Source organism: Roseospira goensis (genome assembly GCF_014197795.1).
In the GTDB taxonomy this organism is placed as follows: domain Bacteria; phylum Pseudomonadota; class Alphaproteobacteria; order Rhodospirillales; family Rhodospirillaceae; genus Rhodospira; species Rhodospira goensis.
Genome location: NZ_JACIGI010000004.1, coordinates 115,344 through 172,145, shown reverse-complemented (window position 1 = coordinate 172,145; position 56,802 = coordinate 115,344). Strand labels below are relative to the sequence as shown.

Genomic DNA, 56,802 nt, shown 5'->3' with positions numbered 1-56,802 from the left:
GAGCCGGCGCGGCGAAGCCGATCATGGCCTTGATCCTGACGAGTCAGGATCAAGGCCGGCCAGGACGAGGACCGGATCGGGTGGGGCGCCTGTCCTTTGGGGAGCCGCCGCCCGGCCGTTCCCACCCGTGTATCCGACCAATGAAAACGGCGCGCCGGGGAGACCCGACGCGCCGCTTTCCTGTGGGCTATCCCTGTGGGGCCTCGTGCCCGGCCCTGTTGCCGCCCTTGTCGCCGCCCTTGTCGCCGCCGCTGTCGCCGCCCAGGTGAGGGCGGTGACGCCGCACGCCTTCGGGCTCCGATCCAGAGGCCGGGCACGGGCCGGGCGCGCGCCGGCGGCCCAGCCCTCGGCGCGCCCGAGCACATGGCCATGGAACGTGGCGGCCGGTCCGGCTGTTCTCCGGAGGAGACTGGGTCAAGGAGGGGTGCAGTGACGGCACGGATTCCGGCGTTGCCCGCGCTCGGCGCGCTGTTCGTTATCCTGTGGAGTTCGGGGTTCGTCGGGGCCAAGTATGGCCTGGACCACGCCGGAACCTTCACCATCCTGTTCTGGCGCTACGTGGTCGTGGTCGTCGTCCTGGCCGCCCTGGTCACGCTGGCGGGGCAGTGGCGGTGGTTCCGGCTCGCGAAGCGCGATCTGGCGCGTCACGCCGTCGTGGGCGCCCTGGCGCATGCCGGGTGGCTTGCGCCCGTCCTGGGCTCCATCGAATTGGGGCTGTCGGCCGGTCTGGCCGCCTTCATCACCGCGTTGCAGCCCCTGCTGACCGGGAGCCTGTCGGCCCGGATGACCGGGGAGCAGGTCAGTCGGCGCGAATGGGTGGGGCTTGTCCTCGGTTTGGTCGCGGTGGCGATCGTGATCGGAGACGGGATCAGCCTGGGCGGGTCGGTGGCCGCGCACCTGTTGCCGTTCCTGGCCGTGCTGGCCATCACGGTGGCCTCGCTGCTCGACCGCGGCGCGACCGTCGACGGGGAAGAAAGGCCGCCGATCCTGTTCGTGACGTTCCTGCACGGCCTGGCGTCTGTGGTCGTGCTCGGCCCGCTCGCGGTGGGGCTGGAGGGGCTGGCGGCGGACTGGAACGGCCAGTTCATCTTCGCCGTCGTCTGGCTCGCGCTGGTCGTGTCGCTGGCGGCCTATGCGGTCATGTTCATGCTGCTGCGGCGCATGCCCGCCTCGCGGGTCGCAAGCCTCACCTATCTGTCACCGCCCGTCACCATGGTCATGGCCTGGTTCGCGTTTGGCGAGACTCTGACGCCCGAGGGTCTGTTCGGGTTGGCCGTGGCGGCGCTGGCCGTGGGGCTGGCGCTGAGCGGACAAGCCCCGGAGCGGGCAGCGGACCCGGCGGAGACCGACGCGCCCGACACCGAGGGCAACCCCGCCGGCCGCTGTCCCGGGGCGGTGGACTCCTCGGAATAGACGCCGACCGGTCGACACGCAGGGGACTGGCACGGTCGGCGCGGTCCACTGGCGCCGGCCGTGCCAACCACTACGGTCTACATCGCCTTGGGTTCGAACACGCGTTCGCTGACGAACTTGCCGTCCTTGATCTCCCACAGCTCGAAGGTCCCGGCGACGTCGCCGTTCGAGTCGAAGTTCTGGGAGCCGGCCGCGCCCTCGTAGTCGATGTCCGTGCCGGCGTTCAGCAGCTCCAGCGCCTTGGCGTACTGGCCCGGGCCGACCTTCTCACCGGGCGGATTGGCGACGTCGCGCAGGGCGTCGCGCACGGCAACCGGATCGGTGGCGCCCGCCTTGACCGCCGCCAACGCCAGCAGGTGCACGGCGTCATAGGCGGTGTCGTGATAGGGCTTGTCGGACTCGGCGCCGTACTCGGCGACCCAGGCCTCGTGGAAGTGCTTGGTGCCCTCGGTCTCCAGCGCCTTGGCGGTCGTGCCGAAGGTGCCGTTCATGTACTCGGCGCCAAGGGCCGAGACCAGCTCGGGGGCCTTCAGGCCGTCGGTGAAGATGAACTTGTCGAACAGGCCACCCTCCAGGGACTGGCGCAGAATGGTCTGGCCGCTTTCCGGATAGGCGATCAGGACCAGGCGCTCGGCGTCCCCGTCGGCGGCGTTCTGCAACTCGCCGCGATAGGAGGCCTGGTTCTTCTCGAAGCCGACCGACTGGGTGACCGTGCCGCCCAGGGCCTCGAAGGCCGCCTGGAACGAATCGGCGAGCCCTTTGCCGTAGTCGTTGTTGACGTACATGATGGCCACGGACTCAATCCCGCGCTCCTGCGTCACCTGCGCCAGCGCGACACCCTGACCGGCGTCGGAGGGCACGGTGCGGAACAGGAAGTCGTTGTCCTCCAGGTTCGTGATGACGGGGGAGGTGGACGCGCCCGAGATCTGCGGCACGCCGACCACGGCCGAGACCGACTGCGCAATGGGGATGGTGACACCGGACGAGAGCGCGCCGACCAGACCGCTGACCTTCTCGACGGAGACCAGCTTCTGCGCGGCGTCGACGCCGGCCTGCGGTGCCGTCTGGGTGTCGCCGACGACCACGGAGATGTCGCCCCCGGCGGCGTTGATCTCCTTCTCCGCCAGGCGGATGCCGTTCAGCGTGGTCTCGCCGTACGCCTGGAGGTCGCCGGTCATCGGCACGATGGCGCCGATCTTGATCTCCTGGGCGTGCGCGGCCGCGCCCAGGGCGATGGCCGTTGCGGTGGCGAGGCCCGCGATCTTCAGGGGGCCCGCGATCTTCAGGGGGGATGTCAAGCTGCGCGTCGTCATGGTCGTGCTTCCCCGTGATGTGATGAGTCGTTCTTGGTCCTGCGGCGCGGCGTGACTGAAGAGACGCGCGCCTGGCCCGATATGGTGAGCCCCGGGAAGATAGGGAAGGCGCGCGCCCCGTGGCAATCCCGCAGCGATCTTTCGTGTGACGGCACGGGAGCGACATGTCGTAATGGAGGCGCCACCCGGCGATGCGGTCCCAGGCAGAGGGCTTTCCCCCAGGCGCGGCCGCGGATAGAGTGGGCGACAGACGGCGGCTCGCGCAGAAGTGATTATGAGACCGCCAGGACAGGCATTGGTACGGCTCCGGAGTTCCCCATGGCAGGCAGCGTCAACAAGGTCATCCTGATCGGCAACCTCGGCCGCGATCCCGAGTGCCGCACCTTCCAGAACGGCGGCAAGGTGGCCAACCTGCGCGTCGCCACCACCGATACCTGGAAGGATCGCCAGACCGGGGAGCGGCGCGAGCGCACGGAGTGGCACAGCGTCGCCATCTTCGGCCCGCTGGCCGACATCGCCGAGCGCTATCTCCGTAAGGGCTCGAAGGTCTATCTCTGCGGCGCGCTCCAGACCCGCAAATGGCAGGATCAGTCCGGCCAGGACCGCTACAGCACCGAGGTGGTGCTCCAGGGGCCGGGGGCCGAGATGACCATGCTGGATAGCCGCGCCGGTGGAGGTGGCGGCCAGGGTGGCGGCCCAGGCGGCGGCATGAGCAACGGCGGCCGCGATTACGACGCCGGGCCGCCGGATGCCGGCTACGGCGGGTCGGGTCGCGGCGGCGGTTGGGACTCGAGCCCGCCCGGGCCCGGTCCGGGCGACCCCGAGGACGACATCCCGTTCTGATCCGCCGCGCCGGGCGATGCGATGAAACCGGTCGCCAAGGGAACCGAACGCTGTTAAATTAATGACGTTCGGTTTTCTATGGTCCCGGAGGCACGCCCGTCCATGGCGCGACCGCGCAAGGATCAGGCGCGCGACATCCGCGCGCTGGCGATCTCGGAGACGATCCGCCTGCTGGAGGATCGCGACGCCCGCGATCTGACGCTGGCGCAGGTGGCCGCCGCGGTGGGGTGCCGCCCGCCGGCCCTCTACGGCCATTTCCGCGACAAGACCGCGCTGCTGCGGGCCGTGCACGACGCCGGCTTCGCGTGGCTCTACGCCGAGAAGATGGACGTTGGGGCGGGCACCCGCGGGGACGCCCTGGCGCGCCTGCGCGAGGGGGGGCGGGCCTATGCCCGGTTCGCGCTGAAGAACCCGGCCCTCTACCGCCTGATGTTCGATCCGCCCCGCGACAGCGGGCTCGCCGGTACCCTCTTCGAGAGCGACGTGGGCCTGAAGTCCCTCGACTTCCTGCGCGCCGGGGTGGTCGCGGTCCAGGCCGAGGGTTATCTGCCTGGCGCCGACCCCGACCGCATCGCCTTCACGCTGTGGTCCACGTTGCACGGGGCGCTGTCGCTGCTGCTGCAGGGGCGGGCGCCAACCGCCGACACCAGTCCCCTGGCCGCCGCCGACGCGACCGTGGACGCCATGATGGCGTTCATCGTCGCCACCCGAGCCGGCGGCCGCGCCGAGGAGAGCGCCCCGTGAGCCGCTTGGTCCGCCGCGCCGGTGTAGCGCTGGTCGCCGCCTTCGGACTGGCCGCAGGCATCGTCGCCTGGAACCACCAGCACATGGAGACGGCCATCGACACCTGGCGGGACCGGGTCGCCGAGGCGGGGGCCGCAACGCCATCACCCGTGCCCCAGGCGGCGGCGCTGGAGGCTCTGCCGGCGCCGGTGCGGCGCTACATCGCGTTCGCCTTCCCGGACGGACCGGTGCCGGCGGCCGCGACGGTCACGATGACGATGGCGGGGGACTTCCGCCGCCCCGGCGCCACGGCCTTCGAGCCCACCACGGCCCGCCAGATCGCCGCGGCCGGCGTGCCGGCCCTGGTGTTCGACGCGACCACACCGCTTCTCCCCGGCGTCTGGGCGCGTGTCTATGACGCCTATGTGGACGGTTCCATGGCGATGAACGCCCGGGTCCTGTCCACGGTCAGTGTCGTCGATCTCACCGGCTCGCCTGAGCTGGACCGCCTCTCGCTGCGGCGCTGGCTGATCGAGAGCCCGCTCTATCCCATGGCCCTGCTGCCCGGCGGACCGGTGCGATGGGAGCCCTTGGACGATCGCCACGCCCGCGCTGTGGCCACGTGGCGGGGCATGGAGACCGCTCTGGTCGCCAGCTTCCGGGAGGACGGCGCCCTTGTGGCGTTCCGCGCCGAGGCGGACGGCGACCTGACAACGCCGTACCATGGCTCCGGCGAAGTAGCGACGCGCGACGACTACCGGATTGTGGACGGCGTGCGGCTCCCCCACGCCTTCACCGTGGCCCGCGCGGCCGGGGGCGAGACCTATCCGTTCTGGCGCGGCCGCATCACGGCGATCCGGGTGACACGACCTTGAGGGGCGGCGGGTCACACCGGTGATTCCGTTTGCCCGGACCTCGGCGAGCGGGCGGATCCAGTGTGCGGCGGCCTTCCCATGGGTCCGGATGTGTCACGTCGGGAGCACAAGACTTGTGGTGAGGGGGCAACCGCAAGAGACCAAGCGGGATGACCGGAGAAAGACAGCCAAAGATCCGTCACGCGGCGCGCGCACAGGCGCGGTGGGGGCCAGGCAATCGTTCGGATCGGGCGATGCCCGGCCTGCGCCACGTTTTCGACACCAGCGTGCTGGTCGGGATGTTCCTCGGACCGGACAGTGTGAACGCCGTCGCTGTCCGCATGGGGGTCGAGACCGGCACGATGCTGGTTTCGAACATGCTGATGACAGAACTCCTGACCGTGCTGTGCTTCTCGAAACTGTCCAACAGGTACTCTTCCAGCGAAGTGTGGGAGTTCTTCGACGGCATTCGAAGGACATCCGAAAGGATCCGGGTTACCCACTCCGTGACGGCGTGCAGGGACCCTTCTGATGATTTCGTCCTGGCCCTGGCTTTGAGCGGACGCGCCGATCTGATCGTCACCAACGACAAGGCTCTTCTGGCGCTCGACCCCTTTCGGGGGATTCGGATCGTCTCCGCTCGCGCGTTCGTGGTGGCGGTCCAGCGTCGGGGGCTGACGGCCGGACAGGTGTGACCGGGCCGCGAGACGGAGGCCGCGACCCCCACGTTGCCGCGCGGGGCGCCATTTGCTAAGGTCCGGCTCCCTTTCTTCCCGCGTCCGGTCCGGTGGTTCCGTTCCGGCCAGCGGCGCCCGTCGGGTGTACGCTGGGCCGCAGGACCGGATTTTGGTCCGCCGGACCGTGACCCTTCAGGCGACACCCGACCGTGACAGCTCCCTCCGATACCCCTTCCGACAGCGACATCTCGCCGGTCACCATCGAGGACGAGATGCGGCGCAGCTACCTCGATTACGCCATGAGCGTGATCGTGAGCCGCGCGTTGCCCGACGTGCGCGACGGCCTGAAGCCCGTGCACCGTCGCATCCTCTATGCCATGAACGAGAACGGCTACACGTACAATCGGCCGTTCCGGAAGTCGGCGCGCATCGTCGGTGACGTGATGGGTCAGTACCACCCGCACGGCGACAGCGCGATCTACGACGCCATGGTGCGCATGGCGCAGGACTTCTCCATGCGCCTGAAGCTGGTCGACGGTCAGGGCAACTTCGGGTCCATGGACGGCGACAAGGCCGCGGCCATGCGCTACACCGAGGCCCGCCTGTCGAAGGCCGCGCATGCGCTTCTGGAAGACATCGACAAGGACACGGTCGACTTCCAGCCGAACTACGACGAGAACTCGGTCGAGCCGGTGGTGCTGCCGGCGCGCTTCCCCAACCTGCTGGTCAACGGCGCCGGCGGCATCGCGGTCGGCATGGCGACCAACCTGCCGCCCCACAATCTGGGCGAGGTGATCGACGCCTGCCTGGCGCTGATCGACACACCCGACCTGTCGGCCGAGGACCTGCTGGAGATCGTGCCGGGCCCCGATTTCCCGACCGGCGGCCTGGTCATGGGCAAGGCCGGCATCCGCGCGGCCTATCTGACCGGGCGGGGCAGCATCGTGATGCGCGCGCGATGCAGCATCGAGCCCTTGACCCGCGACCGCGAGGCGATCGTGGTCACGGAGATGCCGTACCAGGTGAACAAGGCGGCCATGATCGAAAAGATGGCCGAGATGGTGCGCGACAAGAAGCTGGAGGGCATCTCGGACATCCGCGACGAGTCCGACCGCTCCGGCGTGCGCGTGGTCATCGAGGTCAAGCGCGACGCGGTGGCCGACGTGGTGCTGAACCAGCTCTACCGCTACACCGCGTTGCAGACCACCTTCGGCGTCAACATGCTGGCGCTCAACCAGGGCCGGCCGGAGATGCTGACCCTGGCGCAGATCCTCCGTGCCTTCATCGCGTTCCGCGAGGAGGTGATTCGCCGCCGCACCATCTATGAACTGGGCAAGGCGCGCGACCGCGCCCATGTGCTGGCCGGCCTGGCGGTGGCCGTGGTCAACGTCGATCGCGTGGTGGCGATGATCCGCAACGCCCCGGATCCGCAGACGGCGCGCGAGCGCCTGATGGCCGAGCCCTGGCCGGTGGGCGAGGTGGCGCCCATGATCGCGCTGATCAACGAACCCGGTCGCGAGGTGGTGGACGGGCGCTATCACCTCTCCGAGGTCCAGGCGCGCGCCATCCTGGACCTGCGCCTGCATCGCCTGACCGGGCTGGAGCGGGAGAAGATCCACGAGGAACTGCGCGAGATCGGCGCCCGTATCGAAGAGTACCTGGCGATTCTGGGGTCGCGCGACAAGCTGTTCGCGGTCATGCGCGGCGAACTGGTCGAGGTGCGCGACGCCTTCGCCACGCCGCGCCGCACCGAGTTGCAGGACGTCGACTTCGAGGTCGATGACGAGAGCCTGATCGCCCGCGAAGACATGGTGGTGACGGTCACCAACACCGGCTACATCAAGCGGGTGCCGCTCTCGACCTATCGCGCCCAGCGCCGCGGCGGCAAGGGTCGCGCCGGCATGGCGATGCGCGACGAGGACTTTGTGACTTCGGTGTTCGTCGCCAGCACGCATGCGCCGCTCCTGTTCTTCTCGTCCGCCGGCATCGTCTACAAGCTGAAGGTCTACCGTCTGCCCCAGGGCACGCCCCAGGCCCGCGGCAAGGCGATGGTCAACCTGCTGCCGCTGGGCGAGGGCGAGACCATCTCGACCGTCATGGCGCTGCCCGAAGACGAGGCGGACTGGAGCGCGCTCGACGTCATGTTCGCCACCGCCTCCGGCCATGTGCGCCGCAACAAGCTGTCGGACTTCACGAACATCATGGCGAACGGCAAGATCGCCATGAAGCTGGAGCCCGGCGACTCGCTGATCGGCGTGAACACGTGTTCGGACGCGGACGACATCATGCTCGCCACCCACGGCGGCAAGTGCATCCGCTTCCCGGTGGGCGACGTGCGGGTGTTCGCCGGCCGAACATCGACGGGGGTGCGCGGCATCAAGCTGGCCCAGGGCGACCGCGTCATCTCCATGGGGGTCCTGCGGCACACGGACTACGATCCAGCGACCCGCGCGGCCTACCTGAAGCGGGCCAACCAGATGCGTCGCCGGCCCGAGGACGAGGAGAACGGGGAGGATCACGCCCCGGACGTGGAGGCCGAGGCGGTCGAGCCCGGCGCGCTGTCGGACGAAGACTTCGAGCGCATGGCCGAAATGGAGGCGTTCATCCTCACGGTCACCGAGAACGGCTTCGGCAAGCGCACCTCGTCCTACGAGTACCGCGTCACCGGGCGCGGCGGACAGGGCATCATCAACATCGACACGTCGCCCCGGAACGGTAACGTGGTGGCCTCGTTCCCGGTCGGGCCCGAGGACCAGATCATGCTCATCACCAATGCCGGCCAGCTCATCCGCATGCCGCTGGATGATGTGCGCATCGCCAGCCGCAAGACGCTGGGGGTGCGCCTGTTCCGCACCGCCGCCGACGAGGTCGTGGTGTCGGCGGCGCATCTCCCGGCCTCGCTTGCCGACGAGACCGGCGGCGATGGCGGGACCGGGGACGGCGACGCGGGCGACGGCGACGGCGACCACGACGTGGACGGCACGGGTTCGGCCGCGTCCTGAGGGGAGAACGCGACGCCATGGCGGTGCGCAGACACGTGGGGGTCTACCCCGGGACCTTCGACCCGGTGACCATCGGGCATCTGGACATCATCAGCCGGGCCACCCGGGTGGTCGATCATCTGATCGTCGCCGTGGCGGTCAATGCGGGCAAGGGGCCGATGTTCTCGCTGGAAGAGCGCGTCGCCATGGTCGAGGATTCGGTGCGTGAGAACGGTATCGGCGGTGCCACCCACATCGAGGTGCGCGCGTTCGAAAACTTGCTGATCAACTTCGCCGTCGAGATGGAGGCGTCGGTTATCATCCGCGGCCTGCGGGCGGTGTCCGATTTCGAGTATGAGTTCCAGATGGCCGGCATGAACGCACGCCTCAACAACACGGTCGAGACCGTGTTCCTGATGGCGTCAGAGCGTTCGCACTTCATTTCCTCGCGCTTCGTCAAGGAGATCGGCCGGTTGCAGGGCGACATTTCGGCCTTCGTGACGCCGACCGTTCACCGCCGCCTGTTGCAGCGCTTCGCCGAGCAGGGCTAAAGTGCCGGCCGCCGCCCCGGCGGACACCCCCCGACCGACAGACCGAGAGGCAGGACGCATGGCCCAAGCCCTGGACCCCGAGAACACCCTTCGGATGGAACTGAAGGATGGCGTGGTCACCATCGGGATGCGCCCGGATCTGGCGCCCAACCACGTTGAGCGCATCAAGACCCTGACGCGCCGAGGCTTTTACAACGGTGTGGTGTTCCACCGGGTCATCGATGGCTTCATGGCCCAGACCGGCGATCCGACCGGGACCGGCATGGGCGGATCCGACCTGCCCGACCTGAAGGCCGAGTTCTCGCCGCCTTCGGAGGCGCAGCATCTGCGCGGCACCTGCTCGATGGCGCGCACGCAGAACCCGAACTCGGCCAACAGCCAGTTCTTCATCTGTCTCGCCGATGTCCCCCACCTGGATGGCCAGTACACCATCTGGGGCGCCGTGGTGGACGGCATGGAGGCGGTCGATGGCATCAAGACCGGTCCCTCCGCCCGCAACGGCAAGGTCGAGGATCCGGATGCGATCATCCGCATGTGGGTGATGGCCGACGAGTGAGGTCGGCCGAACGCCGAGTCGCGGCGACTCCTCAGGCGACGGGCGGAACAGGCGCCTGGGCATGGCCTCGCACGATACCGGCTACAAGCTGCTGTTCTCCCACCCGGAGATGGTTCGGGACCTGATCACCGGTTTCGTCCCCGGTGATTGGGTGCGGGCGGCGGACTTCTCGACGCTGGCGGCGGAGAAGGCCAGTTTCGTCAGCGATGACGAGAAGGAACGGCATGACGACCTGATCTGGCGTGTCCGTATCGGAGATCGGTGGCTCTGGGTCTATCTGCTGCTGGAGTTCCAGAGTAGCCCCGATCCCTGGATGGCGATCCGGATCATGGTTTACATGGGGCTGCTGGCGCAGGATTTGGTTCGGCGACGCGCCCTTCACGATGGCCGCCTGCCGCCCATCCTGCCGATTGTGCTGTACAATGGCGGTCCATCCTGGACGGCCGCCGTCGACGTCAAGGACTGCTTCGTGGAGCCGCCGGCCGGCCTGCAGCCGGCGCGGCCGCGCCTGACGTATCATCTCGTGGACGAGGCCCGGCTGGCGCTGCATCCTGATGGTCCGGTCCGCAACCTGTCCGAGGCGCTGTTCCGGTTGGAGCATAGCCGGACACCGGGGGACGTCCGCCGTGTGCTGCAGGCGCTCGATGTGCTGCTGCGGGACCCGGATCGGCAGGCGTTGCGGCGCGCGTTCGGCCTGTGGGTCAAGCGGCTCTTGAGGCGCCGGGTTCCGGCGTCCCATGTCCGCGAGGTGGAGGCGATCACCGACATCATGGAGGCCGACAGCATGCTGGCGGAACGCATTGAGACCTGGTTCGAGGAGGCCGGGCGGAACGGCTTGGCGAAGGGCTTAGCGAAGGGCTTGGAACAGGGCTTGGAACAGGGCTTGCAGGAAGGCCGGGTGCAAGGCGCCGAAACGGCGAAGCGCCAGGTTGCCCGCAACCTCTTGGCCCTAGGTGTGCTCACGGAAGACCAGATCGCCGCCGCGGTCGACCTGTCGGTGGACGAGATCCGGGCGCTCCGGGACACGCTGGACCGCTGAGCGGGACGGCGGCCGGCGCGCCTGCGCCGTCCCGTCAGTCGGCGCGCCGTCGCGTGGGCTCCAGGATCACCCGTTCGACGACCACACCGGGCTGCTCCGGGACCAGCGTCAGGGTGCCCTGGTGCCGGCCGACGCGACGTTCGGCCGGGACGGCGGTCGCCAGTTCGACCGGTGACCCGTCATCGGGCAGGACCAGGCGCCCGACCGCCATGCCCTCCCACGACAGGGCCAGAGTCTGCTGGCCACTGGTCGATCGGGCGCGCACGCGCAGGTCTCCGTAGGGCACGCGCGGTTCGATGTCGAAGCGCAAGGTCGCCTGGTCCGCGGCAATGGCGCGCGAGCCCGGGCCGCCGCCGAAGGCCCCCCAGCCGTCACCGAAGTAGGTCTCCGCATCGGTGCCGTCGAAGTCGACCCAGTGCCGCACGGAGAAGCCGCGGCCGAGCCATGCCTGGACATCCGTGACGACGACGTCGCGGCCGCGCGTCAGCCGGAACGTGTCCAGGGGTTCCAGGCTCTCGAAGCTTTGGGCGAAACGGGTCTCCAGATCCCGCAACCGGTGGCCGGTGCCCATCACCAGCGCGTCCCAGCCTTCGGCGTCCCGCAGGTCGAGGGTGAACGCGAGGTTGCGCGGGTCGTCGGAGAGCACCACCACCGGCAACGCGCCGCCGACGGCGCTGTCCACCTTGCCACCTTCGACCCAGTGGGTGGCGGCCGCGAAGGTTCCGGGCCAGTCCAGCACGCCGAACGCGGTCAGGTCATCGCGGAGTAGGCGCCACTCCAGCGCCTCCAGCGTCGGGTCCTTCTCCAACGGGACGACGCGGGCGATCCAGTTGGTGGCGATATGGCTGGCCAGGACGGCGATCACCGCGGCGGTCACGGCCACCGAGCCGGTCAGCCACGTGCCCGTGATCCGGGGCCGGCGGTGCAGGCCGCGGTCGGCCAGGCGCCCCAGCAGCGGAAACAGCATGAGGTAGCCGGGGGCCTGCCAGTGGAAGTGAAAGCCCAGCGGCGCCCACAGGGCCACCAGGGTGAAGAACGCAATGGGACCGAGCGCCAGACAGGCCAGGAACCAGTCGGCCGGGGCGCGCGGGCCGCGCAGCAGGGCGGCGGCGAACACCCACACCAGGGGCAGCCACACCCAGGGCAGCAGCCAGGTCATCTGGCCGACCAGGCTGCGCAGCAGCCACTCGGGCCGGATGCCGGCGCTTTCCACCGAACGCCCGCCCTGGAAGGCGAACGAAACCCAATCGTTCTGCGCGTTCCAGACCAGCACCGGCGAGGCGACCACCAGCGCGATCAGCAGCGCGACATAGGGGCCGCCGTGACGGATCCAGTGCCGTTGGCCCGGCTGGGTGAGGGCGTACAGGCCGGCCCCGGCAACCAGAAACACCGCGTGATACTTCGACAGCAGGGTCAGGCCCAGCAACAGCCCGATCGCCAGCCACCAGGCCCAGGCCCGCGCGCGCTGGTCCGGATCCAGCATCACCCGCGCCAGCGCCCAGGCGGTCAGCAGCCAGAACAGCATCAGGGGGCCGTCGGGCTGGAACCAGCCGCCGACGCTGACCGTGAACACGGCGGAGATGTTCAGGAACAGGGCCGCGTAGAACCCGGCCCAGGCCGAGTACAGGCGCCGCGTCAGGGTGAACAGCATCCAGGTGGTGCCGGCGAACAGGGCGATGAACGGCAGCCGGATGATCGCCGGGTCGTCGCTGCCGGTCAGTTCCAGCATGGCCCAGCCCAGCCACAGGAACAGCGGCGGCTGGTCGAAATAGCTCAGGTGGGGGTCGCGGGTGCTGGCGAGGTAGTAGGACTCGCCGTTGCCGAAGTCCATCAGGATACCGAGCCCGATCCGGACCGCGGCGGTGATCAGGATCAGGGCCAGCGTGGCGCGGGCCGGATCGCGCAGACCGAGCCAAGCCCGGGGCGTGTCGGCGGTCGCGGTCGTGCTGGGGGTCGCGGCGGTGCTGGGCATGGGGTCCGTCTTGGGTTGCGGCGCGGGCGGGAGGTGCCGTGCTACTCCAGACCGGGCGCGCGGGCAATGCCGGCTTGACCCGTGAGGCTCGACCGGCCTACATGCGCCGGGCTTCCGCCCCGCCCGACCTGCCCAGTCCACGCGGCCGCGACCGGCCGCCCCCGCCGCGACGCGGTCCGAGAAGGCCCCCTGCCGTGCCCTACGATCTGGCGATCATCGTTCCGACCCTCAACGAGCGCGACAACATCGAGCCCCTGGTGGCCCTGCTGGACCGGACCCTGGCCGGCGAACGCTGGCAGGTGCTGTTCGTGGATGACGATTCCACCGACGGGACGCTGGACGTGCTGCGCCGGCTGGCGCGGGACCGCGCCAATGTCTCGGTCCTGCACCGGGTCGGTCGGCGTGGCCTGTCGTCGGCCTGCATCGAGGGCATGCTGGCCACCGCCGCGCCGTACCTGGCGGTGATGGACGCCGATCTGCAACACGACGAAACGCTGTTGCCGCGGATGCTGACGTTGCTCCGCGATGAGGATCGCGAGATCGTGGTCGCCAGCCGCTTCGCGGAGGGCGCCAGTGCCGCCGGGCTGGCCTCGGCGCGGCGCGAGATGGTCAGCCGGGTCGGTAACTTCCTGGCGAACCGCATCACTGGGGCGCCGCTCACCGATCCGCTCTCCGGATTCTTCATGCTGCGCCGGGAGCTGTTGGACACGGTGGTCCACGACCTGTCGGGCACCGGCTTCAAGATCCTGCTGGACATTTTCGCCTCCAGCCCGCGGGTGCCGCGCTACGCCGAACTGGGGTTCACGTTCCGGGAGCGCCAGGCCGGCGAAAGCAAGCTCGACAGTCAGGTGATCTGGGAGTTCGGGATGCTGCTCGCCGACAAGACGCTGGGGCGCTGGATTCCGGTGCGGTTCATCCTGTTCGCCCTGGTCGGCCTGCTGGGGGTCGGCGTGCACCTGCTGGTGCTGGGGGTGATGCTGCACCTGGCGGGGGTGGTCTTCCTGTGGTCCCAGGCCACGGCGACCGTGGTCGCCATGACCTCGAACTTCGCCCTCAACAACGCCTTCACCTACCGCGACCGACGGCTGCGGGGGTTGGGGTTCGTCTGGGGCCTGCTGTCGTTCTACCTGGTGTGCGCCATCGGGGCGGTCGTTAACGTCGAGGTCGCTGACCTGGTGTACCGGAACGGCGCGCATTGGGCGCTGGCCGGCTTCGTCGGGGCCGTGGTTGGCTCGGTGTGGAACTTCGGCGTGTCGGCGATCGTCACCTGGGGGCCGCTGCGGCCGCGGCGCAAGACGCCGCCGTCTTCGGATGCCGGGGCCACCTGATCCCCTCGTGGCCCGCCCAGGCGAAGGGGTGCGAGGGCTCGGCTCTCAGGCCGTTGCCGGGAGCCGGTACTCCGACAGACCCAGCGTCGCGAGGCCGCTCTTGGTTCCGAACAGGGCCTGGGCGACGCCGGTGATGAAGGCCCCCGCACCGATCTCCTGCACCTCGGGGGGAAGCCGGTCGGCGGTGTCCGGACCATACAGGCCGGAGGCGGTCATGCTCGACGTCCAGCCCGCGCTGCGTGCCGGACGCGTGGCGGATTCCGCCGTCACGTCTTGCGCGGCAGTCGCCGGGTCAGCCGGTCCACCAGTCCGTCGGGCAGGGTGCCGGCCAGCCAGGCGCCGAAGGCCATCGGCCACGGGAAGGCGATGCGGCCGTGATCGCGCGCCAGCCGCCGGCGGATCAGGCGGGCGGCGCGGTCGGCATCCATCAGGAACGGCATCGGGAACCGGTTCACCGCCGTCATGGGCGTGCGGACGTAGCCCGGGCAGATGACCGAGACCGCCACGCCGTCGGCGGCCAGCCAGCCACGCAGGGACTCGCCCCAGACCTTCACGGCGGCCTTGCTGGCGCAGTAGGCGGGGGCGCCCGGAAAGCCGCGGAACCCCGCCAGCGAGGCCATGATCGCGACCTGACCGCGGCCGCGGGCCCGCAGCGCCGGCACCAGCGGCTGCACGGTGTTCAGCACCCCGTCGAGGTTGACGGCGAAGATGTCGCGAGCCTGCGCCTCCGGCTCCGCGCCGCCGCCCGTGCCGCCGGAGCGGCCGGCGTTGGCGATCACCAGGTCGACGGGACGGGCGTCGTCGGCGGCTCGCACCCAAGCGGCGGTGGCGGCCGGGTCGCGGACGTCGACGACCGCGATGTTCACCCCGGCGCCACGCGCGCGGCAGCGATCGCCCACGGCTGCCAGGCGGGTCGCGTCGCGTCCCGACAGCGAAAGATGCACACCGGCTTCGGCGTATTGCGTCGCCAGCGCGGCGCCGAGGCCGCTGGAGGCGCCGGTGATGAGAACGTGACGGGGATCGGGACGGCGGGGCACGGGCAGAGGCTCCGGCTGTGAACGACCGGCGCGGAGCCTACCACGGACATGGACAGGGGAGAGAGGGCGGGGCGCACCGAGACTGTGTCGTTTCGGTGGCCCCCGACTGCCCCCCAGCCGGCTGCCCCTTCTTAAATACCTACAATTTGAGGGGACTCTGGGCAATCTGGTGGGACGACATACGACGTTCGGCCAGGGTCCCGACTGGGACGGCGCGATTGCGGGACGAATTTCGCGACGAGACGAGGGCGGTGTCACGGACCGAGCCTGCCCCCGCGGGCGGATCGGAGGCGGTGCGATCCGCCCTACCGCGAGGGCCGGCCGGTCTTGGTGCGTCCCTTGCCGCGAGTCTTCTTGCCCTTGGCGCTGCCGCCGCTTTTCTCCGCTTCGGCGCGGCGCACAGACGCCAACAGGGGATTGGGGGGCGGCCCGTCGTCGCCGGCGTCGGCCGGAACGCCCAACTCCATGGCCTCCAGACGCTTGATCTCGTCGCGCAGCCGGGCGGCCTCCTCGAACTCCAGGTCGGCGGCGGCGGCGCGCATGCGCTTGTCGAGGTCGGCGATGTGGCTGTGCAGGTTGTGGCCGATCTGGTGCTGCTCCTCGGCCAGGCCCGGGGCGACGGTCACATAGTCCTTCTCGTTGACGCTCTCCAGCACGTCGGAGATGCGGGCGCGCACGCTTTCGGGCGTGATGCCGTGGGCGGCGTTGTAGGCCTGCTGCTTCTCGCGCCGGCGGTTGGTCTCGTCGATGGCGTAGCGCAGGCTCTCCGTCAGGGTGTCGGCGTACAGCAGCACCCGGCCCTCGACGTTGCGGGCCGCCCGGCCGATGGTCTGGATCAGCGAGGTCTTGGAGCGCAGGAAGCCTTCCTTGTCGGCGTCCAGGATGGCGACCAGGGCACATTCCGGGATGTCCAGGCCCTCGCGCAGCAGGTTGATGCCGACCAGGACGTCGAAGGCGCCGATGCGCAGGTCGCGAATGATCTCGATGCGCTCCAGCGTGTCCACGTCGGAGTGCATGTAGCGCACGCGAATGCCCTGCTCGGCGAGGTACTCCGTCAGGTCCTCGGCCATGCGCTTGGTCAGGGTGGTGACCAGCACCCGCTGGCCCTTGGCGGCGCATTGGCGCACCTCGGCCAGCAGGTCGTCCACCTGGTGCTCGACCGGGCGGACGATGCAGACGGGGTCGATCAGGCCGGTGGGGCGGATGACCTGTTCCGTGAACACGCCGCCGGTGCGCTCCAGCTCCCACGGGCCGGGGGTGGCCGAGACGTAGACCGATGGCGGTCGCATGCCGTCCCACTCCTCGAACTTGAGCGGGCGGTTGTCGACGCAGGAGGGCAGACGGAAACCGTACTCCGCCAGCGTGCTCTTGCGCTGGAAGTCGCCCTTGAACATGCCGCCGATCTGCGGAACCGTGACGTGGCTCTCGTCCACGAACAGCAACGCGTCCTCGGGCAGGTATTCGAACAGGGTCGGCGGCGGGGCGCCCGGCGGCCGGCCGGTGAGGTGGCGCGAGTAGTTCTCGATGCTCTTGCAGTGCCCGGTGGTCTCGATCATCTCCAGGTCGAACAGGGTGCGCTGTTCCAGCCGCTGGGCCTCCAGCAGCTTACCGTCGGCCTGGAGCGCGGCCAGGCGGTCCTTCAGTTCCGCCTTGATGGACTTGACCGCCTGCGACAGCGCCGGGCGCGGTGTCACGTAGTGGCTGGCGGGGTAGACGGTCACCATGTCCAGGCCGGCCGTGCGCGCCCCGGTGAGCGGATCGAACTCGGCGATGTCCTCGATCTCGTCCCCGAACAGGGACAGGCGCCAGGCGCGGTCCTCGTAGTGCGCCGGAAAGATTTCGATCACGTCGCCGCGGGCGCGGAAGGCCCCGCGGGTGAACGCAATATCATTTCGCGTGTACTGAAGCTCGACCAGTCCCTTCAGCAGCGCGTCGCGGTCGATCTCCTGGCCCTTGCGCAGGGAAATCACCATGCGGGCATAGGATTCGACGGCGCCGATGCCGTAGATGCAGGAGACCGACGCGACGATGACCACGTCGCGCCGCTCCAGCAATGCACGAGTCGCGGCGTGGCGCATGCGGTCGATCTGCTCGTTGATGCTGGAGTCTTTTTCGATGTAGGTGTCGGTGCGCGGAACGTAGGCTTCCGGCTGGTAGTAGTCGTAGTAGGAGACGAAATACTCTACCGCATTCTCGGGAAAGAATTGTTTCATCTCGCCGTAGAGCTGCGCCGCCAGCGTCTTGTTCGGGGCCATGACCAGGGCCGGCCGGCCCGCGGCCTCGATCACCTTCGCCATGGTGAAGGTCTTGCCGGAGCCGGTGACACCCAGCAGCACCTGATCGCGTTCGCCCTCGCCCAGGCCGCGGCTCAGGTCGGCGATGGCGGTCGGCTGGTCGCCGGACGGGGTGTAGTCCGAGGCCAGCCGGAAGCTGGCGCGCGGGCCGGCGGGCTGGCGCTCGTACAGCGGCAGCAGGAGGGGGGCGGCGGTCGTCGTCATGCCGGACAAGATAGTCGCCCGCGCCGGGTGGGCCAAGGGTTGGGCCAAGCGTCAGGGCAAGCGTCAGGTCCTGGGCCGGCCAGGGATCCGGCCGGGGGCGGTCCCGCCTCAGGACGCCTGGTCGAGCCGCTCCACCGGGACGCCGGGCTCCAGCTTGCCGCTGCGAATCGCCAGCGCGGACTTGACGTGCGCCACGTTGGGCGCGGCGGTCAGGCGGGACGTCAGGAACTGCTGATAGTGGTCCCAGTCATGGGCCACGATCTTGAGCAGGAAATCGGTCTCCCCGGCCAGCATGTGGCATTCCCGCACCTCGGGCCACTCGTTGACCAGGGCCTCGAACGCCTTCAGGTCCGATTCGGCCTGGCTGTTCAGGCCCACATGGGCGAACACCGTCACGTGATAGCCCAGGGCGATAGGGTCGATCTCGGCGTGATAGCCCTTGATGAACCCGGACTCCTCCAGCGCCCGCACCCGGCGCAGGCACGGGGGCGCGGAAATGCCGGCGCGCTTGGCCAGCTCGACGTTGGTCATGCGACCGTCGGCCTGGAGATCGGCCAGAATGGACCGATCGACATGGTCCAGTTTCACGCGTTGCATGCGGCGGGTCGGGTCCTGATGTGGGAGGCGGGTCTGCGAAATGAAATTACAAGGGCTCCGGTGGCGGCGCAATGGAAAAACGGCGGCTCCGCCTCACCTCCCGCCGCCCCGCCAACATGGCTTACCGTGGTGCGGTTCGGGGTTGCGTTCGCAGATGCGATAAACAATATTCGAAGCGTTCTAAACAGGGCGGGGTCGATCTGAGGCCCGCCGCCCTTCTCACATATCACTGGGTCCGTTCCCGCACCCCTGGGATGCGACGTGTTCCGTGCGTCCCACATCCACCGTCATCCCGTTCGGGACAGAAGGAGTACCGCATGACTGATACCGTCGAGACCGTGGGCAACCTGATCGGCAAGCCGGCGCCGGACTTCACCGCGCCGACCGTGATGGGTGACAACACCATCGACGAGGCCTTCAACCTGAAGTCCTACCTGAGCGGCAGCTACGGCCTGGTGTTCTTCTACCCGCTGGACTTCACCTTCGTCTGCCCCTCCGAGATCCTGGCGCACGATCATCGCCTTGCCGAGTTCGAAAGCCGCGGGGTCAAGGTGGTCGGCGTGTCGGTGGACAGCCACTACACCCACCTGGCGTGGAAGAAGACGCCCACGGAACAGGGGGGGCTCGGCCAGGTCAAGTTCCCGCTGGTGGCCGACCTGACCAAGCAGATCGCCCGGGACTACGGCGTGCTGCTGCCGGACGGCGTGGCCCTGCGCGGTTCGTTCCTGATCGACAAGGCCGGGACCATCCGTCACTACGTCATCAACGACCTGCCGCTGGGCCGCAACGTGGACGAGTCCCTGCGCATGGTCGATGCCCTCCAGTTCCACGACCAGCACGGCGAGGTCTGTCCGGCCGGCTGGCAGAAGGGCGCCGCCGGCATGGAAGCGACCCCCGAGGGTGTGGCCAAGTTCCTGTCGGAGCACGCCGAGGCGCTGTAAGGCGACGGCATTCCCGTGCCCGTCGTGGGGCGAACACGACGGGAGTCGAACAGGCGGGGCGCTCCGGAGGGGGCGCCCCGTTTCCTTTGACCGCTTTCCGCCGCCTGATTAAGGTTTTTGCCCAGAAGGGTCCACCGACGTCATGCCGCCGCCGCCCCCCGCGGAGGCCGGCGCGGCGCAAGAGGATATCTGCAATGGCTGAATACCGAACCAAGGTCTTGGTGCTGGGCTCCGGGGCGGCCGGCTGCACCGCCGCCATCTACGCCGCGCGCGCCAGCCTCGAGCCCATCATGGTGGCGGGCCTGCAACCGGGCGGGCAGCTCACCATCACCACCGATGTCGAGAACTACCCGGGCTTCGCGGATCCGATCCAGGGGCCGTGGCTGATGGAGCAGATGCGCGCCCAGGCCGCCAACGTGGGGACGCGCGTCTTCGACGACGTGATCGTCGAGGCCGATCTGTCCAAGCGCCCGTTCGTGTGCAAGGGGGATTCCGGCGACCTGTACATCGGCGAGACGCTGGTGATCGCCACCGGCGCCAGCGCCAAGTGGCTGGGGCTGGAGAGCGAGAAGACCTACGCCGGGACCGGCGTGTCGGCCTGCGCCACCTGCGACGGCTTCTTCTACCGCGGCAAGGAGGTGGCGGTGATCGGCGGCGGCAACACCGCGGTCGAGGAGGCCATCTACATGACCAACCATGCCAGCAAGGTCACGCTGGTGCACCGCCGGGACAGCCTGCGCGCCGAACGCATCATGCAGGAGCGCCTGTTCGCCAATCCCAAGATCGAGGTGCGCTGGAACACGGTGGTGGACGAGATCCTGGGCGGGGGCATGCCGCCGGGGGTGACCGGGGTGCGGCTGCGCGACGTCTCGTCGGGCGAGGTGTCGGACCTTGCCGTGGACGGCGTGTTCATCGCCATCGGCCACAAGCCCAACACCGACCTCTTCGCCGGGCAGATCGACATGGACGATACCGGCTACATCCTCACCAAGCCCGACAGCACGGCCACCAGCGTGCCGGGGGTGTTTGCCGCCGGCGATGTCCAGGACCACGTGTTCCGCCAGGCGGTGACCGCGGCCGGGACCGGCTGCATGGCGGCCCTGGAGGCGGACCGCTTCCTGGTCGCGCACAGCGCCGCGCAGGAGGTGGCCGCCTGATCCGCGTCACGTCCGTGGGGCCGCCGGGGTCCGGTGACCTGGTGGCCGGGCAGGGGCCTGTGCGGAAAGCCTTGATCTCGACCCGTCGACCGGGGTCGAATGGAGGCGCCCGGGACGGATCACGGGGTCCGTCCCGGCCCTGATCTCTGCTGGGCCACCGGACACCGGTCCTGCCACACCGACTTCACCGCCGCGACACGGCGCCAACGCAAGAGCAACACCGCACGAGCACCTCGTCACAAGAGAAGAACGGGTCGGGGACACCGCGCCCGGCGAACAGGGTTCCGTCGAACAGGGAGGAGACGGCGATGCCAGCGCGTGGTGGCGCGATGGATTGGGATAAGCTGCGCGTTTTTCACGCGGTGGCCGATGCCGGCAGCTTCACGCATGCCGGCGAGGCCCTGAACCTGAGTCAGTCGGCGGTCAGCCGGCAGATCAGCGGCCTTGAGGAGAGCCTGGGCGTCACGCTGTTTCACCGCCATGCCCGCGGCCTCATCCCGACCGAATCCGGGGAGATGCTCTACCGCACGGTGCATGAGGTGTTCGCCAAGCTGGCCATGGTCGAGGCCAAGCTGGGCGAGACCCGGGAACGGCCCGAGGGACCGCTGACGATCACCACCACCGTTGCCTTCGGGTCGCTGTGGCTGACTCCCCGGGTCAAGAAGTTCCTCGAACGCTACCCGGACATCGAGCTGACCATCATCCTCAACGACGGCGAACTGGACCTGGCCATGCGCGAGGCCGACGTCGCCCTGCGCTTCATGCCGCCGCGCCAGCCGGACCTGGTGAAGCGTCAGCTCATCACCATGCACTACCATTGCTTTGCCGCGCCCGAGTACATCAAACAGCACGGCATCCCCCAGACGCCCGCGGATCTGGACAACCACAACATCATCATCTACGGCGAAAAGTTCAAGCCGCCGGTCGAGCGCATGAACTGGTTGATAGAAGCCGGGTGCGACCCCGCGCGCCCCCGCAAACCCATCCTGCGCGTGAACAACATCTACAGCATGTTCCGCGCGGTCCAGAGCGGGCTGGGCATCGCCGCCTTGCCGGACTACTTCAGCCTGGAGGCCGGCAATCTGGTGAAGGTCTTGCCGGATTTGCGTGGCCCCGAGGTGACGATCTACTTCGTCTACGCCGAGGAGATGCGTCACTCCAAGAAGGTGGAGGTATTCCGGGACTTCCTCATCCGGGAACTGGCCCAACGCCGCTTCTGAGCGTGCGATGCGGGAGAGGGGATGCGGGCGGCGGGCGCCGCTTGATCGGTCCCTCCGCACCCGATATCGTGCAGACTCGTTGCGAGCCCGGGCCGATCGCGTCGGCATGATCGAGACCGGCGCGGCCGGGGCGGAGCGGAGGGGTCAGAACCATGTCGATACCTCGGGCCTATGCGCGTGCCGTGACCCTGGTCGGGGTCTTCCTGCTGCTCCTGTTCCTGCTGCCGTTGACCGAGGCCTGGGCGCAGGCCCCCGATCCCGCCGGCCGGGTCGAGGCCGTGCAGGGGCGGGTCGCGCTGGTGCGGGCCGGCGGCCCGGTTTCGGCTACCGTCGGGGCGGGGATCTTTGCGGGCGACGAGGTCGTGACCGGCGAGGCCGCCAAGGTGCGGATCGCCCTGTCCGGTGGCGGCTCCCTGTCGGCCGGACCCGGCAGCCGCCTGTCGGTCGACGAATACCTGCCCGACGGCACGGGCCGCAGTGGCGTGTTCGGCCTGGTGATGGGCCTGATCCGCGCCAGCCTCAACGGCGGCGAGCGCTGGGACGGCTTCGACGTGCAGACCCGGACGGCCGTGGCGTCGGTCCGGGGCACCGACTTCACGGTCGAGGCGACGCCGCTCACCACGGCCGTGTTCGCGGTCGAGGGCGTGGTCGGCGTCACCGGCCTGGCGCCGGGGTCGGAGGGGCCGGTGGTGCTGCGGGCCGGGGACGGCACCGACGTGGCGCGCGGCGCGGCGCCGAGCCCACCCGTGCAGTGGGGTGCGGCACGGGTGCGCGAGACCCTGGCACGCGCCACCCTGGACTGAGCGGCGGAGCGCGGCGGCGGTGCGGCGCCTCCTGGCCGGCGGCCTGCTCGCGGTTGCGGCGCTCGCGGCGGTGCTGCTGTACCTCGCGGCGCGCGATACCCAGGTTGCCGCCGAGGTGGAGGCCGTCACCCTCGATGCGCGCTTTCGTCTGCGCGGCCCGATAAGCCCCGGCGGCGACGTCGTGCTGGCGCTGGTCGATGACCGGACGCTGGAGGCGCTGGGGACCGCATCGCTGCCCCGCGAGGAGCTGGGCGCGGCGTTGCACCGGTTGGACGCGGCCGGGGTGCGCGCCGTCGCCCTCAACCTGTTCCTGGGGGGGCAGGCCGCCGGGTCCGGTGGGTCCGGTGGGGCCGGTGGGGCGGCCGCCGACGCGGAGTCCCTGGCGCAGACCCTCGCGGCCCTGAGGGGACCGGTGGCGGTGCCGTTCGGGGTGCTGTTCGGGGCGCCCGGCGGGGCGCCGGCGCCATCGGCGGCGCCGGCCGGCCTGGAGGCGCATGCCTACCGGATCGTGCTGCGGCCGACCGGCGATGCGGGCGGACCGGGCGCGGTCGTCGAAGCGGTGCAGAGCCCCGAGGCCGCCATACTGGCGGCGGCTGACGCCGCCGGTCACAACATGCTGATCCTGGACGCGGACGGAACCCTCCGGCACCACGACCCGGTGGTGGTTCACGCGGACACGGCCTATCCCTCCCTGGCGATCCAGGCGACCCGGCTGGCGCTGGGGGTGGCGCCCGAGGCGCTGGCCGTGCGCTGGGGCGAGGCCGTGCGGCTGGGGCCGGTGACGGTCCCGGTGGACCGGCGCACCCGCATCGCCATCAACCACTACGGCCCGGGCGGGACGCTGCCCGCCGTCTCCCTGATCGACGTGATCGAGGGTCGGGTGCCGGCCGCGGCCCTGCGCGACCGGGTGGTGATGATCGGTGGCAGCGCGGCCGGGTTCGGGGCGCGCTTCCCGTCGCCCTACGCCGAGACCCTGACGGCCGCCGAGCATGTCGGCACCATGATCGACAATATCCTGTCCGACCGCGTGCTGCGCCGGGGGACGGCGGCGCTGACGCTCGACGCGGCGGCGGTCGGGACGGCGGTGGTGGTCGTCGGGGCGGCCGCCCTCAGCCTGCCCTACGGGGTCGCGGCGGCGCTGGCCGTGGCGCTGGTGGCGGCCTGGGGCGGGGTGGCGGTGTGGGCGCTGGTGGCGGCCCATTTGTGGCTCAACGTGGCCTTCCCGGCGGCCGCCGTGGCGGCGGTGTTCGTGCCCTGCGCTTTGCACCGGCGGGCGCGCGAGCAGCGCCGGCGATGGCTGATGGAACGGCAGCGGCGCAACCTGTCGCGCTACTTCTCGCCCTCCGTGGTCGACGCGCTCGCCAACCGGGATCGTCCGTTCGCCGGCGACCGCATGATCGACGCCGCGGTGCTGTTCGTGGATATGCGCGACAGCACCCGAATCTGCGACGGTCTGGATCCGACCCAGGCCATGGACCTGCTGCGCGGCTTCCATCGCGTCGTGGAGCGCCATGTCTTCGACAACAACGGGGTGCTCGACCGCTTCATGGGCGACGGCGCCATGGCCAGCTTCGGGCCGCCCGAGCCGACGCCGGCGTTCGCGCTGGATGCGGTGCGCGCGGCCCGCGGGCTGGCCGCGGCGGTGGCTGAGTGGAGCGCCGGGCGCGAGGCCGAGGGTGCGGTGCCGATCCGCATCGGCGTCGGGGTGCACTGCGGCCGCGTGCTCATGGGCGAACTGGGCGGCGACCGGCAGTTCGCCTTCACGCTGTCGGGCGAGACCGTGGCGATCGCCAGCCGCCTGGAAAGCCTGACCAAGGAGGTTGGCGCGGTGGTGGTCGTCTCGGACGACCTGCTGCGCGCCGCCCGCGCTGTTGCGGCGGACGCCGAGCCGGCCCTGGAGGGCTATCGGCCGCTCGGCGCCCGCACCATCCGGGGCCGGGCGGCGCCGCTCGACCTGTGGGCGTGGCCCGATGCGGGCGACCCGCACAAAAATCAATAATGTAGAGCCGATTCACGTTCGAAATCGGACCGCATCTGCGGTTCCGATTTCGAGCAATCGGCGCTAGGCGGCCCGGCGCGACAGCGCCAGCCAGATCCCGCCACCGATCAAAAAACTGCCGGAGATGCGCTCCAGCCACCGGACGTTGCGGCGCGACAGCAGGGCGCCGGTTTTGCCGGCGGCGACCGCGTAGGCCCCGTCGAGGACCAGCGCGACGACCATGAACGTCAACCCCAGGAGGACCACCTGGAGGGCCGGATCGCCCGCCGGGTCGACAAACTGCGGGATGAAGGCGCCGAAGAACAGCAGCGCCTTGGGATTCGACCAGATCACCAGGAACCCCTGCCAGGCATACCGGCCGTGGGAGCGAGCGGTCCCGGCGTCGGCCTGCCCGAGCTGCCCGTCCGAGCGCCACAGCTTGAGCCCCAGCCAGATCAGGTAAGCGGCCCCCAGAAGCCGCAGCACGTCGAACACGGCGCCGGCCTGGGTCACCACGGTCTCCAGCCCGAGGGCCAGCACGCCCACCATGATGAGCAGGCCGGCCTGGGTGCCGGCCACGTTCATCAAGCCGGCGGCCGGGCCGGCGCGCAGGCTGTTGGCGATGATGACCGTGACCGTGGGGCCGGGCACGACGACGATGAGGGCGCAGGCCGCGAGGTAGGCCAGCCAGGTGGTCAGATCGAACATGGGTGCAGGGTCTCCCAGGACGGGCCGGTGCCGGCGTACGCGGGGGGGGCTACATCAGGAATCGGGTGCGGATGGTGCCGGGCACCGCCTGGAGGGCGCGGCGGATGCCCATGCCGGCCTCGATCTCCTTGTTGACGTCGACCACGACGTAGCCGATGTCGCTATCCGTGCGCAGGTACTCGCCGGCAATGTTGATGTCGCGAGACGAAAAGATGTCGTTGATCGCACTGAGAACACCGGGCACGTTCTTGTGAATATGCAGGAAACGGCTCACCCCTTCCTGTTCCGGTAGAGAGACTTCCACGAAATTTACAGCGCCGGTTGTCGATCCGTTGTCGGAGTACTTGACCAGCTTCTCGACCACCTCGGTGCCGATGTTGGCCTGTGCCTCCTCGGTCGAGCCGCCCACATGCGGCGTCAGGATGACGTTGCGCAGGCCGCGCAACGGCGAGTCGAAGGTATCGTTGCCGCCCTTGGGCTCCAGGGGGAACACGTCCACCGCGGCGCCGGCCAGGTGCCCGGTGCGCAACGCGTGCGCCAATGCGTCGATGTCCACCACCTCGCCGCGGGCGGCGTTGATGAGGAAGGCGCCGGGCTTCATCAGCCCCAGTTCGCGCGCGCCGATCATGTCGCGCGTCAGCGGCGACGACGGCACATGCAGGCTGACCACGTCGGCGCGCTCCAGCAGCGCGTCCAGGCTGCCGGCCGACGCGGCGTTGCCGATCGCCAGCTTTTCCACGATGTCGTGGAAGATCACGCGCATGCCCAACGCCTCGGCCAGGACCGAGAGCTGCGAGCCGATGTGGCCGTAGCCGACGATGCCGAGCGTCTTGCCGCGCACCTCGTGGCTGCCCTCGGCGCTCTTCAGCCAGCCGCCCTCGTGACAGGCCCACGCCTTCTGGAAGGTGCCGCGCAGCAGGCAGATGATCTCCGCCAGCACCATCTCGGCCACCGAGCGGGTGTTGGAATAGGGCGCGTTGAAGACGGGGATGCCGCGCGTCTTGGCAGCATGCAGGTCGACCTGATCGGTGCCGATGCTGAAACAGCCGATGCTCATCAGCTTGTCGGCCGCCTCCAGAACGTCGGCGGTCACCCGGGTGCGCGAGCGGATGCCCAGAACATGCGCGTCGGCCACCGCGTCCTTGAGCGCGTCGCCCGACAGCGCGGTGCGCAGATGCGTGACGTTGGTGTACCCGGTCCGCCGCAGCAGCGCGACGGCGTTCGGATGGACGTTCTCCAGCAGCAGAACCTTGATCTTGTCCTTCGGCAGAGAGAGCTTGCTCACGGTCGGCGCATCCCCAAGACTGTGGTCCCATTCGAAGGGCGAACACGGTACGACAGGGCCGCACCGGCGGCCCGTGTGCCGGGTTCCCCTACCACACCGCCGCCGTGAGAAGGGAAGGGATTTTCATGTCCGCCGAGATCGAGGCCCGCCTCAGTGCCCTGGGGATCACCCTGCCGACGGCCGCCGCGCCCGTCGCCAACTATGTGCCGGCGGTGCGCACCGGGTCCCTGGTGGTGCTGTCGGGACAGATCCCGCTGGCCGACGGCGCCCCGGCGGTCACCGGCCTGATGGGGCGCGATCTGACGCTGGAGGACGGCCAGGCCGCGGCGCGCCTGTGCGGCGTCAACCTGATCGCGCAGCTCAAGGCGGTCTGCGACGGCGACCTGGGCCGCGTCGCCCGCATCGTGCGCCTGGGGGTGTTCGTGGCGGCGACCCCGGACTACACCGACCATCCCAAGGTCGCCAACGGCGTCTCTGACCTGATGGTGGACGTGTTCGGCGAGGCCGGCCGTCATGCCCGCGCTGCCGTGGGGTGCGCGTCGCTGCCGCTCGGTGTTCCGGTCGAGGTCGACGCCATGGTCGAGATCCGGGACTGAGCCGTCGCGGCCCGCCGGCGCATCGGTGGGTCTTGGTCGGGGCGGGGTCGGTCCCCACATGCTGGCGCGGGACATCCACGGTGCCACCGCCTGCGCGAGACCATGACCCGCTGCCCGCCTGACCATGACCACGCCCCCGACGGGGCCACGGTGGCAGTCTCGGTGCTGCCCGGCCTGGGCGGCGTCGAGGCCGCCGAATGGGACGCCTGCGCCGGCGCCGACAACCCGTTCGTCAGCCACGCCTTCCTGTCGGCGTTGGAGGACTCCGGGTCGGTCGGCCCCGAGACCGGCTGGCGGCCGCAGCACCTGCGCATCGCGGCGCCGGACGGGTCCCTGCTGGCCTGTGCGCCGCTGTACCTGAAGACCCATTCCTACGGCGAATACGTCTTCGACTGGAGCTGGGCCAACGCCTACGAGCAGGCCGGCGGGCGCTACTATCCGAAGCTCCAGGGGGCTGTGCCGTTCACGCCGGTGACCGGGCCGCGCCTGCTGGTGCGGCCGGACGCGTCCGACCCGGACCATCTGCGCCGCGCCTTGCTGGCGGCGACGGTGCAACTCGCCGATCGGGCCGATCTGTCGAGCGTTCACATCACCTTTCCGACCGAGGCCGAGGCGGACCTGGGCGCGGGCCTGGGCTTCCTGCGCCGCCAGGGCCAGCAGTACCATTGGGAGAACCTGGGCTACCGCGATTTCCGGGACTTCCTGGACACGCTGGCCTCGCGTAAACGCAAGGCGATCCGCAAGGAGCGCGAGCGCGCCAACGCCCAGGGGGTGGTTTTGCGCACCCTGACCGGGGACGACCTACACCCCCGGCACTGGGACGCCTTCTACCGCTTCTACCTGTCGACGGCGGACCGCAAATGGGGCCGCCCGTATCTGACGCGGGACTTCTTCCAGATCCTGGGGGAGCGCATGCCGGACCGCGTCGCCCTGGTCATGGGCGAGGACGAGGACAGCGGCCAACTGGTGTGCGGCGCGCTGAACCTGATCGGGTCGGACGCCCTGTTCGGACGCACCTGGGGTGCCCTGGCGGAGTACAAGTTCCTGCATTTCGAGGCGTGCTACTACCGCGCCATGGACTTCGCCATCGAACACGGTCTGCGCTGGGTCGAGGCGGGCGCCCAGGGCGAGCACAAGATCCAGCGCGGCTACCTGCCGCAGGCCACGCACAGCCTGCACTGGATCGCCGACCCGGGCTTTCGGGCGGCGGTGGCCCGCTTCGTCGAACAGGAGCGGGCCATGGTGGGCGAGGACATGGCGGCCCTGGCGGCCTTCGGCCCCTATCGGCGGGGCGAGCGCCCGGAGTCGTAAGGCACCCCGGACCACGATCCGCCTGCGCGAATAGGATGTCGGGACACGTCCATTGACGGACCACGGGCGGCCGGGCTTGATGGAGCGAGCCGACCGGCCCCCGGCGAGTCCCGCCTCGGGGCAGCGGACGGTCCCCGACGCGGGGGGATCCGCCGATGGTCCAGATGACCCCCACCGCCATCCTGGGCAAATGGCTGCATGGCGTGGCCCTCGACGTCCACACCGTCAGCAGCACCTACCAGGGCGACGATGCCGACGGCCGGCCCCAGTTCCAGACCCGGCGTTCCGCCCTGGGGGACCTGCTCTACCGCCTGAAGTACAGGCAGGACCGGTCCGCCGTCGCCCCGCTGGTCGAGGCCGCGGTCACCTTTCTGGGGCCACACCGCGCCAAGTTCGACATCATCGTGCCGGTGCCGCCGTCGACGCGGCGGGCCATCCAGCCGGTGCTGGTGATCGCGCAGGGTGTGGGGGTGCGCCTCGGCAAGCCCGTCTGCGACTGTGTGTCGACCGGCGGACCCACGCAACAGATCAAGGCCGTCGAGGACCCGGTGCAGCGGGCCACCCTGAAGCACGGCTTGTACCGCGTCGATGCCGGTGTTACCTCCGGGCGGCATGTGCTGCTGCTGGATGACCTGTACCGCTCGGGGACGACCTTGAACGCCATCACCGAGGTCCTGATGGGGCAGGGCCGTGCCCAATCGGTGCGGGTGCTGACCCTCACCCGCACGCGGATCAACCGATGACCGCGGTCTTTGTGGGGGGATCGCGCCACGTCTCCCGGCTGTCGGCGGCCGTGCGGGGGCGCCTGGACTCCATCATGGCGCAGGGTCACCGGGTCCTGGTGGGCGACGCGGGCGGCGCCGATGCGGCCGTGCAGCGGCACCTGCACACCGCCGGGTACGACGCTGTGGCGGTGTACTGCTCCGGCGCGGCGCCGCGCACCAACGCCGGCGGCTGGGCGGTCGAGGCCGTGCCGGTTCCGGCGTCGGCGCGCGGGTTCGCGTTCTATGCCGAGAAGGACCGCGCCATGGCCCGCGCGGCCGACTTCGGCCTCATGATCTGGGACGGCAAGAGCCCCGGCACGGTTCTGAACGTGTTGCGGATGGTGCGTCTCGGCAAGCCGACGCTGCTCTATCGTGGCGGCGGAGAGGGTCGGGGGGACGACCACCAGGTGTTCCGCACCGGCGCCGACTGGGACCGCTTCCTGGCCGGCTGCGACGGTGCCTTCGTCGAGGCGCTGCGCCGCCGCGCCACGCCCGAGGAATGGAGCGGACCGACCCGGACATCCGAAACGGAGACCCCATGACCGAAACCGCACCGCCCGACGCCACCCTGCCCGAAGAGGCGCGCGACCTGCTCACGGTCTGGTTCGGGGCGCCGGGCGACCCCGCGCACGGCGGCTTTCGCGCTGTCTGGTTCGAGCGATCCGAGGCTTTCGACGCCCTGCTGCGCGACCGCTTCGCGAACCTGGCCGCGCAGGCGGCGCGGGGCGACCTGGACGCCTGGGCCGCGACGCCGCGCGGGGCGCTGGCCCGCATCCTGCTGCTGGACCAGGTCCCGCGCAACATCCACCGCGGCACCCCGGCGGCCTATGCCGCCGATGCCATGGCCCTGGAGGCCGCCAAGCAGGCCCTGCGCGACGGTCACGACCGGGCGCTGTCGGACCTGGAGCGGCTGTTCCTGTACATGCCGTTCCAGCACGCCGAAGACCTGGTGGAGCAGGAGCGGTCCCTGGCGCTGTACGACCGTCTCGGCATCGAGGGGGCGCAGAAGTCGGCCCACCGGCACCACGAGATCGTCGCCCGCTTCGGCCGCTTCCCGCACCGCAACGCCGTCCTGGGCCGGACGTCCACAGCCGAGGAGCTGGCGTTCCTGCAGGAGCCGAACTCTTCGTTCTGACGGCGGCTTGACGGCGGCTATCCCCGCCAGCGCAGCAGCCAGCGTTCCGCCCGGCCGATCAGAAAGGCCACCGTCAGCCCCATGACCGACAGCAGCGCCACCCCGGCGATGAGCTGATCGGTGGCCATCATGTTGCCGGCCAGCAGGATGTAGGCGCCGACGCCGTACTCGGCGCCGATCATTTCGGCCGCCACCAGCAGGATGATGGCGATCGAGGCCGAGATGCGCGCCCCCGACAGGATGGCGGGCAGGGCGCCGGGCAGCACGATCTTCAGCACCACGTCCCGCCATGGCAGGCCGAACGACTGGCCCATGCGGATCAGGGTGCGGTCGACGCTGTCCACCCCGCCGGCGGTGGCGATGATGGTCGGGAACAGGGCGCCGAAGAACAGGGTGGCGACCTTGGAGCCCTCGCCAATGCCGAACCAGATGATGAACAGCGGCAAGAGGGCGATCTTCGGGATCGGGAACAGCGCCGCCACCACCGGCCCCAGACCGGCGCGGGCCAGCGAGAACAGCCCGATGCACAGGCCCAGGCCGATGCCGGCGGCGGTGCCCAGGGTCCAGCCGATCACCAGGCGTTGCAGCGAGGCCGACAGGTGCAGCCACAGCCGGCCGCTCTCCACCAGCGACCATAGGGCCGCCGCCGCCGCGCTGGGCGCCGGCAGCACCAGCGGGCTGACCAGCCCGGCGCGGGCCGCACCCTCCCACACCGCCAGCAGCACCAGGAACACCGCCGGCCCAGCCCAGGGCAGGGGGTGGGGCCGGAACCCGCCACCGCGGAAGGGCACCGGGCGGCGGTCCTGTGGGCGGACGTCAGGCATCCAGCACCTCGCGGTCGGCGGCCTCGGCCTCGGCGCGCATCAGATCCCACAGGTGGGCCACGTGCTGCTCCAGGTCGGCGTCGCCGGGCTGGCGATCGGCCAGCGGCCGGTCGATGGTCAGGGTGGCATGGACGCGCCCCGGGCGGCGCGACAACACCACGATGGTGTGGCCCAGCCGCACCGCCTCGGCGAGGTTATGGGTCACGTAGACCGCCGTGAACCGCTCCCGCTCCCACAGCGAGACCAGATCGTCCATCAGCAACTCTCGGGTCTGGCCGTCGAGGGCCGACAGCGGCTCGTCCATCAGCATGACCGCCGGGCGCACCGCCAGCGCGCGGGCGATGGCCACGCGCTGCTTCATGCCGCCCGAGAGTTGGCGGGGGAAGGCGTCGCGGAAATCGGCCAGCTTGGTCCGGGCCAGAACGTCGGCGATGATCTCCGCCCGTTCCGCGCGGCCGAGCCGATGGTGTTCCAGCGCCAGAGCCACGTTGCCCGCCACCGTACGCCACGGCAGCAATGCGAAGTCCTGGAACACGTAGGTCAACGGGTTCAGGCAGCCGGGCGGCGGCGCGCCCTCCTGCAGGACCGAGCCGGCGCTGGGCCGCTCCAGGCCGCCGATGAGACGCAGCAGGGTCGACTTGCCGCAGCCCGACGGCCCGATCAGGCACAGGACGCGCCCGCTCTCGACCGTCAGGGTGATGTCGTCCAGCGCCGTGGTGCGGCCATAGACGTGCGAGACGCCCTCGATGGACAGGTTCACCGGTCGGCGTCCTCAGTCCGGCACGTTGTACGCCTCGACGAACCGCGTATCCACGATGTCGGTATGGTCGAAGTCGGTCGCCAGCAAGCCCTGGTCCTGGAACCACCGCACCTGCGCCGCCACGTCGCCCACATCCAGGCGGGCGTTCTCGTTGACGTAGATGGCGCCGGCCTGGATCGACGGCGCCGCCTTGTCATACGGCCGGTCGGTGTAGACGTACTGGTGGATCAGCCGCGTCATCTCGTCGGTGGCGGCCGGGTCGGCCTCCTGGTCCAGCATGACGGCCCGGTAGTCGGCGATGCCACGCTGATAGGCGCGCACGAAGCGTTCGACCAGGGCCGGCCGCTCCGCCACATTGCGGGTCGAGGTGAACAGGGTGGTGACCTGGTAGGGGGCGTAGGCGTTGACCCAGCCGATGATTTTGGCCGCCCCGGCCTTGTCCAGCGCATGGGCGATGTGCGGCACGATGATCATGGAGTCGACCTGGCCGGACTTCAGCGCGCCGATCATGGCGCCGACCTTCTGCATCGGCTTGAGACTGATCTCGGAGAGCGGGAAACCCGCGGCCTCGGCGATGCGGCCGGCCATGTAGTGGAACGACGAGCCCACCTGGGTGATCGCCAGTGAGTGGCCGGCCAGCGCCTCGGGGCTGGTCAGACCCGCGTCGTAGGCCTGATTGGAGGCCAGGACGGCCGAGCCCTCGTGGTCCGGCACCTCATGGAAATGGCCGCCGATCACCTTCAGGGCGCCGTTGCGGGCCAGGTTGAAGAACCCGCCGGTGAGCGCGGTCAGGCCGAAGTCCACGTCGCCCGACGCGATGGCGACCGCCACCGGCTGGGCGCCCTGGAAAAAGCTGAACGCGACGTCCAGGCCCTCGTCCGCGAAGTAGCCGCGCTCGTAGGCGATGAAGATCGGGGCCGACGAGGTGAAGCGCAACGCTCCCACCACCACGCGGTCGGCGCCGCCGTCTTCCGCGGCGCTGGCCGATGACGGAGCGAAGGCCGGGGCCAAAAGTCCGGCGGTGCCGAGGGCGACGGCCAGGCCGCCGGACACGACCAGGCGGGCGAGGAGACGGCGGGCGATGCGCGGCATGGGGCGAGTCCTCCGGGACGGCAGGTATCGGGTCGCGGTCCCCTGCGGGGTCGTCCGCTGCTGCCGGTTGACTGTGGGCCGGGTCACGGCCGACGGAGGCGGGAGTGTGGCCGAAAGCCCGCGGGCCTTCAAGCTGGCGGCCGCGGGCGTCAGCGCGCCGTGTCAGAGGATGCCGAAGCGCGACAGCGCGACCGCGATGTCGTCCCCGAAGCTCGGTCCCTTCTTCAGCAGGGCGGCGCGGGGCGGCAGATCCTTCAGCGCCGGGTGGCCCCATTCGTAGCTCGTCAGCAGCGCGAACGGGATGCCGCGTGTGCGGGGCATGGCCGCGAAGGCGCAGGCCAGATCGACCCCGGTCATCTCGCCGATCTCCTGGCCGGCGATGATGAGATCGGGACGGGCGCGAAACGCCTGCTCGAAGGCGTCGAACGGGACGCGAACGTTGGTGCTGCGCAACCCGCAGGCGGCGAGTTCGCGCTCCACCAGGTGGGCGCCGGCGCGGTCGCGCAGCACCAGCATCACCTCGACCGGGCGCGGCACGACGACCTCGAAGTCGATGTCGAAGGTGCGCTTGAGGGGCAGCTCGCGGACCATGCGCGCGGTGGCGTCCGGGCCTTCCAGCCGGCCCTCCAGGGCATCCTCCAGCCGGTCCGCGAAGGTGCGGATGTCGGCGAGCTGGAACGGGGTCAACTCGTGCAGCGGCCCGAGGTATTCGTCCATGCGCTGGAGCACCAGGCGTGCGCTGGGCAGCACGCCGGACGGGGCCTGGGCGGCGAGGGACCGGACCAGCGTGCGCAGGGCGGCGGCGGTCTGATCGGGCGCGGCCGCGCCGGAGATGGCGTTGGCCAGTTCGACCTCGATCCGGGCGAGGGCCTGGCGGGCGTCGTCGCGAAACTCGGCCTCGATCTCGCGGTCGAGGTCGTCGGCGCTGGGGACCAGGGGGGCAGCGGCCATGGGAGTCCTTACCTTGCAGTCGTGAACCGTGTCCGGTACCCGCGCACTCTACGCCCTCGGCCGGCGGTCGCAAAGCCCGCGCCGACGATGGCCACGCGTTGGCAACGCGCCCGTGAACGGTGTAAGAGGAGACCCGGACCGCGACCCCCGACAGCCCGGAGTCCCGGCGTGCAACCGACCCTGACCACCTACATTGCCCGGCACTTTCTGGTCGGCCTTGGTCTGACGGCCGTGGCGGTGGCCGCCCTGATCCTGCTGTTCGACGTCATCGAGCTGCTGCGCCAGACCGCGCGGATACCGGAGGCCACACTGGGGGTCGTCATGACCCTCGGGCTGCTGCGTCTGCCCCTCGTGTTGCAGACGGCGCTGCCGTTCGTGTTCCTGGCGGCGGCGCTGATCGTGTTCTGGCGCCTGTCGCGAGCGAGCGAACTGGTCATCATCCGGGCCGCCGGCGTGTCGGTCTGGCAGGTCCTGGTGCCGCTGCTGGGGCTGGTGCTGGTGCTGGGGGCCCTCAACGTCGGCATGGTCAATCCCCTGGCGGCGTCCCTGTTCACCCAGTTCGAGCGGGCGGCCCGGGACGTGGGCATCGGCGGCGACAATCCCTTTTCCCTGTCGGAAGGGGGGCTGTGGCTGCGCGAGGCACGCGACGACGGGTTCGCCATCGTGCACGCCCGCGACGCCTGGCAGGAGCGCCGGGTGCTGAACCTGTCCCAGGTCATGGTGATGGAGATGGGACCGGACGACGTGCCGACATGGCGCGTGGATGCCCCGCGCGGACAGTTGGCGGACAACCGGTTCGTTCTGGAGCAGGCGACGGTCTCGGTGCCCGGGCAACCGCCCGAGACTCAGGCGCGTCTGGTCGTGCAGACCGAGCTGTCGCTGCCCAAGATTCAGGAAAAATTCGCCGCGCCGGAGTCCATGAGCTTTTGGGAGTTGCCGGCGTTCATCGCGTTCTTCGAGTCCGCGGGGTTCTCGGCCCATGCCCACCGCATGCACTGGTACGCGCTGCTGGCGTCGCCGGCGATGTTGTGCGCCATGGTCCTGCTGGCCGCCGTGTTCGGGTTCAAGTCCAGCCAACGGCGGGGCGGCTGGCTGGCGCGCGTGGTGGGCTGCGTGGTGGCCGGATTCCTCGTCTACTTTTTCTCCCAGGTGACCTATACCCTCGGTCAGTCGCAGACCCTGCCGGTCGGTCTGGCGGCGTGGTCCCCCACCCTGGTGACGGGTCTGCTGGGCACCGCGGTCCTGTTCCACCTTGAGGATGGCTAGCGGCGGCATGACGGCCGCCGCGCGACAGCGTCCCTTGTGACGGAGTGTAGATGAGCGATCCTTCTCCCCAGGACCGGGCCGCGTTCGGCGACCGGGTGTTCGCGGTGGTGGCCGGACCCTGGGCGGTGGCCGCGCTGGTGCTGGCCGTGACGGGCGCGCGCCTGGCGCTGCTGGCCGGACCCGTGGCGCCGCCGGTGATGCCGGACGAGGCGGCCCTGTGGCTGCTGGCGCAGGCGCCGCGCCCCGCCTGGCCCGACGTCGGGTGGCTGCCGCCGTGGCTGCTGGGATGGCTGTCCGAGCGCTGCGGGGCGGACGGGCCGTGCCTGCGGCTGCTGGCCCCGCTTGCCCATGGCATCACCGCCTGGCTGATGTACCGCCTGGGGAGCGTGTTGTTCGACCCGCGGACCGGGTTCTGGTGCGCCGTGGTCACCATCACGCTGCCGCTGGTCATGCTGGGCGGGCTGATGATCGGGTCCCTGACGCTGATGCTGCCCCTTTGGACCCTGGCCCTGCTCGCCCTGGCGCGCACCCGCGCCGAGACCGGCCTCGGTCCCTGGGTTGCCCTCGGGGTCGGTGTCGGCCTGGGCCTGCTGATGCACCCCCTGATGGCGCTGTTCGTGCCGCTGGCGATGCTCTACCTGATGACCGCCGATGCGCCGGCCGGCCTGTGGCGCAGCCCCGGGCCGGCCGTGGCCGTGCTGCTGGCGGCGGTGCTGGTGCTGCCCGATCTGGTGTGGAACGCCCAGAACGGCTGGGCGGGTTACGAGCGGCTGTGGCGGTCGCTGTCGACCGGATGGCCCGCGCGCGGGGATGCGCTGGGCGCCCTGCTGCCGTCGCTGGGCCTGGGGACCGTGTTGGCCGGCCCCGTGCTGGCGGGTGTGCTGGCCTGGCTGCTCCTGCGCTTGCCGGCGGAGGCGATGGGCGGCGCGTTCCGGGACTACCGGGTGCGGCTTCTGGTGGTGTTCACCGTGCCGGTGCTGGCGGCGACGCTGGCGCTGACCCTGGTTTGGGACACCGGGGCGATGCTGACCGCCCCCGCCGTTCCGGCGGCCGTGGCCATGGGAGTCGGCTGGCTGACGGTGCGGGAGCGGGTAGGGTGGCTGCGCGCGGCGGTGGTCCTGAACCTGCTCGTGGCCGGGCTGCTGCTGCGCGGGCCGGACCTGGCGGCCCGCGCCGGATGGGTGGTGCCGGAGCCGGCGGACCTGTTCGCCGCCGGGCGCGGCTGGGACCCGGCCGGGCGCTGGCTGGCGACACTCGCCGAGACCTATGACGGCACGCCCATTGGTGCAGCCGGACCGTGGGCGCCTTTGCTGGCCTATCACGGTGCGCGCGCCGACGTGCCTGTGCGGGTGATCGGGACGGCGGCCGATGCCGGGGCCGCGGCCTTTCGCGGCCTCCTGGTGATGCCGGCCGCCCTGGCCGATGCCGATGGCGGGGCGGACGACGGAGCGGATGACGGGGCGGCGCGGGATGTCCGGGCTCGCCTGACGGTGACCCTGCCGGACGGGCGCCGGCGGGCCTGGGCCGCTGTCCTGGTGCCGGCGGAGGCGCCATGACCACGCCGAGTTGGGATACCCATCCGCTGGCGGGCTGGCGCTGTCGGCTGTTCACGGCTCTGGTGCTGGTGTTCGTGGTGGTCCCTCAGGTGGACCTTGGGGTCAGCGCGCTGTTCTACGATGCCGGGACGGGCCTGTTCGTGGCCGAAGGCCCGATTCTGAATGCCATCCGCAAGGGGGTGCCCCCGCTTCTGTACGCCGCGGTGGTGTTCGTGGTGCTGTTGTGGGTCGGCGACCGCATGGTGCCGGGACCGCGCCGGGGGCGGCCGAGCGGGCGCCAGGTGCTGTTCCTGGTGGGCAGCCTCGCCCTCGGGCCGGGACTGATCGTGAACGGCGTCCTCAAGGAATGGTGGGGGCGGGCGCGCCCGAGCGACATCGAGGCCTTCGGCGGTGCGGCGATCTACACGCCGCCGTGGATGATCGCCGACCAGTGCGCGACCAACTGTTCGTTCGTCTCGGGACACGCCGCCATCGGCTTCTGGGTGGTGGCGTTCGCGCTGCTGGTGCCGCGGCGTCACCGCGTCCCGGCGATGATCGCGGCGCTGCTGTTCGGGGCCATCGTGGGCGGTGCGCGCATCGTGGTCGGCGCCCACTTCCTGTCCGACATCGTGTTCGCGGGGGTCATCGTGATCGCGGTGACCCTGTGGCTGCACCGGACCCTGATCCTGGACGACGGCTGAGGACCGCACGAGACCGCCCCGCCCATCCGGCCCATGACGTCGCCTGCATGGGTCGGTCAGCGCGGAGTCACGCGATCATTCCGAACCATGTCGTGGTTCCGATTGATCGCGTGACTCCGCGCGAACGATATGAGTCTCTGCCAATCTTTGCGGCACACCGAAATCGCGCCGCGCGTCCGGTTTGTCGCAATCGGCTGTAACCGGCGCCACTGCGGCGGCGGCCCGATACGGTGTATGGGGCTGGCCAGTATGGGGCTGGCCAGCATGACGCCGTGTGCCGCACGCCAAAGCGCGTGTCTCGCGGCGTGGTGCCCGGGGCGAGACTCGAACTCGCATGGTGTTACCACCGCCGGATTTTGAGTCCGGTGCGTCTACCAATTCCGCCACCCGGGCCGGGTCGGCAAGGTCACGCCCAGGGTTATTGCAGGGCGCTCGGGACCCGTCAATGCCATGGATGCCGTTTTTGGCACCGTCGCCGGCGGCGGCCCGGCGGTCCGACCTACCGCGCCACCTCGGTGGGTTCACAGAACTGACCGGCCGCGCGCAACTGGTCGCACAGGCGTGGGGCGCCGCCCGGGATGGCGACCGGTCCGGCCTTGAGGCGGATGAAATCGCCCTTGCCGGGGATCGTGACCGGCTCGTAGACCGGGGTCATGCCCCGCATCAGGCCGGCGTAGCGGGTGCTCAGGGCGGTCCAGCCGGCGCGCGCGGTGTCGCTGTCGCGGTAGGAGGCCAGATGGACGTAGGCGCTGGCGGTCCCGGCGCGGGCCTGGGCCGCGGTGTCGCTGGCGGCCCCCGTCACGCCCGTGAACCGCTGCGTGACCGGATCGTCCGCGTTCGCCGTGGGTGGTCCGGCGGTGACACCCGGCTCGATCGGCAGCAGCGGGCGCGGGGCGACGGGACCGCCGTCCCTCGTGGTCGCGGGCGCTGCGGCATCGGTGGCGGTTTCGGAGCCTGGCTCGCGTGCGTCGGCCATGGACGCCGGCATGGCCCCGAGCGGCGCCGCCGGCCGGGGGCGTGCGGCTGTCTCCACGCGGGCCGCCGGCGGCGGCACCGCCGCGGCCGCGGTGTCGGCCTGGCCCTCGGGCAGGGCCGTCGCCGCCTCGCGCAGCGCGGCCCGCTCGGCATCGTACTCGCCGCTGGTGACGAGGCCGCGTCGTAGGGCGTCTTCGAGCCGGCGGGCCAGCCGGGCCGCCTCTACCGCCGTGTCGGGGCGCATGTCGGCCTCCTCGCGCACCAGCGGCTCGGCGGGCAGCAGGGCATCGAGAATGGCCCGGCGTTCGTCCGCGTGCTGGCTGGCGGACAGGGCGCCCCGCTCGAATGTGGCCCCCAGGTCCTGCAACCGGCTCACGACGGCGGTCACCCGGGGCGCCGGGCGTGCCAGGCCGGCGCTGGGTGGCGGTTCGGTCAGCGGCAGGATGGCGCCCAGGTTTGCGCGGCGGCGGTCGCGGTACTCCACATTGGTGATCAGGCCCTCGTTGTAGAGGCGTTCGAGGACGGCGAAGCGCTGCGAGATGCTGTCCCAGGCATCGTCGCGGTCGTTGGGAAAATTGCCCGGGGTCGGCGCCGGGGTTTCCATGGCGGTGGGGCCGGTGACGCCCGGCACCCGCGCGAAGCCGGCACCCACCGGCGCGGGCGGCAGCCTGTCCAGCCGGGCAGCGGCGATCTCCACCACCGGTCGGGGGGTCGAGTCCATGTCCAGCGGCGTCAGGTCGACCCGGGCGTCAGGGTCGAGGGCCAGGATCAGCTCGTAAGCGTCGCGGGCCACGGCGGGCTGGGCGGCCCGCTCCGCCAGCATGCCCTTGATGAGCAGGGCGTAGGGGTCCCGCGGGTTGAACTTCAGCGCCCGCGTTGCCCAGGCCTCGGCGTCCCCGAGTTGGCCCTTGGACAGTGCCGCCAGCGCCGAGTCGGCCGCCGGTGCCGGTGGCGCCAGGGCTTCCACCATGCCACCCTCTCCCACCGTACACCCGGCCAGCGCCAGGGTTCCGATGATGACAGCGGTGGCTCCGGCCGCGCCGAGGCGCCGGTTCAGACCGGTCGCGCCACGGACCGGAGCGTGCTGCGGCGACATGTCTCGCTCTCCTCGTCTGGACTCGCGGGGGCTGGACTCGTGGCATCATCGGCCGCGTGTCGCAGGACGCCAACCCATCATGACCCTATCTCTGACGGTGCTTTAATGCAATTGGCTAAAACCAGGAAATCAATGTCTAAACCGGATTGGCAAACCCTGTTCTCTCACGGACACACTGCCGGTGGAATAGGGGCATGGGCTGACAGCGCCGCGTTTCCGTCACACCTCTGGCATAGCGACCCCGCGTCCTTCCGTGCACAACCCGGTCCGGGCCGCCGCCGCGGCCGGAGACAGCATCGAGACCGACCATGACCGCACCCCCGATCGAAACCGAGTTGAAGCTCGCCACCTCCGAGGCCGGCCTGGCGGTCCTGCTCCGCTTGCCGTGGCTGCGCGCGCTGCGGGACGGTCCGGTGCGCACCCGGCGCCTGACCAGCACCTACTACGATACGCCCGAGGGGATCCTCTGGACCCGGGGCGTCACCCTGCGCCTGCGCCACGATGGGGCCTCATGGGTCCAGACCGTGAAGGCCGCGCCCCAGGAGGCCGCCGGCCTGTTCAAGCGCCTGGAGTGGGAGCGGTCGGTGCCCGACGGGCGGCTGGATCTGGAGCGCCCGCGCGCGGCGGGTTTGCGCAAGGCCCTGGCCGGGGTCGAGACCGCCGACGCCGTGCGGCCGTGCTTCACCACCGATATTCGGCGCACCGAGGTGCGCCTGCGCGACGGGGGCTGTACGGTCCTGATGGCCCTGGATCGCGGCGCGGTTCGCGCCAACGGCCACAGCGCCCCCGTGTGCGAGGCGGAACTGGAGTTGGTCGAGGGCACCGCGGGCGACCTCTACCGTCTGGCCGAGCGCATCGCCGCGGCGGTGCCGGTGCGACTGGAGTTGCGCGCCAAGGCGGAGCGTGGCCATGCCCTGGCCGTCTCGGCGGCGGTGCCCGGACCGCAGAAGGCACAGGCCCTGGACCTGGACCCGGACATGACGGCCGGGGCCGCCTTCCAGGCCATCGCCGGCGGCTGTCTGGCGCAGATGGCGGCCAACGTCAGGCCGCTCGTCGAGGCGCGCGACGGCGAGGCCATCCATCAGATGCGGGTGGCGACGCGGCGCCTGCGCTCGGCCATGACCACCTTCAAGGCTGTGGCGGCCGGTCCCGGTCTGACGGCCGTCAAGGACGACTTGCGCTGGCTGATGGGAAGCCTTGGGCCGGCGCGCGATGCCGACGTGTTCCTGAGCGAGATCCTGGGCCCCGTGCGGACGGTCTTCCCCGACGATCCGGGCCTCGCCAGTTTGCACGCGCTGTTCTCGGACCGGCGCGAACGCCGGTTCGACGCGGCCGTCGCGGCGGTGTCGGATCCGCGCTTCACGCGCCTGCTGTTGGGCCTGGGCGCCTGGATCGAGGCCGGGGACTGGCGCGCCAGCGGCGACGATGGTCCGCGGGAGATGCCGTTGGACCGCTTTGCACGCAAGACTCTGGAGGCGCGCTGGCGCAAGGTGGCGAAGCCGGCCCGCACGTTCGACCGCCTCTCCGACACCAAGCGCCACAAGATGCGGATTCAGGTGAAGAAGTTGCGCTATACCACGGAGTTTTTTGGATCCCTGTTCCGCAAGAAGACGGTCAAGCCGTTCGTGAAGGGGCTGTCCACGTTGCAGGACCAGCTCGGCGCGCTCAACGACGTCGCGGTGGCCAGGGAGACCCTACACGAAACCCTGCACGAGACCGTGGCGGACCAGCGCGCCGGCGACGACGGGGTCGCCGCGGCCGAGCGGGCCTGGGCGGCCGGTCTGGTGGCCGGCTGGCATCGCCGCGACGCCGGCGACCGCCTGGCCGAAGCCGGCCGCACCCTGAAAGCGGTGCGCCAGGCCGCCGGGTTCTGGCGCTGATGGGGCCGGGCGGCGAGGGACCGATCGGCTCTACGCCCCTTCCATGTACTCGCGCAGACGCTTGCGGCCGCCATAGCCCTGGGCCTTCAGGTCGACCTCGAAGGCCGGGGTCCTGGCCCGGCCCGCCGGGGTGACCTCGACCGCAACCAGGAACTTGCGTTCCCGCACCAGCTCGAACTGGGGCACGCCGCGTCCGGGCGGATACTGCTCGGCGGGCGTCAGGCCGTCGTCGTGGCGGGTGACGGGAACGATCTTGGCGATGCGCTTGCGCCCCGTCACCGCCATGCCCTTCAGGGCCAGGTCCTTGAAGGCCCGCACGCCGTCGAGCCCGTGCGCCTGCAAGACCTTGTCGTACAGATGTTCGCGCAACCGGTCGGCGTCGGCGCTGTCCGCCGGCGGACCGAGACGGCCACCCGAAAAATAGGTGTAGCCGGCCAGCTTGAAGTCATCGAGGCCGAGGAACTGGCGCAGCAGCAGGATGAAGTAGCCCTGGGACAGGCGGCCCTCGTGAAAGCCCAGGTCCTTCTCCATGTCCCGCTCGAAGCCGGGGCGGATGCCGACCAGGGTCGTGATGTTCCCGCGCATCCCCACGACGGCGCCCACCCTCAGGTCGGTCCCTCCCTTCAGGTCTGCCATGACGCGCCCTCCCGCCGCCGCGCAAAGTGTATGCGTCGCAGCCGATTAGCGCGGAACGCCGGAATACGGAATCGCATGGTGATTTCGAATTCGGGCGTTCCGCTCTGAAACCAACAGATCGCGCCGAGTCAGGCTCGAAATCGGTCCCACCCCGGTGGTTCTGATTTCGAGCGATCGGCGCTATTGCGGCACACCGACATCGCGCCGCGACTCCGGTTGGTCGCAATCGGCTGTCGGTCTCCGGCGGGCAGTGTGACTCAGCGGCGGGGGCACGGCCACTCCCGCAGCAGCCAGGGCGGCAGGTCCTCCAGTGCGGCCAGGTCGTCCAGGCTCGGTCGCCGACGCACGACGTGGAAACGGTCGCCGTCCACGAGCACTTCGGGCACCAACGGGCGGCCGTTGTACTGGTTCGCCATCACCGCGCCGTAGGCCCCGGCCGTCATGAAGGCCACCAGGTCGCCGGCCACCAGCGGTGGAAGCGTACGGTCGCGGGCGAAGGTGTCGCCCGATTCGCAGACCGGTCCCACCACGTCCAGCAGGCGCGTTTCGGTCCCCGCGGAGGGCGCGCGCACCGGCCGGATGTCGTGCCAAGCGTCGTAGAGCGCCGGGCGCATCAGGTCGTTCATGGCCGCGTCGACGATGGCGAAGGCGCGCGTGATGCCCTCTTTGAGGTAGATCACCCGCGACAGAAGCACGCCCGCATTGCCGGCGATGGCGCGCCCGGGTTCGATGGTCAGGGCGCATCCCAGGTCACCGACCGTCCGCCGCACCACCTCGGCATAGGCGGTGGGCGGCGGCGGGGTCTCGTCACCGGCATGGTAGGGCACCCCGAGGCCGCCGCCCAGGTCCAGGCGCTCCACCGCAACACCGTCGGCGCGCAGCAGCGCCACGAGATCGCGCACCCGCAGGAACGCGGCCTCGAACGGGGCGAGATCCAGGATCTGGGATCCGATGTGCAGGGCGACACCCTTGAGCGCGATCCCGTCCATCGTCCGTGCGCGGCGGAACACGGCGCGGGCGCTGGTCCATTCGATGCCGAACTTGTTCTCGGCCTTGCCCGTCGTGATCTTGGCGTGGGTGGCGGCGTCCACGTCCGGGTTGACCCGGATTGCCACCGGGGCGCGCACGCCCAGGTGTTGTGCCACCGCGTCCAGGGCCTCCAGCTCGGGCTCGCTCTCCACGTTGATCTGGTGTACGCCGGCCTGGAGCGCGGCGCCCAGCTCGGCCTCGGTCTTGCCGACGCCCGAGAAGACGATGCGGTCCGCCGGCGCGCCAGCGGCCAGGGCCAGCGCCAGCTCGCCGCCGGAGACCACGTCCACGCCCGCGCCCAGGCCCGTGACCAGACGCAGCACGGCCTTGTTGCCGTTGGCCTTCATGGCGAAGCAGATGCGGGCGTCCAGGTCGGCGAAGGCGTCGGCGAAGGCGCGGACGTGCCGGGTCAGGGTTGCGCTGGAGTAGACGTAGCAGGGCGTGCCGACGGCCTCGGCGATGGTCGTCAGCGGGACGGCCTCGGCGTGTAGCGTGCCGTCCCGATAGTGGAAATGATGCATGGCACTCGCGGCTCAGCAGGCTCAGGAAGACGGGCCGGTGCGGCGCCGGCGTTCGTCGCGCAGGGTCGGCGCGGGCAGGGTGGAGGCCGGCGGCGCGGCCTCCGGTGTCGTCGGCGCCGGATAGGTGCGGGGGTAGGTGCTGTCCGCCGGCGGCAGGTTGGGGGCCTTGCGGCCGCAGCCGCCGAGGACCAGCGCCAGGGCGAACCCGAGCCCCAGTGCCAGCGCCGCGGTGCGCCGCGCGCCGGTCACGGGGCCGGATCCAGGAAGCGGCGCCGCGCGTCGGCGCAGGCCTCGCGCACCCGCACCGGCGCGGTGCCGCCGAAGCTGGTGCGGGCGGCGGCCGAACCGGCCGGGTCCAGGCGCAGGTCGGCGGTGATGCGCGGCTCCACCGCCTGAAGGTCGGCCAGGGACAGGTCCTCCAGGCCGACTCCGCGCTCTTCCGCCCGCTTGACGATGGCGCCGGTGACGTGGTGGGCGTCGCGGAACGGTAGGCCCAGTTCGCGCACCAGCCAGTCGGCGATGTCGGTGGCCGTGGAGAAGCCGGCACCGGCCGCCGCCGCCAGCCGGGCGCGGTCGACGCGGAGGTCGGCGATCATCCCGGTCATGGCGGCCAGGCACAGGGTGAGGGTGTCGACGGTCTCGAAGACCGGTTCCTTGTCCTCCTGCATGTCCTTGGAGTAGGCCAGCGGCAGCCCCTTCATGACCATCAGCAGGCCGTTGAGGTGACCGACCACGCGCCCGGTCTTGGCGCGGATCAGCTCGGCGGCGTCCGGGTTGCGCTTCTGCGGCATGATCGAGCTGCCGGTGGAGAAGCCGTCGGACAGCCGCACGAAGCCGAACTGCGCGCTGGTCCAGACCACCAACTCCTCGGCCAGGCGCGACAGGTGCACGGCGCACAGGCTGGCGGCGGCCATCAGCTCGACGGCGAAGTCGCGGTCGGAGACCGCGTCCAGACTGTTGGCGGCGGGGCGGTCGAAGCCGAGCGCCGCCGCCGTGCTGTGGCGGTCGATGGGGAAGCCGGTGCCGGCCAGCGCGGCGGCGCCCAGCGGGCACTCGTTCAGGCGGGCGCGGGCGTCGCGCAAGCGGCCGCGGTCGCGTCCCAGCATCTCCACGTAGGCCAGCAGGTGATGCCCGAAGGTCACCGGCTGGGCGGCCTGGAGGTGGGTGAAGCCGGGCATGACGGCATCGGCGTGAGCCTCGGCCTGGTCGATCAGCGCAGCCTGGAGCGCGGCCATGTCGCGGTCGAGACCGTCGATGGCATCCCGAGTCCACAGCTTGAAGTCGGTCGCCACCTGGTCGTTGCGCGACCGCGCCGTGTGCAGGCGGCCGGCGGCCGGGCCGATGATCTCGCGCAGGCGGGCTTCCACGTTCATGTGGATGTCCTCCAGCGCGGTCTTGAAGACGAAGCGCCCGTCGACGATCTCTTGTAGGATTTGGTCCAGCCCGGCGAGAATGGCCTCGCCGTCGTCCTTCGAGACGATGCCGGTCGCCATCAGCATCTGGCAGTGGGCCTTCGAGCCGGCGATGTCCTGGCGGAACAGCCGTTTGTCGAAGTCGATGGACGCGTTGATGCGTTCCATGATGGCCGCCGGGCCGGCGGCGAAGCGTCCGCCCCACATGGCACTGCGGCCGGTGCCCGCGCCGGTGTCGTCGCTGTTGGTGTCGTCACCCCTGTCGTTCACGTCCATCCGGGACCCATTCCTTCGAAAGCCATGCGCACAGTCATCACGCGGACGGGGCCGCTGATCGCCCTCGCCATCTTCCTCATCGGCACCGCCGTTGCAAGCGCGGCGCTGCTCGCCGGCCCGTGGGGTGCCGCGGCGCCGCCGCCGCAAGACCTCCTGACGGCGCCGGACGACCCGGCGATGCTGGTGGGCGAACGCACCGCCTTCCGCGATGAGCAGGGCGCCAGTGTCTCGCTCCAGGATTTCCGGGGCAAGGTGGTGGTCCTGAATTTCTGGGCCACCTGGTGTCCGCCGTGCGTGCGCGAAATGCCGTCGCTGGACCAGTTGCAGGCGAAACTGGGCGGGCCGGCGTTCGAGGTGGTGGCCGTCTCCACCGATCGCGGCGCCATGGACGCGCTGCGCGCGTTCTACGACGAACACGATATCGAACACCTCGATCTGTATCAGGACCCGGGCATGGCCTTCGCCCGCGCCGTCGGCGTCAAGGGGCTGCCGACCACCTACATCCTCGATCACGATGGCACGGTTCTCGGCACCCACACCGGCTATGCCGACTGGCAGTATCCGGAGTTGCTCGACTGGTTCCGTGCCCGTATCGCGGCCGTGCCGGGGGTGGCCCTTCGGTAGCGCGGGAACGGACGCGGCGGCTACGGCGGCGCGCCGAGGCGCAGGGGCCAGCCGCGCCGCCGCGCCCAGCGCGTCAGCAGCACCACGGTGGCGATACCGATGAAGGAGCCGACCAGCACGTCCGAGAGATAGTGCACGGTCACGAACAGCCGGCTGGCGGCGACCAGAACGCCCAGCACCGCCCAGGTCGGCCAGTGGCGCGGGAACAGCACCATGAGCGCGGCCATGACGGCCCAGATGGTCTGGGAGTGACCGGACGGAAAGCTGTTGGCTGCGCTCTGGAACGACAGCGGCGCGGCCCCGTAGAGGTCTTCCCGGAACAGCCAGACCGGACGCAGCCGACCGATGGCGTGCTTGAGCACCGTCACCACCAGGCCGCTGGCCGCCAGCGCGGCGACGAAGATCAGCCAGGCGCGGCCCCGGTCGCGCCAGCGGTGCCACTGGTCCGCCGTTAGGGCGCCGACCATGGCGAGGCGGCACCAGCCCCACGCCATAAGGCCGAGCAGGTACCAGGGCAGGCCGGTGCCCAGGTCCGTGACCACGCTCCAGAAGCCTTTCCAGTCTCCCTGCACCTGCGCCTTCAGGAGGAGGGCCAGCGGACGGTCCACGACGGCGATGGCGAGGAGGCTCGCGATCGCCACCCAGGCCCCGGCGACCGTGAGCGGCCGGCGGCGGGCCTGATCCTGGTGCCAGTCTGCGATCCGGCGGAGGCGGGTGGGGCGGGGGGAAAACGCGATCACGATGGTACCATCTGTCAGAGTATCATGAGAATTGGGCACTTGGCGCTTTTTCTTCATGCGCCATCTGCGCTATGATGCGCAACACGTTAGACCGAGACGAGGGCGCCATGGAGCCGGCCGCGCCGATACGGCGTCACAGTGTAAGCGGCTATGTCGCGGAGACAGGCTGGAGGTGGCGCCGCCCCCGGGCCGGAACAAGGATCCCAGCGCGCCGCCGGGCGGCGCCCTCCGATCAGGGAGCGCCGCGATGACGGTAGCCTGGATGCTTCCCGCCTCGCCCCGCCGCCCCTGGACCCCGCCACCGCCGGCCCGGGTGCCGGCAAGCGTGGCGGCGGCCTACTGGACGGTGACCCGCGACGGCACCCACCTGCGCCCGATGACCGTGCGCGATGCCGGTCCGGGCCGGGACTTCCTGCTGACCCAGTACGCAGCCTTCAACGCGGACGACAACACCGTGGAGGGCGACCGTGCCTTCCGGGACTTCGTGGCCGTTCCCGCGCTGACGGCGCGGCTCGCCGCGGGCAGCGTGGTGCAGGTGGCCGACCGGCGGGGAACCGTCCTGGGGGTGTGCGAGATGCACCGCGACGGCTACCTCACACTGCTGTATGTGCGCGGTGACCATCAGGGCCGGGGACTCGGGCGCCGCCTGTTCGAGCAGACCCTGACGCGCCTCCGCGCGGTGGTGCCGGACCTGGCCCGGATCCGGGTGCGCGCCACCCCTTACGCCCTGGGGTTCTATCGTGCCCTGGGCTTTCACGCGCTGGCCGATGACGCGGTCGAGGCCCAGGGACTCCGCTTCCATCCCCTGGAACTGCCCCTTGAGGCGGACGCGCCCGCGGTTACCGACACATGAACGACAGGTCCTGCTCGGTGGCGGCCGGTTCCTCGATGCCGGGCACGAACAGGACGTCGGTGTAGAGGTCGGCCTCGCCGACGTGGGCGTGCACGCGGGCCAGGACACGCTGTTTGAGGGCGTCGGCGTCGAGGGCGTCGAGTTGGTCCAGACGGAGCGGGGTCTCGTTCAACTCGAACAGGATGGCCTCCTGCGCCCAGGGAGCCTTGAAACAGGCGAGAATCCGCTTGTCCGGATGCGGCACCAGGCGGGCGGTCACCGCCTGATAGCGCGACCGTTGCCCCTGAAAGATCGGCAGCCAGAGCAGGTTGAGCTGCATGTAGTGACCGCCCACCAGGTCAGCCTGCGTGCGCGGCCGCGTGGTCTCCTTGTCGGGCCGGTTGCCGGCTTCGGCGGCCGGTTTGCTGTGTCCGTCGCCGCCACCGCCCGCCGCCAGCGCTGGTCCTGGCGGTGCGGCGACGACGGCCGCGGCGACCAGAACGGCCGCGCAGAGTCGGACGACAGGGGCGTGAAGGCGGCGAACCCGGCGCGGGTGATCGGTCATCGGGCAGCAATCCGGTTCAGGACCACGGGGGGAGGGGACCGACGGTCCGGCCCCCTGGAACGGTCACGCGGCCCAGCGCCCGCCGAGGCCGCTCCAGGTGACGCGGCGTCCGCGCACGGCCCGGTGCGGAATGGTCGGGGGGGCCGACATGGCACCGGTCATCATCATGAGATCGGGCCGGCCCCGCAAGGGGAACGACGGCCGCGATCGGCGGCTCCCGCGGCGTGGCGCCGGCGGCCGCGGCTTGAGGGTCGCGGCGGTCGCGGGACGTCCGAGCGAGAACAGGCCCTCCAGAAGAAGACGCACGATCATGACAGCCTTTCCAGACACGAGGGCAGATCGGGATCAATCTGACTCACGCCGTGTTTCGGAGTGATCACGTGACTCTGCCCTGAATCAAAGAGTTGGGGCGGATTCACGCACGGTATTGGCGCCCGGGAGCGGGTCCAATGCCGTGCGATCCGCCCTGGGGCGAGAGGCGGCGGGCGCGCCGGCACTCCGCAACCGTCCGGAGACGCGGTGCGACTCCGGGCATGAACGGGTGGACCTGGCAAGAATCGGGATGCGGGACCTGGAGCGCCCGGTCGCGCCACCCGGCACCCGCCCGATGTGACCCGGGCGATTCTTCGCCCGCACACCGAACGTCCCACATCGCCCCCTACTATAGAGTGACGGTCGTGTCACTCAAAAGGAAAATTCTGACACTTTCTATGCTGAGATCTATTCTTCAGATACCTCAGTAACGGTTTGATTTGCCCGTTGAACGGAGGACACATGCGACGGTCAGGGCAGCGTCGGCACGCCGGTTGTCGTCGAATGCTCGAAATGCAGGGCTTCCCCCGGATGGACGACGCCGTACGCGGCGTGGGCCGCCATCGCAGCCTCGGAGAAGCCGGTGAGGATCAACTTCAACTTTCCAGGGTAGGAGGCGATATCGCCGATGGCGAAAACGCCCGGCGCGCTGGTTTGACAGGTCGCCGGATCCGCCGTGATCTGGTGACGCTCCAGGGCGAGTCCCCAGGTGGCGATCGGCCCCAGATTGGTGGCCAGCCCGAAGAACGGCAGCAGACAGTCGGCCTCCAGCGTGCGCGTGTTGCCGTCCAGGTCGGCCACCACCACGCCCGACAGGTGGGGTCCGTCGCCCTCCAGACCCTTGAGTTGGTAGGGTGTGACGAGGTCGATCGCGCCCGACTCTGCCAGGGCGTGCAGGCGTGCCACGCTGTCCGGGGCGGCGCGGAACTTGGCGCGCCGGTGCACGACCATCACGCGCGCGGCCACCTCGGACAGCGACAGCGCCCAGTCCACGGCGGAGTCGCCACCGCCGGCGATGACGACACGGCGGTCCCGGAAATCCTCGCGCTTGGCGACGAAATAGAACACGCCGGTGCCTTCGTAGGCTTCGATCCCCGGCAGCGGCGGCCGGTTGGGGCCGAACGCTCCGGCGCCGGCGGCGATCATGACGGCCGGCGCCTCCAGCACGGTCCCGGCACTGGTGGTGAGCCGCCAGGCGTCGTCGCCGTCGGTGCGCTCCAGCCGCTCCACCTGCTGACCGAGGTGGAAGTGCGGCGTGAACGGCTTGGCCTGCTCCAGCAGATGGTCCACCAGATCGCCGGCCAGGACCTTGGGATAGGCCGGAATGTCGTAGATCGGCTTCTCGGGGTACAGGGCGGTGCACTGGCCACCGGGGGTGTCGAGCACGTCGACGACATGACAGCGCAGGCGCGCCATGCCCAACTGAAAAATGGCAAACAGACCTACCGGCCCGGCGCCGATGACGACGGCGTCGGTTCGGTGGACGACAGGCTCGGGCATGGAACGGAACCTCCGGCGCGGACAACGAAGAGCGGGGGGCGGGGCGCCCCCACTGTCCCTGGCGGTATAGCACGGTGTGCCTGACATAACGGCCACACCCGGCGGGCGCAACCCTGGGGCCGGCCGCCGCCTTGACCCGGCCCACGGCCATTGCGGGGTCGGGGACGGGCCGCTAAAACCCTGGCCGAGACGCCGATCCGCCCGCGCATCCGAGACCCCGATGCCCGCCTCCGTGCACGAGTTGCCCGACGAAGACGCGACCGCCCGACTCGGCGCGGCCCTGGCCGCGCGGCTGCGCGCGGGCGATGTGGTGGCCCTGACCGGCGACCTGGGGGCAGGCAAGACGGCGCTGGCCCGGGCCATCATCCGCGCCCGCACCGGGGACCCCGACGAGGAGGCGCCGAGCCCCACGTTCACGCTCGTGCAGGGCTACGACGGAGGCGATGGGGTGCCGGTCGCCCACTTCGACCTGTACCGCCTGGAGCGGCCGGAGGAGGCCCTGGAACTGGAACTGGAAGACGCGGTTGCGGGCGGCATCACGCTGATCGAGTGGCCCGATCGCCTCGGCCCGCTGCTGCCGCGCGATCGGCTGGAGGTTGTCCTGGACGTGACCGGACCAACCCGGCGCCGGGCCACGCTGCGGCCGCACGGGGCCTGGACGGCGCGCCATCCGGAGATGGACTGGCATGACGATGGTTGAGACCCGCCCCGCCGACCCCGTGGTCCGCGCGACTCCGCGGGCGGCATTCCTCGCGCGGGCCGGCTGGGGTGAGGCCGAGTGCGCCTTCCTGGCCGGGGATGCCTCGTTCCGCCGCTACTACCGGGTGACCCGGCCCGGGGCCTCGGCGGTGCTGATGGACGCGCCGCCGGACCAGGAGGACACCCGCCCCTTCGTGCGCATCGCGCGCCATCTGACGGGGCTCGGCTATTCGGCGCCTCGGGTGCTGGACCAGGACGCGGCCCTGGGCTTCCTGCTGCTGGAGGACCTGGGCGATGCCACCTTCACCCGCCGCCTGGCCGCCGGCGCGGACGAGGCGACGCTGTACGCCCTGGCCGTCGATCTGCTGGTGGACCTGCACCGACGTCCGGCGGCCGAAGCCGTGCCGGAAGGCGTGGCCCCGGTCTACGACGACCGGCTGCTCCTGGACGAGGCGCGGCTGTTGACCGACTGGTACATGCCCGCTGTCCTGGGGGCACGTCCCTGCGATGCCGCCTTGGCGGAGTACGAGGCCCTTTGGGCCGACGTCTTTCCATCGGCGCGGGCGGTGCCGGACAGCCTGGTGCTGCGTGACTTCCATGTGGACAACCTTTTGGTGGTGCCGAGGCGCGACGGTCTGGCCGGCTGCGGCCTGCTCGACTTCCAGGACGCGGTGGCCGGCCCGCTGACCTACGATCTGGTGTCGCTGCTGGAGGACGCCCGGCGCGACATTGATCCGGCGCTGGTGGCGGCCATGCAGACCCGCTACCGCGCCGCCATGCCGGGGCTGGATGCGGACGCCTTCGCGGCCAGTTGGGCGGTGCTGGCCGCGCAGCGTCACGCCAAGGTGATCGGCATCTTCACCCGCCTGGCGCGGCGCGACGGCAAACCGCTGTATCTGCCGCATATCGCCCGCGTCTGGCGTCTGCTGGAGCGCGCGCTGGCGCATCCGGTGCTGACCGATGTGCGGGCCTGGATGGACCATCATATTCCGCCGGAACAAAGGACCGTGCCGTCATGACCACCCGCGAAACCCGGCCGGTCGCGATTCCGCCCGTCGGCGACGTGGCCGTGCCGCGCCGCGCCATGGTGCTGGCCGCCGGGCTGGGCCGGCGCATGCGGCCGATCACCAACAGCACTCCCAAGCCGCTGGTGCCGGTGCGCGGCCGGCCGGTGATCGACTGGACCCTGGACCGGCTGGCGGCGGTCGGCGTCGAGACCTGCGTGGTCAACGTCCACCACCTGGCGGATCAGGTGCGGGCGCATGTGGCGCACCGCACGGCGCCCCAAGTCGTGATCTCCGACGAGACCGACCGGCTTCTCGACACCGGCGGCGGGGTGCGCAAGGCCTTGCCGCTGCTGGGACCCGACCCGGTGTTCGTCGTCAACGGCGACGTGCTGTGGCTGGACGGGGTACGCCCGGGGCTGACCCGGTTGGCGGCGGCCTGGGACGGCGACCGCATGGACGCGCTGCTGCTGGTGCTGCGGCTGGCCGGCGCGCACGGCTACGACGGTCCGGGCGACTTCTTCCTCGATGCCTGGGGCCGGCCGCGCCGGCGGCGCCCGCCCGAGATCGCGCCCTTCGTTTACGGCGGCGTGCTGATGATCGCGCCCGGCCTGTTCGAGGACACGCCGGAGGGACCATTCTCCCTCAATCGTCTGTTCAACCGCGCCATGGACGAGGACCGATTGTTCGCTGTCCCCCACGATGGCGAGTGGTACCATGTGGGCACACCCGCCGCGCTCGCCCTCGCGGAGCGCAAGCTGGGCGAGCCCAACCCCTGCAGCGACCAGTAACCGCCCCTTATGTCGGCCGCGTCCCGCGTCTTCACCATCGCGCCCACCCGTCCGTTCGTCGATGTCCTGGCGGCCGGGCTGTTGGACCGCTGCGGCGGCGACCCGACCGCGCTCGCCGAAACGACCGTCCTGCTGCCGACGCGGCGCGCCTGCCGGGCGCTGCGCGAGGCGTTCCTGCGCCGCGCCGGCGGCCGGGCGCTGCTGCTGCCCCGGATGGTTCCGCTCGGCGACGTGGACGAGGACGAGTTGGTGCTGGGCGGCGGCCCGGAGATGGGCGAGGGGCTCCTGGATCTGCCCCCGGCGATTGCCCCGCTGCGCCGCCAACTGCTTCTGGCGCGCCTGGTCGGAGCCCGCCCGCTGGGACCGGACGGCCGGCCGCCGACCCCGGAACAGGCCGCCCGGCTGGCGCGTGAGCTGGCGGGCCTGCTCGATCAGGTGCAGACGGAGCGGCTGTCGCTGGACCGGCTCGCCGACCTGGTGCCCGAGCGCTACGCCGATCACTGGCGCATCACGGTGGACTTCCTGCGCGTGCTGTCCGAGGTCTGGCCGGCGGTCCTGGAGGCCGAGGGGGCGCTGGATCCGGCGGCGCGGCGCGATCGCCTGATGACCGCGCAGGCGGCGCGGTGGCGCGACGCTCCGCCGCCCGGGCCGGTCATCGCGGCCGGCTCGACCGGCTCCATCCCGGCCACCGCCGACCTGCTGGCGGTGGTGGCGGAGATGCCCCGGGGTGCCGTGGTGCTGCCGGGCCTCGACCGGACCATGGACGCCGAGAGCTGGGCGGTGCTGGCGCCGACCCATCCGCAATACGGCCTGCGCCGGCTGCTGGCCCGGCTCGATGTCGATCGTGCCGCCGTGGCCGACTGGCCGGCACCCGACCCCGCCCCCGGGGACGGCCGCGCCGACCGCGTGCGCCTGGTCGCGGAGGCGATGCGCCCGGCCGAGACCAGCGACGCCTGGCGCGGGGCCGCGCCGCTGCCGGCGCGCGCGCTGGACGGGGTGACCCGGATCACCTGTGCCAGCCCCCGCGAAGAGGCGGACGTCATCGCCCTGATGATGCGGGAGACCCTGGAGACGCCGGGGCGCACGGCCGCCCTGGTCACCCTGGACCGCGACCTGGCGCGCCGGGTGGCGGCGCGCCTGGGGCGCTGGGGCCTGACCGTCGACGATTCGGCCGGACGACCGCTGGCCGTCACCCCACCCGGTGCGTTTCTAAGGCTGCTGGCGGTGGCGGCCGCCGAGGACCTGGCACCGGGACCGCTGCTCGACCTGCTGCGCCATCCGCTGGCCGCCGGCGGGATGGACGCGGGCCGGTTTCGCGCCCTGACCCGACGCCTGGACCGCGAGGTGCTGCGCGGCCCGCGCCCGGCCGGCGGCCTGGCGGGCCTGCGCCGTGCTGTCGAGGCCCGGGCGCCGGGCGCCACGCGGCCGCTCCTGGATCTGCTGGATCGGCTGGAGGCCGCGCTCGGCCCGCTGCTGGCGTTGATGACCGGACCGACCGTGCCACCCCGGGCGCTGATCGAGACCCACATGGCGGCGGCCGAGGCGCTGGCCGCCACCCGCTGGGAGCCGGGGCCGCTGCGCCTGTGGGCCGAGGCGGCGGGCGAGGCGGCGGCCACCTTCGCCGCCGATCTGGCCGCTGCCGCCGACGGCCTCCCGGACTTGGCGCCGCGGCACTATCCGGGGCTGTTCGATGCCCTGATGACCGGACAGGTGGTGCGCCCGCCCCAGGGCGGACACCCGCGCCTGTCGATCCTGGGGCCGCTGGAGGCGCGCGCCTGGCACGCCGACCGGATGATCCTGGGGGGACTGAACGAGGGCACCTGGCCGCCGGCGGTGGCCGCGGACCCCTGGATGAGCCGCCCGATGCGGACGGCGTTCGGCCTGCCGCCGCCGGAGCAGCGCATCGGTCTGTCGGCGCACGACTTCACCCAGGCCCTGGGCGCGCCGGACGTGGCGCTGACCCGCGCCGAGCGGGTCGAGGGCACACCCACGGTGCCGTCGCGCTGGCTGCTGCGTCTGGATGCCGCCACGGCGGCGGTCGGTCTGGCAGACGCTTGGGCGGCGGCGGCCCGCACGCCCTGGCGGAGTTGGGCCGCGCGCCTGCGGACGGTGGCGGCGCTCGACCCGGTCCCGCCGCCGGCGCCGACGCCGCCGGTGGAGGCCCGGCCCGCGCGCCTGTCGGTGACGCGCATCGAACAGTGGATGCGCGATCCCTACGCCATCTATGCCCGCTTCGTTCTCGGGCTGGAGGCGTTGGAGCCGCTGGACCGGCCGCTCGGGCCGCCCGAATACGGCTCGCTGGTTCACGCCGCCCTGGAGGCGTTCCGCCGGGCCTGGCCCGAGGCGCTTCCGCGTGACGTCGAAGGCGAGCTGCTGCGGATCGGCCGGGCCGTGTTCGCGGAGGGGCTGGCCGATGCCCGCGTGGCGGCGTTCTGGTGGCCGCGCTTCGCGCGTACCGCCGCCTGGGTCGCGGCGCAGGAGCAGGCCCGGGCCGGCGCCCTGCGGCGGGTGCATGTGGAGGTCGCGGGATCGCTGGCGCTGACCGGAGTGCGCCGTCCGTTCACCCTGACCGGTCGCGCCGACCGGGTGGAAGCCGACCAGGACGGCGGCCTGGTGGTGGTCGACCACAAGACCGGCGCGCCGCCGTCGAAGCGCGAGGTCGCCGCCGGCTATGCGCCGCAGTTACCGCTGGAGGCTGCCATGCTCGCCGCCGGCGCCTTCCCCGAGGTGACGGCCGGGCCGGTCACCGGCCTGGAGTACTGGCGGCTGCGCGGCGCCCGCGCACAGGGCGGCGAGGTGCGGTCGGTGGCGGACGATGCGCCCGCGCTGGCGGCCGAGGCACTGGCCGGGCTGGTCGCGCTGGTCAACCACTACGCCGACCCGGCCACACCCTATCCGTCTCAGCCGGTGCCCGAGCAGGCCCCGCGCTATTCCGATTACGACCACCTGGCCCGGGTGCGCGAGTGGTCGGCGGCGGGCGCGGAGGACGGCGCATGACGACGGCCGGTGATCCCGTCCCCGATCCGGTGACCCTGGCCGCGCGCGAGCAGCGGCGCGCCGCCGACCCGGCCGTTTCCGCCTGGGTGGCGGCCAGCGCCGGGTCCGGTAAGACCAAGGTGCTGACCGATCGGGTGCTCAATCTGCTGCTGGAGGGTACGGCGCCGGAACGCCTGCTGTGCCTGACCTTCACCAAGGCGGCGGCGGCCGAGATGGCGAACCGGGTGGCCGGGCGGCTGGCGGCCTGGGCGGTGGCCGACGATGCCGCGTTGGCCGCGGCGCTCGAAGATCTGGCGGGTACCGCCCCGGACGGCGCCCGCATGGCGCGGGCGCGGCGCCTGTTCGCGCAGGTCCTGGAGACGCCGGGTGGGCTGCGCATCCAGACCATCCACGCCTTCTGTCAGTCGGTGTTGCGCCGTTTTCCGCTGGAGGCGGGCCTGTCGCCCGGGTTCGAGGTCATGGACGACCGCATGGCCGCCGAGGCGACGGACGCGGCCCTGCGTACGGTGCTGGAGGCCGCGCGCCTGGGCGATCCGGTCCGGGATCCGCTGGCGGCGGCGCTGGAGGTGGTCAGCGCCCGCGTGTCCGAGGACCGGTTCCCGAAACTGATGGCGGCGATGAAGGGCGCCGGGCCGCGCCTGCGGCGGCTGTTCGCGGTGCGCGGCGGGCTGGCGGGCGTGCGGGCGGCGACCTGTGCCCGCCTGGGGGTGGCCGAGACCGACACGCCCGAGACCCTGACCGCCGCCGCTTGTGCCGACGCGGCCTTCGACCGCGTCAGCCTGGCGGAAGCGGCCGAGGTGCTGGCGACCGGCGGCAAGATCGACCAGGGGCGGGCGGCGACGCTGGCCGCGTTCCTGGCGGCGTCACCGGCGGAGCGCCCGGCGCTGCTGCCGGCCTTTGAGACGGTTTTCTTCGACAGCAAGGGCGCGCCGCGCGCCGTTGAGACGCTGTCCAAGACCAAGGCAATCCGGGACGGGCAGGGCTGGGTCCTGGACGTGCTGGAGGCCGAACAGACCCGGCTCGTGCGGCTGGCGGAGCGGCGCCGCGCCGCGGCGGTGGCCGAGGCGACCGGCGCCCTGCTGACCGTGGCGGACGCCTACCTGCGCGCCCTGGACGCCCAGAAGGTCGCGCGCGCCCTGCTGGATTTCGACGATCTGATCCACCACACCCGCGTTCTGTTGGAGCGGTCGGACGGCGCCGCCTGGGTGCTGTACAAGCTGGACGGCGGCCTCGACCACCTGCTGATCGACGAGGCCCAGGACACCAGCCCCGACCAGTGGGCGGTGGTGCGCGCCCTGACCGAGGAGTTCCACGCCGGCCTGGGCCGCGAGGGACCGCACGGCGACACGGTACCGCCGCGCCGCACGGTGTTCGCCGTGGGTGACCGCAAGCAGTCCATCTACAGCTTCCAGGGCGCCGACCCGGCCGGGTTCGAGGCCATGCGGGCGCGCGTCTCGGACCGGGTGCGGGCCACCGGCGCGCGCTTCGAGGACGTCGAACTGCA

General features: G+C 71.1%; 51 protein-coding genes and 1 tRNA gene (1 of these 52 cut by a window edge). 31 read left to right on the top strand and 21 right to left on the bottom strand.

Translation table 11 applies throughout. From position 1 onward, the window contains the following. Nucleotides 1–429 precede the first annotated feature (429 nt). On the top strand, nt 430–1,413 hold the full coding sequence (locus GGD88_RS03725) for an EamA family transporter (protein WP_184431847.1): 984 nt from the start codon (nt 430–432) through the stop codon (nt 1,411–1,413). A gap of 77 nt (nt 1,414–1,490) precedes the next feature. On the opposite strand, the gene GGD88_RS03720 is transcribed toward GGD88_RS03725, so the two are convergent. After that, complete coding sequence (locus GGD88_RS03720; RefSeq protein WP_184431845.1) at nt 1,491–2,726, bottom strand: ABC transporter substrate-binding protein; 1,236 nt, start codon at nt 2,724–2,726, stop codon at nt 1,491–1,493. Between the two features lie 318 nt (nt 2,727–3,044). On the opposite strand from GGD88_RS03720, the gene ssb reads away from it, so the two are divergent. From ssb to GGD88_RS03680, 8 genes are all read left to right on the top strand, one after another. Next, a complete protein-coding gene (ssb, locus tag GGD88_RS03715; protein WP_184431843.1) occupies nt 3,045–3,569 on the top strand; it encodes a single-stranded DNA-binding protein in 525 nt (174 codons plus the stop codon). 102 nt (nt 3,570–3,671) lie between these two features. Beyond that, nucleotides 3,672–4,313: a TetR/AcrR family transcriptional regulator gene (locus tag GGD88_RS03710; RefSeq protein ID WP_184431841.1), complete on the top strand. Its 642-nt coding sequence runs from the start codon at nt 3,672–3,674 to the stop codon at nt 4,311–4,313. Continuing rightward, nucleotides 4,310–5,167, top strand: a complete 858-nt coding sequence (locus GGD88_RS03705; RefSeq protein WP_343056241.1) for a DUF6920 family protein — start codon at nt 4,310–4,312, stop codon at nt 5,165–5,167. Before GGD88_RS03710 ends, GGD88_RS03705 begins: the two co-directional genes overlap by 4 nt. Before the next feature lie 233 nt (nt 5,168–5,400). Continuing rightward, complete coding sequence (locus GGD88_RS03700) at nt 5,401–5,841, top strand: putative toxin-antitoxin system toxin component, PIN family (RefSeq protein WP_184431839.1); 441 nt, start codon at nt 5,401–5,403, stop codon at nt 5,839–5,841. A gap of 191 nt (nt 5,842–6,032) precedes the next feature. Beyond that, nucleotides 6,033–8,825, top strand: coding sequence for a DNA gyrase subunit A (gene gyrA / locus GGD88_RS03695; RefSeq protein ID WP_184431837.1), 2,793 nt, complete (start codon nt 6,033–6,035; stop codon nt 8,823–8,825). Between the two features lie 17 nt (nt 8,826–8,842). Beyond that, a complete protein-coding gene (gene coaD / locus GGD88_RS03690) occupies nt 8,843–9,355 on the top strand; it encodes a pantetheine-phosphate adenylyltransferase (RefSeq protein WP_184431835.1) in 513 nt (170 codons plus the stop codon). Between the two features lie 58 nt (nt 9,356–9,413). Continuing rightward, nucleotides 9,414–9,911: a peptidylprolyl isomerase gene (locus tag GGD88_RS03685; RefSeq protein ID WP_184431833.1), complete on the top strand. Its 498-nt coding sequence runs from the start codon at nt 9,414–9,416 to the stop codon at nt 9,909–9,911. A 61-nt stretch (nt 9,912–9,972) separates the two neighbouring features. Next, nucleotides 9,973–10,950, top strand: a complete 978-nt coding sequence (locus tag GGD88_RS03680) for an Rpn family recombination-promoting nuclease/putative transposase (protein WP_184431831.1) — start codon at nt 9,973–9,975, stop codon at nt 10,948–10,950. A gap of 34 nt (nt 10,951–10,984) precedes the next feature. Here GGD88_RS03680 and GGD88_RS03675 read toward each other — a convergent pair whose 3' ends face one another. Further along, nucleotides 10,985–12,922: a glycosyltransferase family 39 protein gene (locus GGD88_RS03675; protein ID WP_184431829.1), complete on the bottom strand. Its 1,938-nt coding sequence runs from the start codon at nt 12,920–12,922 to the stop codon at nt 10,985–10,987. A gap of 194 nt (nt 12,923–13,116) precedes the next feature. Here GGD88_RS03675 and GGD88_RS03670 point away from each other — a divergent pair, with 194 nt between their 5' ends. After that, complete coding sequence (locus GGD88_RS03670; RefSeq protein ID WP_343056240.1) at nt 13,117–14,250, top strand: glycosyltransferase family 2 protein; 1,134 nt, start codon at nt 13,117–13,119, stop codon at nt 14,248–14,250. Nucleotides 14,251–14,295: 45 nt separating this feature from the next. Here GGD88_RS03670 and GGD88_RS03665 read toward each other — a convergent pair whose 3' ends face one another. From GGD88_RS03665 to GGD88_RS03650, 4 genes are all read right to left on the bottom strand, one after another. Further along, nucleotides 14,296–14,466: a hypothetical protein gene (locus GGD88_RS03665; RefSeq protein WP_184431825.1), complete on the bottom strand. Its 171-nt coding sequence runs from the start codon at nt 14,464–14,466 to the stop codon at nt 14,296–14,298. A 50-nt stretch (nt 14,467–14,516) separates the two neighbouring features. After that, on the bottom strand, nt 14,517–15,287 hold the full coding sequence (locus GGD88_RS03660) for an SDR family NAD(P)-dependent oxidoreductase (protein WP_184431823.1): 771 nt from the start codon (nt 15,285–15,287) through the stop codon (nt 14,517–14,519). A 305-nt stretch (nt 15,288–15,592) separates the two neighbouring features. Further along, complete coding sequence (gene uvrB, locus GGD88_RS03655) at nt 15,593–17,785, bottom strand: excinuclease ABC subunit UvrB (RefSeq protein ID WP_184431821.1); 2,193 nt, start codon at nt 17,783–17,785, stop codon at nt 15,593–15,595. 108 nt (nt 17,786–17,893) lie between these two features. Next, on the bottom strand, nt 17,894–18,382 hold the full coding sequence (locus GGD88_RS03650; RefSeq protein WP_184431819.1) for an Lrp/AsnC family transcriptional regulator: 489 nt from the start codon (nt 18,380–18,382) through the stop codon (nt 17,894–17,896). Between the two features lie 317 nt (nt 18,383–18,699). Between GGD88_RS03650 and GGD88_RS03645 the strand changes: the two genes are divergently transcribed. The 5 genes from GGD88_RS03645 (at nt 18,700) to GGD88_RS03625 (ending at nt 24,502) form a co-directional block, all read left to right on the top strand. After that, nucleotides 18,700–19,323 (top strand): peroxiredoxin, encoded by a 624-nt coding sequence (locus GGD88_RS03645; RefSeq protein ID WP_184431818.1) that lies wholly within the window; start codon nt 18,700–18,702, stop codon nt 19,321–19,323. Between the two features lie 194 nt (nt 19,324–19,517). Next, nucleotides 19,518–20,480, top strand: a complete 963-nt coding sequence (gene trxB, locus GGD88_RS03640) for a thioredoxin-disulfide reductase (RefSeq protein WP_184431816.1) — start codon at nt 19,518–19,520, stop codon at nt 20,478–20,480. A 308-nt stretch (nt 20,481–20,788) separates the two neighbouring features. Next, on the top strand, nt 20,789–21,700 hold the full coding sequence (locus GGD88_RS03635; RefSeq protein WP_425502566.1) for a LysR family transcriptional regulator: 912 nt from the start codon (nt 20,789–20,791) through the stop codon (nt 21,698–21,700). A 152-nt stretch (nt 21,701–21,852) separates the two neighbouring features. Beyond that, nucleotides 21,853–22,503 (top strand): FecR family protein, encoded by a 651-nt coding sequence (locus GGD88_RS03630; protein WP_184431814.1) that lies wholly within the window; start codon nt 21,853–21,855, stop codon nt 22,501–22,503. 19 nt (nt 22,504–22,522) lie between these two features. Continuing rightward, nucleotides 22,523–24,502 (top strand): CHASE2 domain-containing protein, encoded by a 1,980-nt coding sequence (locus GGD88_RS03625; protein WP_184431811.1) that lies wholly within the window; start codon nt 22,523–22,525, stop codon nt 24,500–24,502. A gap of 63 nt (nt 24,503–24,565) precedes the next feature. Here the strand turns inward: GGD88_RS03625 and GGD88_RS03620 are convergent, their stop codons facing one another. Next, nucleotides 24,566–25,189, bottom strand: a complete 624-nt coding sequence (locus GGD88_RS03620; RefSeq protein ID WP_184431809.1) for a LysE family translocator — start codon at nt 25,187–25,189, stop codon at nt 24,566–24,568. A 49-nt stretch (nt 25,190–25,238) separates the two neighbouring features. After that, nucleotides 25,239–26,474, bottom strand: coding sequence for a phosphoglycerate dehydrogenase (serA, locus tag GGD88_RS03615; RefSeq protein WP_184431806.1), 1,236 nt, complete (start codon nt 26,472–26,474; stop codon nt 25,239–25,241). A gap of 125 nt (nt 26,475–26,599) precedes the next feature. Here serA and GGD88_RS03610 point away from each other — a divergent pair, with 125 nt between their 5' ends. From GGD88_RS03610 to GGD88_RS03590, 5 genes are all read left to right on the top strand, one after another. After that, nucleotides 26,600–27,070: a RidA family protein gene (locus GGD88_RS03610; protein ID WP_184431804.1), complete on the top strand. Its 471-nt coding sequence runs from the start codon at nt 26,600–26,602 to the stop codon at nt 27,068–27,070. Between the two features lie 102 nt (nt 27,071–27,172). Next, nucleotides 27,173–28,381, top strand: coding sequence for a GNAT family N-acetyltransferase (locus tag GGD88_RS03605; RefSeq protein ID WP_184431802.1), 1,209 nt, complete (start codon nt 27,173–27,175; stop codon nt 28,379–28,381). Between the two features lie 155 nt (nt 28,382–28,536). Continuing rightward, a complete protein-coding gene (locus tag GGD88_RS03600; RefSeq protein ID WP_184431800.1) occupies nt 28,537–29,124 on the top strand; it encodes a ComF family protein in 588 nt (195 codons plus the stop codon). Then, a complete protein-coding gene (locus GGD88_RS03595; protein WP_184431798.1) occupies nt 29,121–29,687 on the top strand; it encodes a hypothetical protein in 567 nt (188 codons plus the stop codon). Before GGD88_RS03600 ends, GGD88_RS03595 begins: the two co-directional genes overlap by 4 nt. Continuing rightward, nucleotides 29,684–30,280, top strand: coding sequence for a DUF924 family protein (locus tag GGD88_RS03590; protein WP_184431796.1), 597 nt, complete (start codon nt 29,684–29,686; stop codon nt 30,278–30,280). Before GGD88_RS03595 ends, GGD88_RS03590 begins: the two co-directional genes overlap by 4 nt. Nucleotides 30,281–30,297: 17 nt before the next feature. On the opposite strand, the gene GGD88_RS03585 is transcribed toward GGD88_RS03590, so the two are convergent. The 4 genes from GGD88_RS03585 to GGD88_RS03570 all read right to left on the bottom strand — a co-directional run bounded on the left by GGD88_RS03585 (nt 30,298) and on the right by GGD88_RS03570 (nt 33,907). Continuing rightward, complete coding sequence (locus GGD88_RS03585; RefSeq protein ID WP_184431794.1) at nt 30,298–31,104, bottom strand: ABC transporter permease; 807 nt, start codon at nt 31,102–31,104, stop codon at nt 30,298–30,300. Next, the gene (locus tag GGD88_RS03580) at nt 31,097–31,864 is read right to left on the bottom strand and encodes an ATP-binding cassette domain-containing protein (protein WP_184431792.1); all 768 of its coding nucleotides are present in this window, start codon (nt 31,862–31,864) and stop codon (nt 31,097–31,099) included. Before GGD88_RS03580 ends, GGD88_RS03585 begins: the two co-directional genes overlap by 8 nt. A gap of 12 nt (nt 31,865–31,876) precedes the next feature. Next, nucleotides 31,877–32,956 (bottom strand): ABC transporter substrate-binding protein, encoded by a 1,080-nt coding sequence (locus GGD88_RS03575; protein WP_184431790.1) that lies wholly within the window; start codon nt 32,954–32,956, stop codon nt 31,877–31,879. A gap of 162 nt (nt 32,957–33,118) precedes the next feature. Next, on the bottom strand, nt 33,119–33,907 hold the full coding sequence (locus tag GGD88_RS03570; RefSeq protein ID WP_184431788.1) for a response regulator: 789 nt from the start codon (nt 33,905–33,907) through the stop codon (nt 33,119–33,121). 168 nt (nt 33,908–34,075) lie between these two features. Between GGD88_RS03570 and GGD88_RS03565 the strand changes: the two genes are divergently transcribed. Genes GGD88_RS03565 through GGD88_RS03555 form a run of 3 tightly spaced genes read left to right on the top strand, consistent with a single transcriptional unit; the run spans nt 34,076 to nt 37,409 of the window. Further along, nucleotides 34,076–35,173, top strand: coding sequence for an LptF/LptG family permease (locus GGD88_RS03565; protein WP_343056237.1), 1,098 nt, complete (start codon nt 34,076–34,078; stop codon nt 35,171–35,173). Between the two features lie 50 nt (nt 35,174–35,223). Beyond that, nucleotides 35,224–36,729, top strand: coding sequence for a glycosyltransferase family 39 protein (locus GGD88_RS03560; RefSeq protein WP_184431784.1), 1,506 nt, complete (start codon nt 35,224–35,226; stop codon nt 36,727–36,729). After that, nucleotides 36,726–37,409: a phosphatase PAP2 family protein gene (locus GGD88_RS03555; protein ID WP_184431783.1), complete on the top strand. Its 684-nt coding sequence runs from the start codon at nt 36,726–36,728 to the stop codon at nt 37,407–37,409. Before GGD88_RS03560 ends, GGD88_RS03555 begins: the two co-directional genes overlap by 4 nt. Before the next feature lie 306 nt (nt 37,410–37,715). Here GGD88_RS03555 and GGD88_RS03550 read toward each other — a convergent pair. Together GGD88_RS03550 and GGD88_RS03545 are read right to left on the bottom strand one after the other, a co-directional pair. Then, nucleotides 37,716–37,802, bottom strand: a tRNA-Leu gene (locus GGD88_RS03550). A gap of 106 nt (nt 37,803–37,908) precedes the next feature. Beyond that, nucleotides 37,909–39,480, bottom strand: coding sequence for a hypothetical protein (locus GGD88_RS03545; protein WP_184431781.1), 1,572 nt, complete (start codon nt 39,478–39,480; stop codon nt 37,909–37,911). 308 nt (nt 39,481–39,788) lie between these two features. On the opposite strand from GGD88_RS03545, the gene GGD88_RS03540 reads away from it, so the two are divergent. Continuing rightward, nucleotides 39,789–41,360, top strand: coding sequence for a CYTH and CHAD domain-containing protein (locus GGD88_RS03540; protein WP_184431779.1), 1,572 nt, complete (start codon nt 39,789–39,791; stop codon nt 41,358–41,360). Nucleotides 41,361–41,390: 30 nt separating this feature from the next. Here GGD88_RS03540 and GGD88_RS03535 read toward each other — a convergent pair whose 3' ends face one another. From GGD88_RS03535 to argH, 4 genes are all read right to left on the bottom strand, one after another. Continuing rightward, the gene (locus tag GGD88_RS03535) at nt 41,391–41,996 is read right to left on the bottom strand and encodes a hypothetical protein (protein WP_184431777.1); all 606 of its coding nucleotides are present in this window, start codon (nt 41,994–41,996) and stop codon (nt 41,391–41,393) included. Nucleotides 41,997–42,253: 257 nt separating this feature from the next. Next, complete coding sequence (gene lysA / locus GGD88_RS03530) at nt 42,254–43,546, bottom strand: diaminopimelate decarboxylase (protein ID WP_184431775.1); 1,293 nt, start codon at nt 43,544–43,546, stop codon at nt 42,254–42,256. Nucleotides 43,547–43,567: 21 nt separating this feature from the next. Then, on the bottom strand, nt 43,568–43,795 hold the full coding sequence (locus tag GGD88_RS03525) for a hypothetical protein (RefSeq protein WP_184431773.1): 228 nt from the start codon (nt 43,793–43,795) through the stop codon (nt 43,568–43,570). Further along, nucleotides 43,792–45,165 carry an argininosuccinate lyase gene (argH, locus tag GGD88_RS03520; protein WP_425502568.1) on the bottom strand — a complete coding sequence of 458 codons (1,374 nt, stop codon included), beginning with the start codon at nt 45,163–45,165 and terminating at the stop codon, nt 43,792–43,794. The genes GGD88_RS03525 and argH overlap by 4 nt, the downstream gene beginning before the upstream one ends. A 93-nt stretch (nt 45,166–45,258) precedes the next feature. On the opposite strand from argH, the gene GGD88_RS03515 reads away from it, so the two are divergent. After that, nucleotides 45,259–45,858: a TlpA disulfide reductase family protein gene (locus tag GGD88_RS03515; RefSeq protein WP_184431769.1), complete on the top strand. Its 600-nt coding sequence runs from the start codon at nt 45,259–45,261 to the stop codon at nt 45,856–45,858. A gap of 20 nt (nt 45,859–45,878) precedes the next feature. On the opposite strand, the gene GGD88_RS19260 is transcribed toward GGD88_RS03515, so the two are convergent. Then, the gene (locus GGD88_RS19260) at nt 45,879–46,598 is read right to left on the bottom strand and encodes a phosphatase PAP2 family protein (protein ID WP_184431767.1); all 720 of its coding nucleotides are present in this window, start codon (nt 46,596–46,598) and stop codon (nt 45,879–45,881) included. Nucleotides 46,599–46,845: 247 nt separating this feature from the next. Between GGD88_RS19260 and GGD88_RS03505 the strand changes: the two genes are divergently transcribed. Then, entirely contained in the window at nt 46,846–47,451 is a 606-nt protein-coding gene (locus tag GGD88_RS03505) for a GNAT family N-acetyltransferase (RefSeq protein ID WP_184431765.1), read from the top strand. Here GGD88_RS03505 and GGD88_RS03500 read toward each other — a convergent pair. Continuing rightward, nucleotides 47,438–47,995: a hypothetical protein gene (locus GGD88_RS03500; protein ID WP_184431763.1), complete on the bottom strand. Its 558-nt coding sequence runs from the start codon at nt 47,993–47,995 to the stop codon at nt 47,438–47,440. The two genes, GGD88_RS03505 and GGD88_RS03500, sit on opposite strands and share 14 nt — an antisense overlap. Before the next feature lie 783 nt (nt 47,996–48,778). After that, the gene (locus GGD88_RS03495) at nt 48,779–49,807 is read right to left on the bottom strand and encodes an NAD(P)/FAD-dependent oxidoreductase (RefSeq protein ID WP_184431761.1); all 1,029 of its coding nucleotides are present in this window, start codon (nt 49,805–49,807) and stop codon (nt 48,779–48,781) included. A gap of 220 nt (nt 49,808–50,027) precedes the next feature. Here GGD88_RS03495 and tsaE point away from each other — a divergent pair, with 220 nt between their 5' ends. The 5 genes in view from tsaE to addA are tightly spaced (at most 9 nt apart) and all read left to right on the top strand, a layout consistent with a single transcriptional unit that may run on beyond the window. Further along, nucleotides 50,028–50,507 carry a tRNA (adenosine(37)-N6)-threonylcarbamoyltransferase complex ATPase subunit type 1 TsaE gene (gene tsaE / locus GGD88_RS03490; protein ID WP_184431759.1) on the top strand — a complete coding sequence of 160 codons (480 nt, stop codon included), beginning with the start codon at nt 50,028–50,030 and terminating at the stop codon, nt 50,505–50,507. Continuing rightward, entirely contained in the window at nt 50,494–51,525 is a 1,032-nt protein-coding gene (locus GGD88_RS03485; RefSeq protein WP_343056236.1) for an aminoglycoside phosphotransferase family protein, read from the top strand. Before tsaE ends, GGD88_RS03485 begins: the two co-directional genes overlap by 14 nt. Then, the gene (locus tag GGD88_RS03480) at nt 51,522–52,301 is read left to right on the top strand and encodes a nucleotidyltransferase family protein (protein ID WP_221236983.1); all 780 of its coding nucleotides are present in this window, start codon (nt 51,522–51,524) and stop codon (nt 52,299–52,301) included. The genes GGD88_RS03485 and GGD88_RS03480 overlap by 4 nt, the downstream gene beginning before the upstream one ends. A 9-nt stretch (nt 52,302–52,310) precedes the next feature. Further along, nucleotides 52,311–55,298, top strand: a complete 2,988-nt coding sequence (addB, locus tag GGD88_RS03475) for a double-strand break repair protein AddB (protein ID WP_184431757.1) — start codon at nt 52,311–52,313, stop codon at nt 55,296–55,298. Continuing rightward, nucleotides 55,295–56,802, top strand: the start of a protein-coding gene (addA, locus tag GGD88_RS03470) for a double-strand break repair helicase AddA (protein ID WP_184431755.1). Its footprint extends 2,011 nt past the window's final position; only the first 1,508 of its 3,519 coding nucleotides appear in the window; the start codon lies at nt 55,295–55,297; the stop codon falls past the right edge of the window. Before addB ends, addA begins: the two co-directional genes overlap by 4 nt.

Coding starts and splice junctions, on each gene's coding strand:
- GGD88_RS03630 (WP_184431814.1), top strand. CDS start 21,853: ATGTCGATACCTCGGGCCTATGCGCGTGCCGTGACCCTGGTCGGGGTC.
- GGD88_RS03600 (WP_184431800.1), top strand. CDS start 28,537: ATGGTCCAGATGACCCCCACCGCCATCCTGGGCAAATGGCTGCATGGC.
- GGD88_RS03500 (WP_184431763.1), bottom strand. CDS start 47,995: ATGACCGATCACCCGCGCCGGGTTCGCCGCCTTCACGCCCCTGTCGTC.
- tsaE (WP_184431759.1), top strand. CDS start 50,028: ATGCCCGCCTCCGTGCACGAGTTGCCCGACGAAGACGCGACCGCCCGA.
- GGD88_RS03710 (WP_184431841.1), top strand. CDS start 3,672: ATGGCGCGACCGCGCAAGGATCAGGCGCGCGACATCCGCGCGCTGGCG.
- GGD88_RS03585 (WP_184431794.1), bottom strand. CDS start 31,104: ATGCCTGACGTCCGCCCACAGGACCGCCGCCCGGTGCCCTTCCGCGGT.
- GGD88_RS03610 (WP_184431804.1), top strand. CDS start 26,600: ATGTCCGCCGAGATCGAGGCCCGCCTCAGTGCCCTGGGGATCACCCTG.
- GGD88_RS03620 (WP_184431809.1), bottom strand. CDS start 25,189: ATGTTCGATCTGACCACCTGGCTGGCCTACCTCGCGGCCTGCGCCCTC.
- GGD88_RS03650 (WP_184431819.1), bottom strand. CDS start 18,382: ATGCAACGCGTGAAACTGGACCATGTCGATCGGTCCATTCTGGCCGAT.
- GGD88_RS03485 (WP_343056236.1), top strand. CDS start 50,494: ATGACGATGGTTGAGACCCGCCCCGCCGACCCCGTGGTCCGCGCGACT.
- trxB (WP_184431816.1), top strand. CDS start 19,518: ATGGCTGAATACCGAACCAAGGTCTTGGTGCTGGGCTCCGGGGCGGCC.
- GGD88_RS03555 (WP_184431783.1), top strand. CDS start 36,726: ATGACCACGCCGAGTTGGGATACCCATCCGCTGGCGGGCTGGCGCTGT.
- GGD88_RS03595 (WP_184431798.1), top strand. CDS start 29,121: ATGACCGCGGTCTTTGTGGGGGGATCGCGCCACGTCTCCCGGCTGTCG.
- GGD88_RS03515 (WP_184431769.1), top strand. CDS start 45,259: ATGCGCACAGTCATCACGCGGACGGGGCCGCTGATCGCCCTCGCCATC.
- GGD88_RS03645 (WP_184431818.1), top strand. CDS start 18,700: ATGACTGATACCGTCGAGACCGTGGGCAACCTGATCGGCAAGCCGGCG.
- GGD88_RS03540 (WP_184431779.1), top strand. CDS start 39,789: ATGACCGCACCCCCGATCGAAACCGAGTTGAAGCTCGCCACCTCCGAG.
- GGD88_RS03505 (WP_184431765.1), top strand. CDS start 46,846: ATGACGGTAGCCTGGATGCTTCCCGCCTCGCCCCGCCGCCCCTGGACC.
- GGD88_RS03680 (WP_184431831.1), top strand. CDS start 9,973: ATGGCCTCGCACGATACCGGCTACAAGCTGCTGTTCTCCCACCCGGAG.
- GGD88_RS03570 (WP_184431788.1), bottom strand. CDS start 33,907: ATGGCCGCTGCCCCCCTGGTCCCCAGCGCCGACGACCTCGACCGCGAG.
- GGD88_RS03495 (WP_184431761.1), bottom strand. CDS start 49,807: ATGCCCGAGCCTGTCGTCCACCGAACCGACGCCGTCGTCATCGGCGCC.
- lysA (WP_184431775.1), bottom strand. CDS start 43,546: ATGCATCATTTCCACTATCGGGACGGCACGCTACACGCCGAGGCCGTC.
- GGD88_RS03665 (WP_184431825.1), bottom strand. CDS start 14,466: ATGACCGCCTCCGGCCTGTATGGTCCGGACACCGCCGACCGGCTTCCC.
- GGD88_RS03675 (WP_184431829.1), bottom strand. CDS start 12,922: ATGCCCAGCACCGCCGCGACCCCCAGCACGACCGCGACCGCCGACACG.
- ssb (WP_184431843.1), top strand. CDS start 3,045: ATGGCAGGCAGCGTCAACAAGGTCATCCTGATCGGCAACCTCGGCCGC.
- GGD88_RS03605 (WP_184431802.1), top strand. CDS start 27,173: ATGACCCGCTGCCCGCCTGACCATGACCACGCCCCCGACGGGGCCACG.
- GGD88_RS03590 (WP_184431796.1), top strand. CDS start 29,684: ATGACCGAAACCGCACCGCCCGACGCCACCCTGCCCGAAGAGGCGCGC.
- GGD88_RS03560 (WP_184431784.1), top strand. CDS start 35,224: ATGAGCGATCCTTCTCCCCAGGACCGGGCCGCGTTCGGCGACCGGGTG.
- GGD88_RS03635 (WP_425502566.1), top strand. CDS start 20,789: ATGCCAGCGCGTGGTGGCGCGATGGATTGGGATAAGCTGCGCGTTTTT.
- GGD88_RS03685 (WP_184431833.1), top strand. CDS start 9,414: ATGGCCCAAGCCCTGGACCCCGAGAACACCCTTCGGATGGAACTGAAG.
- uvrB (WP_184431821.1), bottom strand. CDS start 17,785: ATGACGACGACCGCCGCCCCCCTCCTGCTGCCGCTGTACGAGCGCCAG.
- GGD88_RS03575 (WP_184431790.1), bottom strand. CDS start 32,956: ATGCCGCGCATCGCCCGCCGTCTCCTCGCCCGCCTGGTCGTGTCCGGC.
- addB (WP_184431757.1), top strand. CDS start 52,311: ATGTCGGCCGCGTCCCGCGTCTTCACCATCGCGCCCACCCGTCCGTTC.
- argH (WP_425502568.1), bottom strand. CDS start 45,165: ATGTGGGGCGGACGCTTCGCCGCCGGCCCGGCGGCCATCATGGAACGC.
- GGD88_RS03700 (WP_184431839.1), top strand. CDS start 5,401: ATGCCCGGCCTGCGCCACGTTTTCGACACCAGCGTGCTGGTCGGGATG.
- GGD88_RS03480 (WP_221236983.1), top strand. CDS start 51,522: ATGACCACCCGCGAAACCCGGCCGGTCGCGATTCCGCCCGTCGGCGAC.
- GGD88_RS03720 (WP_184431845.1), bottom strand. CDS start 2,726: ATGACGACGCGCAGCTTGACATCCCCCCTGAAGATCGCGGGCCCCCTG.
- GGD88_RS03545 (WP_184431781.1), bottom strand. CDS start 39,480: ATGTCGCCGCAGCACGCTCCGGTCCGTGGCGCGACCGGTCTGAACCGG.
- GGD88_RS03535 (WP_184431777.1), bottom strand. CDS start 41,996: ATGGCAGACCTGAAGGGAGGGACCGACCTGAGGGTGGGCGCCGTCGTG.
- coaD (WP_184431835.1), top strand. CDS start 8,843: ATGGCGGTGCGCAGACACGTGGGGGTCTACCCCGGGACCTTCGACCCG.